Raw genomic sequence first — 57,530 nt, forward strand, 5'->3', positions numbered from 1 at the left:
TACTCATGGATAGCCTCGGCCTCAAGACCACAAGGGCATTTCGCCTCAGAGTTAGGTTTAAGAGTCAGGGTAATAAGTGATGCTGTCTGGTGAGACTTTACTATTTTAAAGCCTTCCCAGAATGAAGATAGGAAAGTATGATTCGGCATGGAAACGGTAGTTTGTGTATGATTTTTGTTTGGCGACTAAACCCTATCACTTACTACCGTTTTTTTTTTGTTTTTAGTTCCCGCTAATCCGCGATGAACCTTAAAAAAGCCCTCATAGAAATATGAGGGCTTCTTAGGGCTCAATTCAATAAATTAGTTACTGAAATTAGCCTTTACCCAGATCATTCGGTGATCAGAGGATACGTCCTTGCCGTTACCATAATCACCAATTCGTGAGTCATTGAATAGCTTGCGTCCTTCTTCATACGAAGCTGACCAATAAACACCAGATTCAACGATGTTTAATGTAGCTGACGGCAGTGCGTAATCAACCGCAAGACCAAATGTCGATGTGATACGGTTTGGTTGTGGGTGAGGCAATGAATTATCTACCGCATGTTCAGCGGCGCCATAACTAGTAGGGTATAGACTGCCGTTGGTGACTTTTTGATTAACTAAAGAATCATTGTGCAAGTTTTGCATAACAGAGCTTATGCCATCGCCATCTAGTGGATCTAGGTTTTGGTCACCCATCATAACAAAGTGTTTGTCTTGCTCTAGTCCACCTGTCTTTCCAGAGTCGTCATAGATGAACGATTTGTTTTGGATGTATTGGTGCCAGAAATCGACTTCTGCTGCGTTTTGCTCGATGTTCTTACCCACATCAAAAGCAGGAGGAGTAGGGTGAGACATCAGTAAGTGAACGGTTTCAGTACCATTTTTAGTTGGAATTAGAATAGGTGCATCGACATGATTCTTTGAAGACAAACGAACTTCTGACCATTCTTCTTCTGTGTACCATTCATCACCACATGTCATGCCTGTTGGAAATTTAGCCGGGTTATCACATACAGTGATGGTAGGGATCGTTGAGCCTTCTAGGTCCTTCCATTTGAATTTTTGGAATGTGCGAGTGTTTGCCGTGTCGATTTCATATTTAGACATCAAAGCAAAAGCGTATTGGCCGTGATATAAGCCAAAGCCCCACGCATCTCCAGGTAATGTGCCCGCGTTGCCGTCGTTGTCTAGGTCAAAGCCAAATTCGTTCAATAAGCCAGTATTGGTCGAGTAGCTTTCAAAATAAGGGTATGAAATTGGCTCTAGGTTCGCGTCGCCACCAGCACCGTCAAGGCTTTGTGCAACCGAAAGGTAGTTTTTCTGGAAGCCTTCTAGTGCTGATTTGTCCGTTCCAGTACCGTCGTTGTTAAACTCAGCCATCATTAGCACATCAGGACGATTCTTTTGAATCACGGCTGCGACGTTGCGGATTTGAATAACTTTCGCTGCTGTTTCTTTGTCAGCGACATCAATCGTGTTATCCAAATAATCGGTCACTAATTTTGTTTGATCGCTTGGTTCAATCTGCATTTCCGTTACAAGATCTTGGAAGGTGGCACGATCAAAAGACAGGTTATAGGTAGCGATCTTTACTTCTTCAGGTTGAACGTAATCGGTATCGCTGCTGCAACCGATCAAAAGCGCAGAAGAGATGGCAAACGCGATAGATGTTTTTAACAATTTCATAAAATGGATCCGCTAATTGCTTGAAAGAATTTTGGGACGTGCATGGTATGAGACGAGGGTTAAATTGTAAGTGATATTGATCACGCTAAGCGGTGAGGCAATACATAGTATTGCATCAAAAATGTGACAAATGGAATCAGTGTTTATGATTTGCAGAAAGGCTTAAATTCAGATATTTAATTAGACCTATAAATTAAAAAAGCCCTCATGATTTGCATGAGGGCCTTCGAATAAGAACCAAACAGGATTGTTATTGGTGTGTTAAGTGTGCTTCTTTACTTTAAGCGTATTGCTCCACCGTCATCGCCCAACTTTTCTTTTGCTGTTCGAAGTTCATCTTGATCTGCTGGTAACGGACTTTAAGCAGTGAGTGCTCGTATTTCTTAACGACATCGTCACGTTTGCTTTCCAGAAGCTGCTTTTTAACGGCGTAGTACTCGTTCATATTGGAGACTAGAGAGTCAAACTCTGCCTGCAGTTTTTCTGCAATCTGAATGTTATCTGCACGATGCATGATCTTCTGCTGCGTGCGCTTCAACAACATTGCAGCTTCGGCCTTTTCAATGCGTGCTTGTGGTGTTTTCTTAAGCTTATTGGCAAGGCCCATTAATGAAGCGCTTTTGATCAACCATTTTGTTGGATCATATTGCCACCAGTAAATACCGTTACGGTAATCGTTCTCAAAGATATGGTGGAAGTTGTGGTAGCCTTCGCCAAAAGTAAGTACGGCAAGTACACCATTATCACGTGCTGTGTTCTTGTCGGTAAAAGGTTGGCTGCCCCAGATGTGCGCAAGAGAGTTAATGAAGAATGTGGTGTGGTGGTTAAGTACCAAACGCACTGCACCAACGATTAGTAGCATGCCAATTACATCTCCATAGATCAGGCCCAATGCGATAGGTACACCAAAGTTCATGATGAGCGACAGAAGAATGTAGTGTTTGTGCTGCCACATTACGATCTTGTCTTTCTTCAAGTCGCGACAGTTCTCGTGATCTTTATAGATAGACGTGTTGTAGTTGCGAATCATCCAGCCTATATGTGAGTACCAAAAGCCACGCTTTGCTGAGTATGGGTCTTTGTCGTTGTTATCGACATGCTTGTGATGAACACGGTGGTCTGAAGACCAATGAAGAGCGCTGTTTTGTAGGGCAAAGGCGCCACCTAGAGCAAATAGGAATCTGAGGCTCGAATGCGCTTCAAAGGCTTTGTGTGACCATAAGCGGTGATAGCCTGTCGTGATTGACAGGTTACAGAAGCTAAAACAAATCGCTAGCCATACCCAATGTTCCATTCCATAGCCAAAAAAATAGCCATAAACGGGAGCCGCAACAACAGCAAGCAGCATACTAAACGAGAATACAAAGATATTGAGCCAGATTAACGGCGGCTTTTTTGTTGATGGTTTGTCGGCACTATTCATTAGCAATTTTCCATTGGGCTTACATCTGTGCGCTAGAATATCAGCGTACACGTGTAAGTCAATATTGAAAGTGTAAACGTGTATTAGTATGTTTTACTTAAATATTGTATAAAGGTAGTGTGAAATGTAGTAGCAAGTCATAAATGGAAGTACTAAGGGCTAATAAATGGAAATTAAGGTAGCTGAATATAAAGATTATGAGCGGATTGCCCAATTACACGCGGATAGCTGGAAGCTATATTACCGTGGCATTCTTGCTGATGATTACCTAGAACATGAGGTTTTGGAGGACAGGTCTGTTATTTGGCAGACTCGTTTGATTAATCCTCCATTTAATCAACATGTTCTATTACTCGAGGAAGGCGGTTTACTGGTCGGTTTTGTCTGCGCATTTGGCAATCATAACTTTGAACGCGGGACGTTCATCGATGCATTGCATGTAGACAGTAACTACCGAGGCCGGGGCTTAGGCAAGCGTTTGTTGTCTGAACTGTCTCAACGATTACAACAATACTATTCTGATTCCGGACTTTACCTAGAGGTGATGTCTGAAAATCATCAAGCGATTGCGTTTTATGAAGCGATTGGTGGAAAACAAGAATTGGAACAGGTGTGGAATGCACCGTGCGGAAGTAAAGTGAATGAGAAAGTGATCTCTTGGCCTTCTCCAGTCGACCTTGAGCAGAAAACGAAAAGCATCGTCTATTCTTGATTTTCGATATTACGCTTTGTTCGATATGGCGTGATTATGCGACTGAGAATACAAATAAAGCGCCAAGTATTGTAGATGCTTGGGGCTTTTTCGTTCGTCCTATAATCAAGCGGCATATAGCTTCTAACTAATCAGACCAAGAGATTTGATTCCGTCCATTTTTCTTTGAAATATAGAGTGCTTGGTCTGCGTCATCTATGAGTTGCTCGACGGAACCTAGAGCTTGAGAAGCGTGTTTGACACCGATTGAAATTGTGACTTCTAATCTAAGGCTAGAAGGGCACTCCAGTAGAGAATCGACGAGAGATTGAATTGAATCTTTAGCTCCACCTTGAACCAGTATTAGAAACTCCTCACCGCCATATCGAAAATAGTTACTTCCAAGTGGCAGTCTTTTCTGAATCTCAATGGCCAACTCTTTAATAACCAAATCACCCATTTGGTGGCCGTAGGTATCGTTGATCGATTTGAAATGGTCAATGTCGATCATAATCGATGTGATCGACTGTTTGCGGTTAATGCTCGGTTCAATCACTTGATGTAAGTAAAGTCGGTTGTAGCAACCGGTAAGCGCATCTTTATAAGACAGCGCTTCAAACATATTCGATTGTTTACGTAATTGTATCGCTTGTTTTCGAAGTTGCTCAGACTGTGCAAAGCGTTTATGTACTTCTAAGTCACGTCTAATACAGGCCGCTGCAATCAAAATATAAGCGGACACATAAATAGAAATGGCTTCTACTTCATGAGTAGGTTCTGCAGCATACAACAGAGGAGATAATCCGGTTAGGTAGGCGGCAAAAATAAATGAAAGTGTTGTGATGCTGTATTTGGCAGATAATCTAGAAAACGCACCTATGTAGATCATCACGAGGACGATACCACCTTGGTAATCGAAATTCCCTAGGTCAATCGCGAGCCGCCCAACGTAGACTAGAAACAGCGAGCTAATGACAAGAAAAGTGCTTTCAACGAACTCTAAAAAGTTAGGCCTGTGCGTGATGTAATAGCGAGCAACAACCATCATCATCAAGAACAGTATGATGCGAAAGACTATTGGTGTGATGCACTCTGTACCGAAGTGAATATAGTCCGTGACAATAAAAGCACAGAATATTGAGATCGGGATGTAGATGAAATTTATGTACGGCAGATAAATTTCATTGTCGAAATAGGTTTTAAATCGTTGATTTTTGAACCCGATGTAAGAGCGCATTGAGAAACTATCCGAAATTGATACGCAATAATTTGCATAGTATGTCACAGTCTTGATGATTGTAAACGAGCATTTCTACAGATTTGTCAGTATGTTCGCTAGATCTACAAAGGAAGGGCACGATATTCACGTCCTACATGAAATAGAACGTGAATATGTTTAGAGGGATATATGAGAGTGATTAATCGCTATTAACGCTTGTTCTTCAAGTAACGCTTACGACGCTCTTCTTTTTTCTTAGCTTGTTGCTCGGCTTTTAGTGCTGCGGCTTCTTCAACTTCGATCAGCTCTTTTGTGATCATTTCTGGTAGTTCTAGAGTTACCTTACCCAAAGTGCCGTTACGAAGCTCGTGAAGTAAGATTTCAGAACACTTATGAAGGTCGATATGACCACCAGCACGAAGTGCTCCACGCTTACGACCGATCGCTTCCATCAACTCTATGTCAGACTCTGGCAGCTCTTCAATTTGGTAACGCTCTTGCAGTAGGTGAGGGTACTGCTTCGCAAGATACTCCACGGTGTAGAATGCCACTTCATCGTATTCCATTGCCGTATCCTTTACCGCGCCGGTTGCTGCTAGGCGGAATCCGCTGTGCGGGTTTTCTACTTTTGGCCAAAGGATCCCTGGGGTATCTGAAAGAATCACGCCGTTTTGTAGGTTAATACGCTGTTGACGACGAGTTACCGCAGGTTGGTTACCTGTCACTGCGATTGTACGTCCTGCTAGGCAGTTAATGATGGTTGATTTACCCACATTTGGGATACCCATGATCATAGTACGAATGTTCTTACCAATCTCTTCACGGTGTGGTGCAAGCTTGCGAACCAGCTCCATGATGTGATTTACTTCTTCTTTAACGCTGGTGGTAATTGCAATAGCCTTTACACCTTGCTCTTTTTCGAAATGCTCAATCCAACGTTCAGTTAACTCAGGGTCGGCAAGGTCACGCTTGTTCAGTACTTTTACGCAAGGTTTATCGCCGCGCAGTGAGGAGATCATTGGGTTTTCACTACTGAACGGAATACGCGCATCCAGTACTTCGATGATCACATCAACTTGTGGGATAACTTCTTCGATTTCTTTGCGGGCTTTATGCATGTGACCCGGAAACCATTGAATAGACATAGAGATAGACCTTGATAAATATAGTTGCTGCACATTGTAAGGGTTCGATAGGGCGTGTAAAGCCATATCTATAAAGGGACGATAAAGATAAGCCTTTATTGTCCCTTTATAGTTATTTTAGTTGATGTTGATGAGTATAGAGACCAAGTTGAATGGTTGTCCGAGGTTATTTTATTAGCCTTCTAAAAGGTTAAATCCACTTATGTTAGTAGGTGGCTGTTAAGTGAGTAAACAAAAATATCTGTAAACTAATTGTTGTGCTTGTGAATGAACTTGGCGCGCAGTGGAAAAGGCGACTTTCTTTTGGGTCATTAAGTTCTTCATATTTATATATAGTTGCTCATAAGCCTGTAACGCTTTCATGAATTATTACAGTTCTTATGATTACAAATAAAAATTATTTTTATTTATTTGCGTTGTTGGTAACCCATTGTGAAATATTACAACAATCTTAATCGTGTGTTTGGTTGCTTATTAAATCGCTCTAAGCCTTATCTAATCTATGGTTATTCGTTTGCTGTGGCTTAAATTTAGCCACTTCTACCTCTTTTGTTCTACCCCTTTTGGGTAGTTCGATTTCGTAATTGATTTACATCATATTTTCATTTTCTTTCATAATTCATTATTCGCTTAGTTAAGAAATATATAACCTTCAGGAATTCTTATGAGCAAGATGAAGCTAGTCGTAATCGGTAACGGGATGGTAGGCCATCGCTATATCGAAGATTTAGTCGAGAAGACAGACGTTGCTAACATGGACATCACAGTCTTCTGTGAAGAGCCTCGCGTAGCCTATGATCGTGTACACCTTTCTTCTTATTTTTCACACCATACTGCGGACGAACTTTCTTTAGTTAAAGAAGGTTTCTACGAGAAACACGGCATCAACATGCTGATCGGTGAGCGTGCTATTAACGTTAACCGTGAAAAGAAAACAGTTTACTCAAGCACTGGTCGTGAAATTCAATACGACAAGCTAATCCTTGCTACTGGTTCATACCCATTCGTTCCGCCAATCAAAGGTAACGAAGGTAAAGACTGTTTCGTTTACCGCACAATCGAAGATTTGAAAGCTATCGAAGCAACCGCTAAGAATTCTAAATCTGGTGTAGTTGTTGGTGGTGGTTTGCTTGGGCTTGAAGCGGCAGGCGCACTAAAAGCTCTTGGCGTCACCACGCACGTTGTTGAGTTTGCCCCTAAATTAATGGCTGAGCAGCTTGACCAAGCGGGTGGTAACCAACTTCGTCAAAAAATCGAACGTATGGGCGTAAACGTACATACAAGCAAGAACACGCTTGAGATTGCTCCTGAAGGCACTGAAGCTCGTAACGTGATGCGCTTTGCAGACGGTACTGAGTTAGAAACAGATTTCATCGTATTCTCTGCAGGTATCCGCCCTCAAGACAAACTTGCTCGTCAAATGGGGCTGGGTATTGCGCCTCGTGGCGGTATCGAGATTAACGATCACTGTCAAACAACAGATAAAGACATCTACGCGATCGGTGAGTGTGCGTCATGGAACCAAACGTTCTACGGCCTAGTTGCTCCTGGTTACAAGATGGCGACAGTTGCAGTTGACCACATTGTTGGTAACGAAAGCACGTTCGAAGGTGCTGACATGTCTGCGAAGCTTAAGCTTCTAGGTGTGAAAGTAGGTTCTATCGGTGATGCAAACGGTCGTACTCCTGGTTGTAAGAGCTACGTTTACCAAAACGAAGAGCAAGAAGTTTACAAGCGTCTAATCGTCTCTGAAGACAACAAGAAGCTGCTAGGTGCAGTAATGGTTGGTGACACGTCTGACTACGGCGATCTTCTACAGCTTATGCTGAACGAAATCGACCTTCCAGAACATCCAGATGCGTTGATTCTTCCTGCACACGCTGGTGCTGAAAAACCAACACTTGGCGCAGACTCTCTTCCTGAATCTGCAGTTATCTGTTCTTGTTTTGATGTAACGAAAGGCAAAATCGCTCAAGCGGTTGCTGAAGGTCACCACACAATCGGTGATATCAAAGCGGTAACTGGCGCGGGTACTGGTTGTGGTGGTTGTATTCCACTTGTAACTTCAGTACTTAATGCTGAACTTGCTAAAGCCGGTGTAGAAGTGAAGAACGATGTGTGTGAGCACTTTGCTTACTCTCGCCAAGAGCTTTTCCACCTAATTCGCATTGAAGAAATTAAAACATTCGATGAGCTACTCGAGAAATACGGTAAAGGCTACGGCTGTGAAGTATGTAAACCTCTAGCGGGTTCTATCCTTGCTTCTTGCTGGGGTGAACACATCCTTAAGCCTGAGCTAGTGAAACTGCACGATACCAACGATAACTTCCTAGGTAACATGCAGAAAGACGGTACTTACTCTGTTATCCCTCGTATGGCGGGTGGTGAAGTAACACCTCAAGCGCTAAGCGTTCTGGCTGATGTTGCGGCTGAATACAACCTTTACACTAAGATCACTGGTGCACAACGTATCGGTCTGTTCGGTGCTCAAAAAGATGACTTACCAGCAATCTGGAAGAAGTTAATCGCAGCAGGCTACGAAACAGGTCAAGCCTACGCAAAAGCACTTCGTATGGCTAAGACATGTGTTGGCTCTACTTGGTGTCGTTACGGCGTACAAGATTCAGTTGGTCTTGGCGTGATGATCGAGAACCGTTACAAAGGCATCCGTACTCCTCATAAGATGAAGTTTGGTGTGTCTGGTTGTACTCGTGAGTGTGCTGAAGCTCAAGGTAAAGATTTAGGTATTATCGCGACTGATGCAGGTTGGAACATGTACGTATGTGGTAACGGTGGTATGAAGCCTCGTCACGCAGACCTACTAGCAAGCGACTTAGACCAAGAAACGCTAATCAAGTACATCGACCGTTTCATGATGTTCTACATCCGTACGGCTGCTCCGCTACAACGTACTTCGGTATGGATGGATAACCTAGAAGGTGGTGTGGATTACCTACGTGAAGTTATCATCGACAATAAGCTTGGTATCAACGACCAACTTGAAGCTGATATTGCTGGCCTTGTAGACAACTTTGCTTGTGAGTGGACAGACACTATCAACGATGAAGCTCAACTTAAGCGCTTCGCTCACTTCATCAACGCTGATGATCGTGATGATAACGTTGTGTTTGTTGATGACGGCCGTGAACAACACCGTCCAGCGACATTCACAGAGAAACACCCTGAAGCCATTACTTCAAGGCACCAGGGCGACATCATTCACGTAGAAACTGTTTAAGGGGAGATGACATCATGGCATTTACCAAAGTTTGTAAGATCGAAGACATTATCCCAGGTACAGGTGTTTGTGCATTGGTTGCTGGTGAGCAAGTGGCTATCTTCCGCCCAACAAAAGCTGAAGAAGTGCTAGCGATTAGCAATACAGACCCTTACTTTCAATCTAACGTGTTATCTCGTGGTTTGATTGTAGAGCACCAAGACGAGCTTTGGGTGGCAAGCCCACTTAAGAAGCAACGCTTTAACCTGACAACAGGTGTGTGCATGGAAGACAAGAACTTTAGCGTGAAAGCGTACAAAGCTCGTGTGACTAAAGGCGCTGTAGAAATCTCTGCTTAATCTTTCGATGAGTAAGATTTGATAGTTCAAGGGTTCTAGTTATCGATATTGCCTTAACTCGGCAACTAGAACCTTTTCCTATCCAATTTTAACTTTTAAATTTAACTTTTAAGGACAACCTTATGTCTACTGATTTTAAACCGGCAGAATTCGTTCAAACAATGATCGATGTAGGTGAAGCTAAAACCAAGACGGGTACTCGCGATCTTCTGATCCGAAGCACTATGGCTGGTATTATCCTTTCTCTTGCGGTTGTAGTGGCTATCACGACTATCGTTCAAACAGGTATCGGTATTGTTGGTGCACTCGTGTTCCCAGTTGGCTTCGTCATTCTTAGTGTAATGGGTTATGACTTAGTAACAGGTGTATTTGGTCTTGCACCTTTAGCGAAATTCGACAACCGTCCAGGTATCACTTGGGGTCGTATTCTACGCTGTTGGGGTCTTGTTGGTCTGGGTAACCTTATCGGTTCTTTAATTGTTGCTTTCCTAGTCGCAGTCTCTCTAACAGGTAACTTCTCTCTAGAACCAAACGCTGTTGCTCAGAAGTTCATCGCAGTTTCTACTGGCCGTAGCCTAGGTTTTGAAAACATGGGTATGGACGGATGGATCACGTGTTTCGTACGCGGCATCTTCTGTAACCTAATGGTTTGTCTTGGCGTAATTGGTAACATGACAGCACGCACTGTATCTGGCCGTGTAGCAATGATGTGGTTCCCAATCTTCATCTTCTTCGCACTAGTATTTGAGCACACAGTAGTAAACATGTTCCTATTCCCACTGGGTATGATTCTTGGCGCTGACTTCGGTATCGCGACTTGGTTGAACTTCAACCTTATCCCAACAATCCTAGGTAACATCGTTGGTGGCTTGTTCCTAACATGTGTTCCACTATTCCTAACTCACGCTAGAACAGCTCCTTCTCTAGGCGCTAAGTAAGTCGAATACTCAAGGTTAATGAGTAATTGATAAAGTGTATGAAGCCCCAAACTGTTGATTTGGGGCTTTTTTGATCTCAACACTCTCTACTTAGTTAGCCTTGCACCTAAGTTGGGCTAAATGCGCTCGAGAATGGTGCAAATATCAGTGTTTACCAACGTAATAGATTGTTTTGTTATATAAACTTCTATCTTGATTAGAATTAATCGTGAAGTTTTACGGCAACAACTGATAGTCTAAGAAGTAGGGATATTGCTGATTCATTGAATGATGAGTCATCAAACAGAATTAAGCTTGAAATATAACAAGCTAACTTTCGGAGCAAAGTATGTCAGAAGTATCGCCATCGAATGTTAATAAAGAAAGCAATGGATTTGTATCACTGGTTGGTGCAGGGCCTGGTGACCCAGACCTGTTAACTTTAAAAGCAGCACGCGTCATCCAACAAGCGGATGTACTGGTTTACGATCGCTTGGTATCAAAAGATATCTTGGCGATGGCAAACCCAGAAGCAGAGATGTTGTATGTGGGTAAAAAGCTTGATCACCACTGTGTTCCACAAGACCAGATCAACCAATTACTGGTTACTAAAGCTCAGGAAAATAAACATGTAGTCCGCCTTAAAGGTGGGGATTCGTTTATCTTCGGTCGTGGTGGGGAAGAGTGTGAAACGCTCGCTGAGAACGACGTTAAATTTGAAGTCATTCCTGGTATTACAGCCGCTGCGGGTGCTACGGCTTATGCGGGGATTCCACTGACGCATCGTAACCACGCTCAAAGTGTTCAGTTTATTACTGGTCACCTTAAAAAAGACGGTGAAGACATCGATTGGCAATCACTAGCACAACATAATCACACCATTGTGTTCTATATGGGATTAAAAGAGAGCCCAAATATTCAAAAGAACCTGCTTGATAACGGCATGCGAGCGGATATGCCCGTGGCGATTATCGAAAACGGAACACGTCAAGAACAGAAGGTGTTTCGAGGTGGGTTGAGTGACTTAGCAAGCCTGGCTAGTGTTGCGACTAGCCCAGCGTTGATTGTTGTTGGTAGTGTGGCGCAACTCCATGAAAAACTTGACTGGTTTAACAAGTAATTGAGTCACAACTAATTTTCGTGTTTTGAATTAGATACTGCAGCGGCTGTTTTGTCGCTGCATTTCTTGTTGGCGCATTGGCATTTCATCAATGATGTTGGTGATGAGGTTCCAATCCGTTTTACCATTCCAACGATGCTTCTCTTTTCCGTCTTTACCAATTAATACAGCAGTGTGAGATCCTTTGGGAATCTCATAGATGCTAGTCATTGCTTCTAAGTTAAACTCTTCTTCCAGCCAAGTCGGGACGGTATATCCGCTTTCTGCTATCACCATGATGACGACATCTCTTTCGTCTAGCTGGCAGTTGTTGATCAGTACTTCATCAAGAAACTCTTTTACCACCGAGTCTTCCTCTGGTGCGAAGTAAATGACGCTGCGATGAGGCAGTGGTTGAGAATGGGAGTAGGCTGGATAAGCAAACACCGAATGAGTGGTGAGGCTCAAAATCAACACGGTGCTAACAGTCATTAGCTTGAGTAAATTTACCCAACTACTCGAGGGGCTGAGAGCACCCCTTACTGTGTTGCAGATGCTTCCGTGCGATTTATGTTCTTGTCGGTGTAGCATAGCCAACCTCCCTCTAGTAGCTTGTAAGCTTTACTTGTATCTCTAATTGCCAACCCTTGTGAGATGGTCACCATTGAAACAGTCGCGTGTTCAATCTGATAGACGTTTATTAAGCATAGTTAGGATTACGTTAAACATGCTTAGATTTACGTTAACCATAACCAACAGGTTCATTTTTATTGGATAAAGCGACTCGCATTTTAAGGTTGAATAGAATAGGGTATACCGAAAATCTAAAGGTATGAAGATATGGAAAACATAGCTATTTTGGTCGACGTTCAAAACGTATACTACACAACACGAGATAAATATCGTTCTAACTTTGACTACAACCAATTTTGGTATGTAGCGACAGAAGGCCGAAATGTTGTTGCGGCTAATGCGTATGCGATTTCTAGTCAAGACCCTAAGCAGCGTCAATTCCATCACATTCTTCGCGGTGTCGGTTTTGATGTGAAATTGAAGCCATTTATTCAGCGTCGTGATGGCAGTGCGAAAGGTGACTGGGATGTCGGTATTGCCTTAGATGCTATTGAACTAGCAAAGAACGTGGATACGATCGTTCTAGTCTCTGGAGACGGGGATTTCGAGATTCTTGTGGAAAGAATAAAACAGCGCTTTGGAAAAAAAGTGGAAGTGTACGGTGTACCAGGGCTTACAGCTCAAAATCTTATCGATTCTGCGTCAAAGTTCGTTCCGATTGAAAAAGATTTCTTACTATAGAGTAAATCTCTCATTTTATAATTGAAATTAATAATAACGATAATTAAAATGCAAACTATTATTATTTATCGGTTTGTATGATGTCGCGCGTTTTAGTTGTTGATGATGATATTCAGTTGTGTGAATTATTGGGTGAAGTTCTAGAAAATGAAGGGTATCACGTTGATACCGTTCATTGTGGCGAGGCTGCGCTTGAGTTCATTCAGTCTCACCCTGTTGATTTAGTCTTACTTGATGTAATGCTTCCAAACCTAAGCGGTATTCAAGTGGCAAGGCGTATTTGTCAGCGTTTTGCTACTCCCATTCTTATGCTAACCGCGCTTAACGACGATGCCTCAATGCTCGATGGCTACCAAGCAGGAGCTGATCAGTATATAGCTAAACCTTTCAATGTTCCTGAACTCTTAACCCGAATTAAGGTGATTTTGCGCCGAGTTGGTTTTGAACGTCAGAGGCAATCTTTGGCTTCGTCTAATCATGGTTTGTGCGAACAACTTTCTCGTTTACCACTAACCGGCACTGAGAAAGATCTGCTTGACTATTTGATTAAGAATGACGGCATTGTTGTATCTAAGTCTGACTTACAAATACATGTCCTAAAGAAAGAGTTGTGTCCCTTTGATCGTAATCTAGACATGCACATCAGTAATATCCGCCGCAAGCTAGTACAGGCAGGTTTGTCTAAACAGCATATTAAAACGGTTCGTGGTAAAGGTTATAGCTATCTAGAGTCGGTTGGAGCATGAGTGCCAAGCTGATACGTTGCCCTGACTTCATTGCCAAGCGTAAAGATGGACTAACGTTCCAACTTTTCTCATATCTGACGATCATCCTTGTCAGTATCTTTATTTTTCAAGCGGTTGCAGAAAAGGCGTTGATGAAGGCACTCCTTAAGGTGCCTGATTCTGTTAAGCAAGAAATGTTGGATCTTGCGTATCAAGCCAATGTGCTAATCGAAGATGGTGACATGGATGAGCTGGCCGACTGGGCCAATGCTCAGCAGTATTATTTGTTTGTTTTAGACAAAGATAATCATCCGCTTACACATAGACACATGCATCCTCACTTTGAGTTCAAGTTACGTTTCTTAAGAACGTTAGATCATCAATTGGATACCGTCGTGAATCGACCGATTTTTGGCCTACCTTTAGAAAACGGTAATAGCTTAGTTATCCAATTACCGCACCGGTTCCACCCCGCAAATTCGTTTGGCTTGTATTCGTCATTGATGAAGGTATTCATCGCTTTTATAATCCTGTCTTTGTTCTCTTTAATTATGGCTCGGAGACTTCAACAACCTTTGGATCGTTTGAGAGAGGCGAGTCGACGTTTAGCGGAAGGTGACTTCTCAGTGCAAGTCGTCTCTGAATTGAAATCAAACACTAGAGAGTTCAATGAGCTTGCGGTGGATTTTGATCATATGACGTTTGAGATTAAATCACTGGCAGAGAAGCAACGTCGCTTGATACGAGATGTCTCTCATGAGCTCAGGACTCCATTGGCAAGGCAAAACCTCGCATTACACTTATTACGCAATAAAGTTGATGAGAAGAGCATAGGCTTGCTAGATCGTATGGAAAGCGAAACAGAAGAGATGAATAAGCTGGTGGGTGAAATACTCGAGTTTAGCCGCTTAGAAACCTCTCGTTATGATGCCAAATCAAGCTTGATGCACCTTGAGCACTATTGCTCGATGCTGATCGCGCAGATGCAAAATGACTTAAAACCTAATCAAACATTGGTGGGTGATTTAGAAACTCCAACTTCGATGGTGAACATTGATGAGCGATTACTTTTAAGAGTGATCGGGAATTTGGTTGGCAATGCGATTAAATATGCGGGTGAGCATGCCCATATTTCGGTAACGACGTATGAAGTGACTATCGAGCAACGTTACAGTGTTATATCTGTAGAAGATGACGGTAATGGCATTCCTGAGAACAAGATTGCGGGTATATTCGATCCGTTTACACGAATTGAATCAGCCCGAGATAAACAGTCTGGTGGTTATGGTCTAGGCCTTGCGATTGTGAAAGAAGCGATGGGTGTGATGAATGGACATGTGACCGCTGAGAATAGAGAAGGTGGGGGGCTGAAAGTGAACTTGATGTTCCCAATATCTGATTAGCTTTTTCTACTAGAAGCACATTAAATGTAACTAGCCTCGCATAGTTGCGTTTAAAAAAAAGCGACACCGAATAAAAAACGTCACAGCAAATGCTGTGGCGTTTTTTGTATTTAGAGCTAAAGCGTAGCCATTAATTATGCTTTAGCTTGAAGCAGGGCAGCCAAATTACGCTTCTTGGCGTGATAGCTTAACTTCTTCTTCTTTCTCACCTGCTGCAGGGTCGTTGAAGCGAGATTCATCAAGAGAGCCTTCAGACTTAGCAACGATGATAGATACGGCACTATCACCTGTGATGTTTACAGCGGTACGGATCATGTCTAGAAGACGGTCAACACCCATGATTAGAGCGATACCTTCTAGCGGTAGGCCTACTTGGTTCAATACCATCGCTAGCATAACCAGACCAACACCAGGAACACCTGCAGTACCTACAGACGCCAATGTCGCTGTTAGGATAACCATTAGGTAATCGCCCATAGTAAGGTCGATGTTGTATGCTTGTGCAATAAACGCAGTCGCAACCCCTTGCATGATTGCAGTACCATCCATGTTCACTGTCGCACCTAGTGGGACAGTGAATGAAGCGACTTTGTTGTCTACACCCATACGGTTCTTTGCCGTTTCCATTGTTACAGGAATGGTTGCATTCGAAGACGCTGTTGAGAATGCAAACATGATTGCATCTTCCATCTTGCGTAGGAACGTAATAGGGCTAAGGCCAGTGAATCCTTTAAGCATCGCGCTGTAAGTCACCAAACCGTGCAGTAGTAGAGTACCTGCAAGCACTAAGAAGTATTCTGCTAGGTTCCAAATTGCCCCCAAGCCTAAACCAGAGAACAGTTTAGCCATCAAGAAGAACACGCCGTAAGGAGCAAGGTTCATCAGTAAAGCAACAAGCTTCATGATAACTTCGTTTAGGTCTGCAAATACAGCAGCAATGCGCTCCCCCGGTTTACCAGCAGCACTAATCGCGATACCGAATAACACAGCAAACACGATTACTTGTAGTGTCTTGCCCTCAGCCATCGCCTGAATAGGGTTAGTTGGGAACATGTCGATGATTACTTGGCCAAGAGAAGGGGCATCCGCTGATTTAAAAGAGCTCGCAGCAGTCAGATCCGCACCAGCACCAGGTTGGAACAGGTTACCGATCGTCAATGCTAGAGTGATAGCAACGGCTGTAGTACCGATATAAAGTGCAAGCGTTTTGCCACCCATACGGCCAAGAGTTGATAAGTCTTTAAGGGAACTTGTACCGCATACTAGTGAAACGAAGACTAGAGGGACAACAAGCATTTTTAAACTGGCGACAAAGATTTGTCCGCCCACTTCAAAGAGTCCGTTAACGATGTAGTTGTTAACAAATCCACTTTCTGCAAAAAGGGATTGAATGGCAAATCCCGTTAATATACCTACGACCATACCAAGAATTACTCGGCCAGTCAGAGACATAGGTTTTTTGGTATTCATTTAGAACACTCCTTATTATTTATAACTTTGATACCTTTTCAAAGTGAGCAGGAGATTAGCAGTCGGTTGATCAAATCGAAAAACAAAAAATGAGTTTGGAATTGTAGATGTGATCAAAATCACTGATAAATGTGTAAATTAAACAAATTTAAATAAAATAATTCACTGTAAGTTAACATTTACCTAGTGTTTTATACATAAAAATGCGAAATCAAAGCTAATAAATAAGAGAAGATAAAATTTTTATCGTTTTTTGATTGTTAGATTGAGTGAGTAAATAACGCTGTTTCAAAATTTTTAATGGTGGGGCGGCGGGCTCGAAGAAAATCACTTCTAAGTATCTTTATGGAATAAGGTTCTGTTATATCTAATGAATAACGCTTACCAAGACCTTTACAAAACTTTACGAATGCAAAGAATGTAAATTCAATGCAAATGGTAATGGTTATCACTTATATTCTCTCGCGAGAAGATTCAGTGGTACCGGTAACAGTTCAGTGAGCACATTAAATAATTAACCATAGTGCTCGTAAAAAAAGAATAAAAGCGGAGTAAAGGACATGTTTTCAAAGAGCCCATTGGCTTTAGTGATCGGCGCAGTATTAGCTTCACCAGCAGTATTGGCAGAAACAGCAAAAACAGACGAGCACATGGTTGTTGAAGGTCGTGACTACGGTTACAAAGCCGATACGAACACAACAGCAATGCGTATGGAGGCGACTCAATTAGAGACTCCGGGACAAGTTTCAGTAATCGATGAGCAAATCATCGATGAGCAGCGTGCAACAACCCTAGGTGACGTTCTTAAGAATGACGCAAGTGTAAGTGCGGGTGGTACAAGCCGTAACCGTGAGCGCTTCTCGTTACGTGGTTTCTCTGTAGAAAGCTCTTCGGGCTTCCTTAAAAATGGCCAGCAACATTGGTCACACTACCGTCAACCAATCGAACTTCTAGAACGTGTTGAAGTACTTAAAGGGCCTTCTGGTCTTCTTTACGGTATTTCTGCACCAGGTGGTTTGATCAACATGGTAAGCAAGAAGCCTACTTACGACACGCAAGTAAGCTTAAGCCAAGACATCGGCTCAAATGATCACTCTCGTACGACTGTTGATGTAAGTGGCGCATTGAACGATGCGGAAACTTTACGTGGTCGTGCAATTGTGTCTAAAGAAAGCTACGGCTCTTGGAGAACATACGGTGACGGTACTGAACCGCAAACGGAGCGTTTTGTTGGTGGTGTCTTCGTTGATTACGATATAACTGAAGACGTAATGGTTTCTGTTTACTACGACAAGACTAACGACGAAGGTAGCGTGGATTCTGGTGCACTATACACACTAGACGGCAACCGCGTGGGTAGCGACAAGCATATCTGGGATGCGCAGTGGTCACAAATTGAGAACGATGTTGAGAACGTAGGTTTTGATATTGCTGCTAACCTGACTGACACATGGTCTTTAAAAACAGGTTTCAACTACCAAGACTTCGAACGTATCGATATGGAAAGCTACCCAAGCTTTAAAAATATGAATCCTGATGGTACGGGTACAGTTACTCAAGGTGGTAACTACCGTCACGATAAATGGCGTTTCAGAACAGCTTACGTCGATCTAACAACAACCGCTGAGCTTGCTGGCACAGAGCACCAACTATTGTTCGGTGCTAACTGGCTAGGCTACAGCTATTATCGTGGTATGGATCGCTTCAGCAGCGGCGAATACGTACCAGATGCAACGGTACCTGCACCGTCAGTGGGCCCTACATCGCTAGGTAAGATGAGCACTTACGATACTTGGGGCTTCTACATTCAAGACTTGATTACTATCAATGACGAATGGCAAGTTCTTGCGGGCGCTCGTTTCGACCGTAAAGTAAGTGATGGCGTTGCAGAAGAAAACGTTGCACCTAAGCTTGGCGTGATTTACCACCCAGCATCAAACGGTAGCATTTACGCTTCTTACTCTGAAAGCTTTGAACCACAAGGTGTTGTTTCTAGCGGTAGCCGTAATTACACGAACGATGGCGAACTTCTTGATGCTGCTACAGGTGTGTCTTACGAAGTTGGTACTAAGTGGGAATTGATGGACGAGCGTCTGTTTTTATCGGGTGCTGTTTTCGATATTACCCAAGAAAACATTTCAATGGATGTTGAGGATGCGGCATCAGGCGATTGGACGAAAACACAGGGTGGTGAACAAGTTCACCGTGGTGCTGAGCTAGGCGCACAAGGTCTTATCACGGATAGGTTCTCTATGTCAGGTTCTGCTATGTACCTAGATGCGGAAATCACTAACCATGAAACATACGCAGGTAACCGCCCAGTAGACGTTCCTGAGTTCGCAGCGAGCGTTTGGTCTACTTACGCAGCGACAAATGAGGTTGATGTGAATCTAGGCCTTATCTACGAAGGTTCTCGTTACGGTGACAGTGCTAACACATTCAAAAAAGACGGCTACGCTCGTTTCGATATGGGCGCAGCATACACCCTTAAGTACGATGACTCACTCGACTTTGTTGCTCGTCTAACAGTAGAAAACGTATTTGATAAAGAATACCTAGCAGGTGGCGGTTCAACTTCTTCAAAACATCAATTTGCAGAAGACGTAGTAATCGGCGAAGGTCGTAACTACATGGCCACTTTACAGGTGAAATACTAATTTGTTAGTGAGGGTACTATTCGTAGCCTAAATATGAAGGGGGGAAGTTTCGGCTTTCCCCTTTCGTGATTCTGCTGTTTAGTAAAAATATCCCTAGTATTGCGAGTGATTTTTAATGATAATGAGACTGTTTATCAATAAAATTCATTTAAACTTCTTTATAGTAAATGACTACAATTATGAATCTTTTAAAATCTAGCCTAGCGCTTGCCATCAGTTTGGTTGCAACGTCTTCTATGGCCAATAGCTTGGATCAAGCTCAATCAATTCAAAACAAGACCAATAACGCGTCGGCTTCGAGTCAAAAGGTTATTGATAAAAGCTCACAAGCGACTTTAATGCTGCAAGCTGAAATTGAGCGTCTTCAAGAAGAAGTCAAAAACTTAGAAATCTATCGTGATCACCTTGCTGCATTAGTCGAGAGCCAAAACCAAGAAGCTCAAAGCATTGAAGAGCAGATCGAAGAAATTAAATACACGCGCCAAGGCGTGGTGCCTTTGATGTATCAAATGATCGATGGTCTGCAACAGCTGGTAGAAAAAGACGTACCGATTAAGAAAGAGCAGCGTCTAGAGAGAGTGGAAAAGCTTCAAGGAATGATGACTCGTGCAGATGTAAGTGATGCTGAGAAATATCGTCGTATTCTAGAGGCGTACCAAATTGAGATGGACTACGGCATTAAGCTTGGTGCATACCAAGGTCGCGTAGAACTTGCGAGTGATAAAACGATTGAAGCAGACGTACTGCACTTAGGACGTATTTCTTTAGTTGCTCGTAACTTAAATGGCAGCCAATACTGGGCTTGGAATCAAACAGCAGCTCAATGGCAAGACGTTGATTCTTCGATGAAGTCTGAGCTCGATAAAGCGTACGATATAGCTAGCCAACAAGCGGCTCCAAGCTTGATTACTTTACCTGTTTCTTTACCTGTTGCGGAGGTTAAGTAATGAACTTGAAACCATTAGCAGCGTTGCTTTGCATTACATCACTTTCATTTTCTGCTTTCTCAGCTTCAGACTCGACGGCTCAGCTCGTTAACAAAGCAAAATCAGAGAACCGTACTCAAGCTTCTCATAACGTAGTTCGTGAAGCTGACTTTAAAAAGATTGAACAAGAACTTAAAGCGATCAAAGCGGAGCTTGAAGCGAAACGTACATCGGTTCAAAACGTGACAGACGTTCTTACTCAAACCTTCAGCGACAACGAAAACAAGCTTGCTCGTTTAGAAGAAAAATTGCGTTTAGAAACGGGTAGCCTTGGTGAGTTGTTCGGTGTCGTTCGTCAAAACGCGAAAGAACTGGGCGCAGAGCTTAGCTCAACAGTAAACAGCGTTGATCGCGCTGAGCATACAGCGACCGTTGAACAAATTATCGATGCGAAATCACTACCATCAATGTCACAGCTTTCTGGCTTGTGGATGAGTATGGTGGAGCAGATTCAAGCGAGCTCTGAGCTTAGCAAATATCAAATTGCTTTCATTAATGGTGATGGAAATACACAAAATGTTGATGCTTATCGCCTAGGCTCGATTGGCCTAGTGACAGATCAAGGTTACGTTAGCTGGAACACTCAGCGTGAAGACGCAATCGCGTACCTTAAACAGCCAGAAAGTGGCCCAACGTTAACATCACTTTCTTCATTAGCGAACGGTGAAGTGGCTAATGTGGTTGTTGATCCTTCTCGTGGATTCATGTTAGAGCAACTAGCGCTAACGCCAAGCCTAACTGATCGCCTTCAAGCGGGTGGTGTGGTTGGTAAAGTGATTCTTGGTTTGCTTGCAATTGGTCTAATCATCGCATTGGTTCGTGGTATTTCTTTGGCTATCGCTCGCCAGAAAATTCGTGCTCAACTTAAGAACCCAGAGCAAGCGGGTAACAACCCTCTAGGTCGTGTTCTTGCGGTTTACAACAAAGAGCAGAACCAAACGGTTGAAGCACTAGAGCTACGACTTTTAGAAGCGGTTGTTGATGAGCAGACTCACCTAGAGAAAGGCTTATCGATGCTTAAGTTATTGGCGGCACTAGCTCCAATGTTAGGTCTTCTAGGTACAGTAACCGGCATGATCGAAACATTCCAAGTGATCACTCAGTTTGGTAATGGCGACCCTAAAGTTATGGCGGGTGGTATCTCGATGGCGCTTGTAACAACGGTACTTGGTCTGGTTGCGGCAATGCCTCTTCTACTGGCACACAATATTCTTAGCACTCAAGCTGAGAATATTCGCAATATTCTTGAGAAACAAGGTATTGGTCTTGTTGCTGAGCAGGCAGAAAAAACGGTTGAATCAAGCGCAGTTGTTTCACCAGTTGGGACTGCTGCGTAATGGGTATTTTGTCGGGTTCTCTATTACCAGCGAGTTGGTTAACGAGTGACTGGCTGCTGTCTTTATCAAGCTTTATGGAGCAGGGCGGTTTCGTCCTGTGGTGGCTAGCCGCTGTCGTCCTAGTGTATTGGGTGCTTGTGGTAGAACGTGTGCTTTATCTTGCGTTCTACTTTCCTAAGCAACGCCAAGCTTGGATAGCAAAGTGGCATGAACGAGAAGATCACTCTTCTTGGCACGCTAAGGCCATTCGTGAAGGTTGGTTAGGCCAGGCGAGTATCTTGCTCAACCAAAACTTGAATTTTATTAAGCTGTTAGTCGCTATCTGTCCGATGTTGGGCTTGTTAGGTACCGTAACCGGTATGATCTCTGTTTTTGATGTCATGGCGACTCAAGGAAGCAGCGATCCTAAATTGATGGCTTCAGGCATTTCGTTAGCAACGCTACCAACCATGGCTGGTATGGTTGCTGCTTTAGCGGGCATGTTCGTTCACGCTCGTTTAGCGAAAGTGTGTAACCGCCTAGAATTAAAATTAGAAAAATCTTTAAGGAGTCAACGATGAGACTCGGTCGACGTCATTCAAAAAACGAAGAGGCTCAAATAGACCTTACTTCGATGCTTGATATTGTCTTTATCATGCTTATTTTCTTTATTGTGACCAGTTCATTTGTTCGTGAATCAGGGGTTGAAGTTAATCGCCCACAAGCTTCTAACGTAGTCAGCCAAAAGGATGCGGGCATCTTTGTTGCGATTACTTCTGCGAATGACATTTTCATCGATAAACGTGTTGTTGATGTTGAACGTGTCCAAGCGACGTTAGAGCACTTGTTGTTAGAACAACCTGATGCTTCTTTGGTTATTCAAGCGGATGAACACGCTTACAACGGTACGGTTGTTAAAGTGATGGACGCCGCTAAAGGTGCGGGTGTTAAAAACATTGCGCTTGCTGCTGAAAAGCGATGATCTTGGAGGATCTTCATAAATGATTCGCCTATTTCTTGCTTTACCGCTAGCGGGCGCATTGGGCTTAGCTCTGTTTTCTTTTATGGCTTGGATGGTCGATAATGGCCACCAACGTTCACCAGACAACAGTGAGACGTTAAGTTTCAACATGGTGATGGTGGAACAAGAACAAGAAGTCCAAAGAAGGCAACGTGCAGTTCCTGAAAAACCAGAAATTCCAGAGCCACCACCGGAAGCGCAAACATCTCAGTCACAAGCTGAAGTTACGCCTCTGAATTCGATGTCTTCTTTGCCTTCATTGGATTTGAATACATCCATTGATGGACTAGCGATTAATGCACCGATATTCTCTGATTTTGGATCAAACCAACAGGCAATGCCTTTGTATCGAGTAGAGCCTCGTTACCCTGTAAAAGCGCTTAAGCGCGGAGCTGAAGGCCATGTCATTATGTCTTTTACCATCGATGAAACGGGCCGCCCAATTGACATTCAAGTCACTGACGCAAACCCACGTCGTATGTTTGAACGTGAAGCGATGAGAGCACTTAAAAAATGGAAATATCAACCGAAAGTCGTCGATGGAAAAGCGATAGCTCAGGTTGGTCAAACCGTGAAACTAGAGTTTAAGTTGGCAAAATGATGAAACAGATATGGATATTAGTGGGCTTGTTGTTAATGCCCCTTACAACACAAGCGCAAGAGCTATCTCAATATACTGCCATTCGTGTTCAAAAGGCGCATAAGCTTGCTCAAGATGAACAGGTTAAACAGGCCATTGACGTACTTGCGGGTTTAGAGCTTTCTAAAGGCTACGACAAAGCGTACGTAGCTCGTATGCTGGGTGTGTTTTACTGGCAAGATGGCAAAACTGACGCGGCGATTAAGCAGCTAACTTATGCCGTTGATACTAATTTATTAGTCGATGAGCAAGCGTGGATAACGAAGCGTATGCTGGCTGATCTGTTATTAAACGATCAGCAGTTCAAAAACGCGCTTCCGCACTATTACGAGTTGGTAAAGACGGCACCTGAGGCGGAAAAGAAAGACGTACTTTGGATGCGAATTGCACAAGCGGAGTATCAAATCGAAAACTGGTCAAAAGTACTGGTGGCGATTGGTAATCGTGACAGGTTCAATGCAAAACTAGAGTTATCGCCTCTATCGCTAAAACTGGGTGCCCAGCTGCAGTTAAAACAGTGGAAGCAATCCATTCCAACGTTGGAGAGTCTTATTGAACTCCAACCACAGAAAGATAATTGGTGGCGTCAGCTTGTTGTTATTCAGCTAAGACTAGAGCGCAACCGCGATGCATTGAACACGCTAGCGATGGCTGATCTACAAGGTGTTGAGTTGAAAAACTCAGACCGCAGACTACTGGCTCAGCTTTATGCTAAACGCGGTATTCCAGAGCGTGCAGCACAAGAGATCGCTAAGTTAGATGATGCGAACAACGATGTTCAACTTCTGGCTGAACAAGCAACCTACTGGCAGCTAGCGAAAGAATGGGACAATGCGATTGAAGTGTGGACGTTAGCGTCTAAAAAAGACACTCAGTATCATTGGAACGTGGCTCAGTTACTGGTTCAGCAAGGTTACTACGATCGTGCTCTGGTTGTTTTGGATAAAGTGAAAGATAAAAACAAACAAGCCGATGTTGCTTTAGCGAAAGTTCGCTCATGGTACAAGCTAAAGAATCTTGATAATGCTCTTGCTCAAGCGAAACGTGCGAACAACATTGAGCCTTCTTCTGAAGCAAAAGGTTGGATTAAATATCTGACTCAGCTAAGAACAGTGAGTGATAACGGTAACGTTTAACTTCTAGTAACACAACAGAAGACAAGAGAAAATTATCAAGAGAAAAGAGTGTCATTTGATGGTTCAAATGACACTCTTTTTTAATTTTTGGCGGTTAAGGCTTTTTAATCTTTATCGTTCCAGTGCGTCAATTAAGGCTCGCACATTGTACCGCGGGACGTCGCACTTTGAATCACGCCGCTGGTATCAGCAACCCAATTAATGGTGCAGTCACGATAAGGGTTTTTAAAGGCGTGCAGCGTATAACCATTGTCTAATGGTTTCTTCGTCTCTACCCAAGCATAGTTTCGAGATGCCCAAAAGCTGATAGGGCGTGATCGCTCGGTGAGATAACGTTCTTGTACATCGGTTATGTCTGAACCGATGTATTGTTGAATATGCTCTTCCGTGCTGGCTATTTGGCTTGTACACGCCGTTGCTAGCGCAGCAAAAGCCAAAACAATAATACGCATTTCAAATCCTTTTAAGCTTAATTAGCTATCATCAAACCAGTGTTGAAATAGTCCTAATTTTCTATCCTTAAAGCCACAATTGTTATCTTAAACCAACCTCAATCAAGCATGTTGAGATTGAGGTTTTTTGAGGTTTGACGCTGTTATCGATAACCTCTAATAGAACGAATCAAATCCTCTAGTACACGTTAGCAAGAATATGCATACAGTTCGATTACTTCCCATGTAATGTTACGTAAATTGCCTTACGCCACTCGGCAAACGTAAACAATGTAAATTGAATGCCAATACGAATGATTATCAACTAAATTAGCGCCATAAAATTTATAGGTATTGGTTTGTATGTCGTTAAAAAGTAGGGCGGTTCAATCATGGGCTCGTCGACTTCATGTTTATATTTCAATGGCACTTCTGTTCGTTGTTCTTTTCTTCTCAGTGACGGGCATCACCCTGAACAGACCTGAGTTATTTGAATCAAGCGAACCCAATATTCAACGCTCTACTTTAGAGCTTCCTAGGAGTTTGTTCACGATCCAAGACGGTCGATTGAAAGCCGATCAAACTGCATTCGAAACGTTTCTGTTTGAAGAAGCGAATTTATCTGGGGTTCCTTCAGATTTGGACATTTACGAAGAGATCGAAGACGGTGAGCTGCTCCTTGGCGAAGTGTCTATGGACTTCAAAGGCCCTGGCTATAACGCTTCCGTGTTCGTTGACGTGACGTCTGAAATTGTCGAAGTCGAAACCACTAATTACGGTGTTATCGCACTGCTGAATGACCTTCATAAAGGGCGTAACAGTGGTGAAGTTTGGAAGTGGTTTATCGATATCACAGCGCTATTGATGATCTTCTTTGTGCTTACTGGCGTCTGCTTACTGTTACCTAAGAAAAAGACACTCAATACCTCCATCAAATGGACGGTGTTTGGATCTGCAATCTCACTTGTTATCTATTTTTTCGCCGTGCCTTAACGCTTGATTCGATTGATGAATTGGATTGAAGAACGAACTTAAGGTTAAACGGATTTAAAAGGTTGTTAAAAATGAAAAAAATGAACTGGAGCAAGGTGCTTCTTGCTTTATCTCTTTTGCCAAGCCTAGGTATGGCACAAGCGATTACTGATTCGGCAAAACTTGATGTCAGCTTTGAGCTCCCAAAAATTGATACGTCTATGTATGCACGTCCTTATGTGGCGGTGTGGGTAGAGAATAGCGAACGAAAGTCAGTGAAAACTATCGAGCTTTGGGTCGGTAAAGACGAATGGCTTAAGGATCTGCGTAGCTGGTGGAGAAAGGTTGGCCGTTACGATCGTGAACTGGTTGATGCTGTGACGTCTGCAACACGTCCTGCTGGTCAGTACCGTTTCGTTTGGGATGGCAAGAGCGACAGCGGTGCGGCGTTAGAACAAGGTGAATACACGGTTCATATCGAAGTCGTTCGTGAACATGGTGGTCGTAATTACCTTCGCCAAAAAGTATCTCTTACAGATTCAAATGCTTCTTATGAGTTAAAGGCAACAGAAGAGACGGGTGAAATTACCCTGAACTACATCGCTAAATAGTAAGTGTGAAATAGTAAAAGCAAACTGAACAGAATAGACAGTCGTCATCGTAGGCTCAGTTTGAGCGACACGGCTAACAATTATAAATAATGGAATTGAACATGATGAAACAGACAAAAATTAAGGCGCTTGCACTAGCGGGTGTTCTGGCATTTGGCTTAGCAGCAACGACAACAGCACAGGCTCACCCACGTTGGATTTTGCCATCTCACTTTACGGTATCTAAAGAAGGTGGTGATTGGCTAACGTTCGACGTAACTGCGTCTCACGGTACGTTTGTGTTTGATAAGCCTGCTGGTAGCGAAAATGCTCATGTCATCATGCCAGATGGCCGCAGTGAGCGCCCTAACTTTGTGATTCGTGGCAAGCGTCGTTCAATCTTCGACTTCTATTTTGAAGAAGAAGGTACACACAAGGTCGCAATTAACAACGAACCGTCTTACTACACGCAATACAAAGCGGGTCGTCGTGACACGGTGAAGTGGGTTAAAGCAAACAAAGCGGAACGTGACTCAGTGCTACCAGAAAAGGCACGTGACGTGGTAACGCAAGTCGACTTCACACGTGCTGAAAGCTACATCACAGTAGGTAAGCCATCGGATTCAGTCTTCAAAATTGAAGGCAAGCTACTTGAAATGAAACCTATTACACACCCTTCAGACATCATTGAAGACGAACCAGTAACATTCCAGTTCTACTACAACGGTGAAGTTCAGAAAGGCGTTACAGCGGAAATCACTCGTGAAGGTACGCTTTACCGCAACCACCAAGAGCAGATTGATGTGGTGAGCGATGAGAACGGTGAGATCACGTTTACTCCGGACGTAGCGGGTCGTTACGTAATGAAAGCGAACTACAAAGGTGAGTTGATTGGCAACCCACTGGCAGATAAAGCAAGCGCCAACGTTCACCTGACGTTCGAAGCATTGCTTCAATAATCCGTGATATCAGGGCTAGATTCCTGATTAAGCAATCAAAAAACTTAAGGGCTCATTTGAGCCCTTTATCACTCAGTTTATGACTGAGAATTTGCACTGTGGCTAGGGTACAAACCATGACAATAAAAACAAAACTGAACGCTTTAATGACTCCTTGCTTAGCACTGGGACTTGGTTTCGCTGCATTACCTGCACAAGCACACTTTCCATTAATGAGTTGCTGGTTTGAAGGCAAAACTGTTGCCTGTGAAGCGGGTTATTCTGATGGCAGCAAAGCGATTGATTACGCTGTTGAGATGTACGATTACGAAGACAACTTGATTGCAAAAGAGATGACGGATAAGCGCTCTATCGTTGAGTTCCCAAACCCTGACACTGAGTTCTATCTTGTGTTTGATTCAGGCCACGAGTTTCCTGTTGAAGTAGACGTTGTTGAGATTAGCGAAAAATGATGATTCAAGGCGTACGTGCTGACACGGGCGGCAGAGAAGGCAAATGGGTAGGTCTGATCATTGTATTCATCCTGAGCTTTGCCACGGTCGCTATCCCATTTCATCAGGCAGAAACCCACGTTAAAGTAGTGCTTGATCATCAAATTTTGGTGATCGATGTTGAACAAGAAAACTTGGCGATGCTATCAGAGTTACGTTTGGCTCATGAAGAGATTCGTGACCTACGCATGGACTCTGACGGTGAATGGCCAAGTGTTGCGTCACTTAAAGATGAATGGGTCGCGCCATTTGTTGAAGACCAGAGTTGGAAGCGCAAAGGTTCTCATACTTGGTTATTGGACGAGCGTGGTTATTACTTTTCGACTCTAAGCGAATATGCGACCTCAAGTGAACAAGCTACACCAACCGATCATGGCTTTGCTGATTCCTTTATTTTAAACGCGAACAGCGTTTCGCCCGAAATCTGGATTTTCTTGGGTGGTGTAGCAAAGCAGCCTGAAACCTTTGACCAACGTACGCTTGAGTCAGCGGGCTGGAAATTGGTCGTTAATGAATCAGAAATTGAACCGCATCATTAAAACGATGCTCACTAATAATAAGAGAATTACTATGCGAACTATGACGCTATTGATGTCGTTATTGGCGGTGTTCATGGCACCGAATGCATTGGCAAAAGAGTACAAAATCGACAGCGATAAGCTGACGATTGGTATCACGCTTCAGCCTTATTACAGTTATGTAAAAGCCGTAGTAGGCGATAAAGTGAACATTCTTCCTTTGGTTGACGCAGGTTTCAACCCACATAACTACTTACCACAACCCAATGATTTAAAGCGATTGAGCCAAATGGATGCAATCGTAGTAAACGGTATTGGTCACGATGACTTCGCACTTAAAGTAATTTCAGCCGCGCAACGTGATGACTTGGTTGTGATCGAAGCAAACAAAGAGGTGCCTTTACTTCCAGCTCTTGGTCAATCTGTTGGTCAGGGTGCTGTTAACCCGCATACTTTTGTAGGGCTTTCGACAACCATTCAAAAGGTTTACACCATTACCAGTGAAGTGTCTAAGCTCGACCCGGGCAACGCTGCGTTTTATCGCAAGAATGCGCGTAAGTACGCTAAGCAATTTCGTTTCATGAAGCGTGATGCGATGTTGTCATTAGGTGAGTTAGATACATCAGGCATGAAGGTTGCGACTACGCACAACGCTTATGGTTACATTCTTCAAGAGTTTGGTGTGGATGTCGCGGCAGTAATCGAGCCAGCACACGGTGTTGAGCCAAGTGCTAGCCAACTTCAAGAGACGATCGAGAAGATCCGCGCATCGGGCATTGATGTTTTGTTCTACGAGTTAAACATGCCAAACCGTTTTGTTGACACGATTGAAGCGGAAACAGGCGTTCAGCTTTACCGTTTCTCTCACATGACGCACGGTGACTATGAAGACGATAAAGTAGAAGTTGAGATGAAGAAGAACTTAGAGACGTTAATCGAAGCAATGAAGTTTGCGGCGGCGAACCAAGCTAAAAGCGGGAACGCATAATGCTAGGTCCATCAATCTCAATTAATAAACTGGGTCTACAGTACGATAACAATGTGATTCTTGATGATATCTCGCTAGAACTTAAAGCGGGCGAGTGTCATGTGATTATGGGACCAAACGGCGGAGGAAAAACTTCTTTGCTGCGCTCTGTGCTTGGCCTTACGCCTTTCTCTGGTCAAATCAATATCCACTGGTCAGAAAAGCCAAGTATCGGTTACGTTCCCCAAAAAGCGACCTTCGAATCAAGCTTGCCTTTGACGGTAATGGACTTTGTTCTGCTTAATCAGACGAGAATCCCTCTGTTTTGGCGTCGTAAATCAAAGCAATTAGATCTTGCTCTCGCGCAGTTAGATCGCGTTGGTATGGCGACACGTAGCGACCGCCGCATGGGGCAGTTGTCGGGCGGTGAGCAGCAACGCGTTTTGTTTGCTCAAGCGCTATTGGATAACCCGAGCTTATTGGTATTAGATGAACCTACGACGGGCATGGACGAGCAGGGCGTTCGTTATCTGGAATCACTGATTCATGAATGCGTTGATGAAGGCCGAACAATTCTAGCAGTTCACCACGATGTTACTGCGGTACGTCGACTTGAAGCGAACGTACATGTCGTTAACCGATTCTTAGTGGATAGTGGCCCACATGAGCAAGTATTGCATCCAACTAAGATCGAAAGCCTATTCCAGCACTACAGTAGTGGCTCTGTAATGACTGAATCGAAGGAGGTTGCGTAATGGACTGGTTACGACAATTTGCCATTAGTGGTGTTGAAGCGGGTTTCTTATCTGAAAGCTTTATGTATGCCTTCATGGTAAATGCTTTGGTTGCAGCTTTATTACTTGGCCCGCTTTTAGGTGGTCTTGGCACTTTGGTGATTGCTAAGCGTCTGGCTTTTTTCTCTGAAGCGGTAGGACATGCGGCATTAACCGGAATCGCTATTGGTGTTTTGCTTGGCGAACCACCAGAGAACCCAATTATTGGCCTGTTTAGTTTTTGTATGATCTTCGCTCTGCTTCTTCATTTTGTAAGAAACAGAACCAATGTGCCATACGACACCTTAGTTGGCGTTTTTCTTGCGCTAGCCTTAGCGGTCGGTGCGGCATTGCTGATGTACGTTGCCCGTAAGATTAACATCCACATGCTTGAGAACGTACTGTTTGGCTCGATTCTTACCGTAACAGACCAAGACTTAGCGATCCTTGCTGGTAGTTGCGCGATTATTATCTTGCTCTTGATACCGACATTCAACCGTATTCTCCTGACCTGTATCAGCCCTGATATAGCCAAGGTGCGTGGCTACAACACCAGCTTCTACGATTACTTGTTTGTCATGATGATCACCTTAGTGACAATTGCAGCCGTAAAGATCGTGGGTGCTGTTTTAGTCGGCGCGTTATTGCTGATTCCAGGTGCGACAGCTCGATTGCTGACTAAGCGTATGGGGAGCTTTGTATTGCTGTCGGCGTTACTAGCAACCATCGCGTGTTTGGTTGGAACGGTATTGCCTATGGAGCTTAAGTTGCCAGTACCATCGGGCGCGTCAATCATCATCGTTTCTGCGACGTTTTTTTTAGCAGCAACGCTATATCGAATTGTAAGAAAGGCGTAATTATGACTTGTTTAATGAATCGTATCGCTAGTTCAGTAAAAGCAACGGCCCAAGTGAGTGTGCTTGGTAGTGTGTTAATGGCTGGTTCTGTGATGTCTCTGGACGTGAACGCAGAAGACATCTTAACTAGCACCCCCGTGACTTATGCGTTGGCAACAGAGCTAACTAAAGGCACCGACATTACGACCGAGTATCTGCCACCCGTTCGCTATGGTATTGACCGTCTGCCAAATTGGTTTGGTACCAAGGGCGCTAGTAAGGTACTTCAATCGGGTAAAAAGGCGACGGTTGCTGTAACGTTGTCATCGATCTGGCAAGCAGATCCTACGTTTGTTTACGCAAGACAAGGCAACATCCGCTTGGTTGAAGTGGATGCCGCTCAAGCGATTACACCGCGTGCTCAAGGTGTTGCCGCGTTGACGTTAGCAAATGGCGAAGTGTCTAAATACGCTTGGTTAAACCCAACCAACTTAACGCGTATGGCAGCGATTGTGGCTGACGACTTTAAGTTGTTGTGGCCTGCACAGGCGGAGACGATTGATAGCAACTTACAACGTGTGATGTTGGATGTTCGTGAACTGATCAACAAGCAGCAAGCGGTATTACTCGACAATGACGTAGATTCAGTATTATTGCTTTCAGAAAGCTTGGAGGATTTCGCGTCTGGCAGCCAACTTTTTGTTGAAGAGCGTATGTTCAAAGCCGAATTGGAATGGACAGACGAAGACAAAGCCAAGCTTAAAGAGATGTTTTCGGAAGATGATGCTCTATGGTTAGTTACAGCGAAAAAGCCAAGCAACTTAATTAAATCATTGGTACCGAATGAGCGTATCTTAGTGGTTGATTCTGTTGATCGTTGGGGTAGAGCAGGAATCAACGCGAAAGCACCGTTTGCTCGTTGGGAAGTACAGCCATTCAAAGGCTAATCAGTACGATTACAAATGGTAGGATCAAAAAAGCAGCCCAAATAGAGGCTGCTTTTTTGTTCTTGTCTGTTGACTCTGAAAAGAGTGTCAGACAAGAGGATTGCGAGTATAAACTTACTCTGCAGTTTTTGTCTCTTCAGCTTCAACAGTTGCTTCTACAGCACCCTCAGCTTGCTCTTGAGCCGCTTTAGCTTGTTCTTCAGCTTCCATTTTTGCACGGTCAGCTTTAGAAATGTAGCGAGGCTTGTTGCTACTATGCAGTTTAGAATTCGCCTGTTTCTGCTTCTTTTTTAGAATTTGATTGATTTTTTTCTTACGGTTCATTGCTGCATAGCCTTGTATTTAGTTTAGGCGGTGGAGGATAATCATTTTAGCTCTAGAACTCAATATTTACATGGCATTCAGCAAGGAAAATATCACTATGCAGGCAGTCGAGACCGAACGTTTACGATTAAGAATGATCACACCTCAAGATGCGGCGTTTATTCAACGATTATACAGCTCAGAAGATTTCCTGCGTTACATTGGTGACAAGGAAATCAACGACACTGAAAAGGCTGTCGAGTACATCGAAAACAACATTCTGAAGATGCATGAAGAGAAGGGTGTCTGTTTGTTGATGGTTGAAATCAAGGATTCTTCAACCCCAATTGGTATTTGCGGATTAATTAAAAGGGATAGCCTAGAGTCGCATGATATTGGATATGGTTTTGTTCCTGAGTTTTACGGTCAAGGTTATGCCAAAGAAGCGGGGGAAGCGATAATTGAACAAGCTAAGTAGAATGCTGATATCGATCATTTAGTTGCTATCACTACCTCTGATAACATTCGAAGCATCGCACTACTAACTAGACTTGGCTTTGCGTTCGAGCGGGTTGAAGACGTGATAAGTGAAAGCGTAAATCTCAACCTGTATAGCCTCTCTCTGGATAATTAATCATGTTCCAACATAACAATATTCTACAAGGCGAACTCGCGACGGAGTACAAAACCGTTATCGCGATGGTGCACATATACTGCAAAGATCACCACGGTGAAACTCGTCAGAATAACGCGTTATGTGAAGAGTGTGAGCAGCTGTTACGTTACGCAGAAACACGACTGGATAGATGTCCTTATGGCGAAGCAAAACCAACCTGCAACAAGTGTCCGATTCATTGCTATAAACCTGACCCAAAAGAGCAGATGCGTTTAGTGATGCGCTATGCTGGGCCACGAATGTTGCTTAAGCATTCTATTTTAGCAATTCGACATGTAATTCATGAGAAACGGAAAGTGCCAGAAAAGCCGCTACCGAACGTATCTAATCGCCATATCCGAATGAACAAGAAGTAGTGAGTAAGCTAGAGACTATTCTTCCACAAACAAAAAAGGTCTGATTTCTCAGACCTTTTTTTGAGCGTCATCTTGTTTAGATAGTTGATTACTTCACAAGCTTAAGCCGCTTGTGGTTCTTCATAAGTAACCGTCAGGTTGTTGATCCAACGGCGACTCAAATAACGGTGTGAACAAATAGCCAGCTTCACCACTTCTTCAACTAACATCAGGCCATAGATGTACTTGAAGTCCCATCCCGCGACAAATGCGCCGTAAACACAAACTGGAATGCCGACCATCCACATTGCGATGAAATCCATACGCAGGCAGAACGCATTATCGCCACCAGCACGAATAATACCGTTAATGATCACCATGTTGAGCATACGAATGACAACTGCAAAGCACATGATCATCATCGCTGGAGAAGCGAGCGGGTATAAAGCGTCTGTGGTTAAGTTTAGCCATGATAGAACATGCTCTTTACCCATAAACAGTAGCAATCCTACAACCGCGCCAAATCCAATAACGGCTTTAATGAATGTCAGCCCCATACTCATTGCATCATCGAATTCATCACGACCGAGTGAGTGACCAAGCAACACAGAACACGCAACCGAGATACCAAAGAATATCGAGTAGCACAGCGACTCAAAAGGCGCGAGCATTGAGAATACCGCGAGCTCCGTTGTGCCCATGTGACCAAAGATCATTTGGTATGCCATGGTACCCATTGCCCACAACACTGCGTTCATCGTTAGTGGCAAAGCAATACGACGGTAAGACAACCATAATGATGGACGATGTGGTGAGCTAGGCGTGGTTAACAACCAGTGTTTACGCACGCGCATGTAGCCATACATCAAGCAAACTTGAATTGCGCGAGCGAGTGTCGTCGCCAGTGCTGCACCAGCAACACCCATAGCGGGGATACCAAAGGCACCTTTGATTAGAACGAAGTTAAGCGCGATGTTGAGGGCAATCGTCACCGCACCAAGTAATAGAGGGGTTACGGTGTCACCTGATGAGCGCATGCTTGCTTCTACGACGACAACAATGTGAGTCAGCAGTAAAACAGGGAAGCCATACCATAGGTAAGTCGCGCCAAGCTCAATCACGGTTTGGTCGCTGGTTTGCAACATCATTAAAAACTGAGAACCAAGAGTGATGATTGCAGTCACTGGCAACAGAACTTTTAAGCCAAACACCATCGCGATAGATGATACCGTTCGCGCGCTTTTCCGGTCATTCTTTCCCCAGTATTGAGCGACTAATGTTCCGTTTGCTGAGGCCAACCCTGCCATAATCATAATAGCAACGAAGTGCCATTTTGATGCAATTCCCACAGCGGCAGCTGCTTCCATACCAAAGTCACTGACCATTAACACGTCAGCAAGGGCAAGAACAGCAACCAGCGCACTTTGCAAAGCAACAGGCAAACCAAGTTTTACGATACGAGGTAAGATGCTCTCTGGCTTGTTATTCATAGATGAGTTAGGGTTGATGTTAGTTGTCATAAGCTCTCCGATTTATGGCAGAACTATAGTGATTTGAGTGAAGTAACAACATGTTTAAAAAACAACAAAACCTGTGCGAATCCGTCATTGATAGCATGAAGCCGAAATCAACGTGGCAAGATGACGTGTTTCTTGCAGAACAGTGTAAAGAACGTTTTTTGACCGTTGAAGATATCCCAGAGATGAGAAGCTGTGGTGTTTACATGGGGGGAATGGCAAAGCTGCATGATGCCTACTGGGTTGAACGCGAATCGGTGAATGTTCATACGTTGATTTTTACTCAAGAAGGGGGCGGAATATTAACAACCGCAACCTCAGTACAAGCTATTACGCCTTATACGCTTGTGGTTCTTCCTGCTGAAACGCCATTTCGATTTGAACTTGATCCTCAATACAACTATTGGAAAATGGCGTGGATGCTGACGCCAGATACTCCTCAGTGGCAACACATCGCGAGTTTGGGGCAGAGCATTGTGCCTTTTGGAGAGTGTGAGCAAATCTGGTCGCTGATGAATTTGGTTCACTTTGAAATTGGCGGCAGAGCGAGTTATCGGAAGTTGCTGATGAGTGAAATCATCCGTACGTTGACCGGGTTTGAACCCAAGTCGACCAGTACGACAGCGCGTGTTCAGGCGCTGTACAACGAAATTGAAAGTAGTCTGCACCTACCTTGGACGGTTGCAGGGATGGCGGAGCGAGTGTTTATTAGTGAAGAGCAATTAAACCGAGTTACGAAGTCGCTATTCAATGTGTCTCCACGAAGCAAATTGATTCAGTTGAGAATGGATAAAGCAACCAGTTTGCTAAAGCAACAAGATTGGTCAGTATCTATGATTGCTAATCGTCTCGGTTATAAAGACCCTTATAATTTTTCTCACCGTTTTAAGAAACATTTTGGCTTATCACCTAGTCAATATCGTAAGAATTATCGGCTCACAAGCTAACTGTTTGATCTGAAAAATAAAGTAAAATGTAAGGTAGTATCAAGAGCCAATTTAGGCCTGAATCTGCTGTATAACACGATATAAAACAGTGTTCATTTTTGATGTTCATTGTAGGCACCTTGTCTGAACCTCATCGTAAGGTACTTTTTTATCTTTATCAGAACAAAGGTGTAGTTGTTAGCAAGAATATTCTTAAGCGTGTTGGGTGGTCAGGGAAATCGGTAACGTCCTCTTAAGTGCTGGTTGCAATCTATGAAGGTGCCGAATGGTATGCTGTAAATTTCTATACACCATACCAAATGAAGGCTATTTGTTCCAACCCTAGTGTAATCCTCTAAATCTCCGCTTACAAAAAAGGGCGCTTCATTTGGACATATTGTCTTTAGTGAAGAGCCCCTAAGTGTATCGCTCAGCAATAAGATAACGACTTATTCGCCCGCAATTTGTAGATGAGAGCGTTTAAGGCTCGCAATCAACATGTAAATCGTCGTCGCTAGTAACGATGCAAACAGGTAAGTGAACAACCCTGCTTGTGAATCCATGAAGCTGTCTGCCACAATTGGACCCGCAACTGAACCGATGCTGTAGCAAAGCAGCATGATTTGAGTCACTGACACCAAGTAGCTTGGATCTAAGTTACGGCAGCCCAAGTTAATTGCAATAGGGTAAAGTGCGAACGTCGCCATGCCTAGCACGAACAGGCTCATGCCTAGTACGTAGAAGTCATGATTGATCGTTAGTACGCCAATGCTTGCAACACCTAATAGGCAGAACAAAGCCATCAACAACACTTGTCCTACATGGTGAGATAACCAAGTCACCATCGGCTGTACAGCCATGCCACCCATGATCACTAACGCCATCAAACCACCAATGTCTTCATGCGCAATGTTACGTTGAGCAAGCTCTACAGGCATTAAACCGTAGATCGCACCAAGTGTAAGCCCAGACACGATGCAGCCAATTAAAGCGCTGTGGCTTAACTTACTGACTTGTTTTAGAGACAAAGACTGAGCATCGTGGATCTGTGGTGGTGTCGCTTGTCCGTACATCAGCACAATGATCGCACCAAATAGCAGAGTGAACATCGCGATAAAAGGTACGCCGCCACTGATACCTAGGTAACCAATACCTAATTGACCAACTGCAGAACCTCCGTATAGCGAACACATGTAAATCGCTAAGCGTTTTGCACGTTGTGATTCGTCACCGCTCATCAGCCATGATTCAACAATGACGAAGATACCTGCAACCGACACACCCGCAACAAAGCGCGCAATTAGCCAAACTGCTTGGTGTGGGATTAATGGCAACACAAGGATCGTTGCGATGAACACGCTCAATGCCATTACAAACGCGTCTTTGTGACCAATACGTGCAATCGCACGCTCAATCAATAACGTGCCCGCTAAAAGGCCTGCATAAAAGGCACTCGCCAACCAACTCGATAGATTACTGTCTAGGCCGTATTCAGATAGCATTAATGGCAATGAACTCATTAAGTAGCCTGAAGCGATCGCGTAGAAAGCCAGTGCAATAACTGGAACGGTTATGCGAGTTGTTGGTTGGATGTTGTCCAATGCAGGAGCCTCCGAAAGTGTGAGAAACGATGAATTTTCCGCGACTATGGGGGAGAAACCGAATTGGGTAAAACGAATAAAAATGGTCGTTAAGATAAAAGAAATTTGTCGACTGGCGAAACTAAAATACCGTTACAATATTTGTTGATTTCACGAGATTTTATGTGGCCAAAAAGCCGTTCAACCCTTGTTCATTGGCTATTTAATTAAGAAGGTTAAAACAAATTTATTTGTAGCGTTGAAATTAAATTTGAAGTGCAGTTTACGATACGAGCGCTTCTTTTCGGTATTGACGTGGAGAGCTTCCACTCCATTTGCGAAAAGCGTGACGGAAGTTCGCACTATCGGAAAAGCCTACTCGTTCAGATATCTCTTCAATACTCATTCGAGTTGAAGAAAGATAGTGCCGGGAAAGGTGAAAACGAACATGATCGAGTATCTTCTGATAGCTCGTATCGGCGGCTTTAAGGTGTCTGCGCAGCGTTCGAGAAGACATCCCCAATTCTGAAGAAATGGATTCTATCGATGGGTAACATCCCGGCCTTTCAATCAGCATCTGTGACACTTTCTCTTTTAGGCTGGTGGGTGTGCTAACTTTTGCCAACATGTCATCACACGATTTTAAGCACATTTGTAAAGTGATGGTATTGGCGGTAGGAAGAGACGAATACAAGGTGGTTGCGTCGAACTCCCATTCAAGACGGTCACTATTGAATTCAACCGGGCAGCGAAAAATTTCTGTGTATAGATCACCGTATTCAGGTTTTGGGTAGGGGAATCGGATCACTTGAGACGGAAAGGGCAGCTGTAAGACCTCTTCGCACAAACTGTGTATCGCCGCAAACCAGTATTCACAACAAAAGGGCAACAAAGAATCGAGTTCGATAAGTTGCTCGGCACGAAAGTAGCCAACGTTGTCTTCTACAGACATAGTTTTCCTGAGAACAGGGCCGGCAAGTTGCAGATACTTGAACCCAATTAAAAAGGCATCGAGTAGTGTCTCGCTGCTAAACACCGCATAACCGAGCACTCCGAAATCGCTGAACCTTGCTTGTTGGCCGACTTTAAGCCCCAAACCGCCTTCGTCACTGTTCGCCAATGCATTACTAAACACCGCCAACTTTTGCGCCAACGTAATGTGCGTGTCTGGTGTATTGAGCTGAAGATCATCAATGTTACTGCCTTCCAACAACGCTTCGATACTGAGAGCCGGTGACAGGTAACGATGCAGTAGTTGAAGATCAAGAATACCGAGTGCTTGCATATCGGGTTCGTAGACTGCGGTGTATTCCATAGGGTGCCTCTTGTTGAATATCGTCATCTTAACCGAACTTTTAACATTTACGCCTGTTGCTTGTTCTCACTTTCCCAAGCTTGTTCAAACTTTTGCTTTATGTGTGCAAGGTTTTACTTGGCTTGATAGAGCTATGTCCGAATATCACCGGTTTTTGTCTTTTTGAAACCTGTTCGAAATGTTATCAAAATGTTGTAATTTGATGGGTTGCACATTGGAGCGTCTCAAACATTTTGCTCAATACCTACTATTTTGCTCAATAAATATTCTTACCTACATGACACGCCAATGTGCAGGCTCTGATAGCAACAAAGACAACACTTATTACAACGATTAAAACGTCTAAGGCGAATGTGACCGCTAGGTCTAGCCAAATAAGGAGATCATAGATGCACAATCTTGCTGTTAACTTGGAACGTAGCGCTTCACTGTTTCCAACTAAAGCCGCTCTGCGTATGGGCTCGGATGAAGTCAGTTTCGCTCAGTTGGAACAACTTGCTGGGAAGGTAACCGCCAATCTAGAACGACTTGGGTTAAAAAAGGGCGATAAGGTTGCGCTGTCGTGTCCTAATGTGACTTATTTCCCCATTGCTTATTACGGCATTCTAAAAGCTGGCTGTGTCGTAGTGCCTTTAAACGTGTTGTTTAAGGCCAGAGAGATCGCTTACCACCTCAATGATTCTGATGCGAAAGCTTATTTATGCTTTGAGGGCAGTGAAGAGTTACCTATTGGGCGCTATGGATTACAAGGTTTTGCGCAGGCCGATAACTGCGAACATTTCGTGTCTATGCCAATACCAAACGGCGCAATACCCACGCTCTCAGAAAACCACGAGCAGCAAGAAACGATTGCAGATTGGCTAGCACAACCTTTGGATGCGTATGAGTCCGTGGCTTGTCATGGTGATGACACGGCAGTGATCCTTTATACCTCTGGCACAACAGGTCAGCCAAAAGGCGCTGAGCTTTCTCACACCAACATGCAAACCAATGCGATGGCGTCTCAGTATTTAATGAGATTGGAATACAGCGACACGACGATGGCAACACTTCCTCTGTTCCATAGTTTTGGTCAAACCGTAATGATGAACGCGAGTGTGTTGACGGGGTCAACCATGGTCTTGATTCCGCGCTTTGAGCCGTCACTGGTGATCGATCAGATCATTAACCATAAAGTGAGTGTCTTTGCTGGCGTTCCCACTATGTATATCGCGTTGCTAAAGGCAGGAGAAGAGTCTCCTGACACTTCAGAAAAAACAAATAAACGGTCTGAACAGGTTAAACATAGCTTGAGGCTTGGCGTGTCTGGTGGTGCTTCCATGCCACTTGAGGTTATTCGTCAGTTTGAATCGCGCTTTGAATTACCGGTATTGGAAGGGTACGGGCTATCTGAAACGGCGCCCGTTGCGACTTTCAATCATATCGATGGTGATCGTCTGTCGGGCAGTGTTGGTCAGCCGCTGTGTGGTCACCTTATCAAGATTACCGATGTACAAGGTAACGCAGTGGCAATGGGAGAATTGGGCGAAGTCTGCATTAAGAGCCCAAGTGTCATGAAAGGTTACTATCAACGACCTGAAGCAACGGCAGAAGCGATCAGAAATGGCTGGTTTTTAACGGGTGATATCGGACGCGTTGATGAGCACGGTAACTTGTTCATTGTTGATCGTGTGAAAGACATGATTATCCGAGGTGGTTACAACGTCTATCCGCGAGAAATCGAAGAAGTATTGATGTGTCACCCTGATGTGGAAATGGTAGCGGTGGTGGGTGAGCACCATGAGCAGCTCGGTGAAGAGATTCATGCCCATGTGGTGCTTCACGAGCATACCCAATGTGACAGCAAAGCCTTGATGGCTTGGTGTCGTGAGCAACTCGCGGATTACAAATATCCTCGTAAGGTGTTCATTCGTAGTGCATTACCCATGACGGCAACAGGTAAAATATTGAAACGAGAGTTGCATCCTCTAGAAGTCGCGGAGGCAATCAATGGATAACTATGACTTTATTATCGTGGGCGGTGGCTCCGCTGGTTGTGTGATGGCTTCTCGGTTGTCTGAAGATCCAAATACGACCGTTTGTTTGTTGGAGGCTGGTGGTAAAGACACGAGCCCATTTATTCATACTCCAGTGGGTGTTGTGGCGATGATGCCGACTAAGCTCAATAACTGGGCGTTCGAGACAGTTGAGCAGTCGGGCTTAAATGGTCGTAAGGGCTATCAACCTAGGGGTAAGACACTCGGTGGCTCTAGCTCTATCAATGCCATGATGTACGCTCGTGGACATCGCTATGATTACGATACATGGGAAAGCTTAGGTAATGATGGGTGGAACTATGAATCGTGTCTGACTTACTTTAAGAAAGCAGAGAATAACGAAGTCCATCAAGATGAGTATCACGGTCAAGGTGGTCCTTTAAATGTAGCGAATCTTAGGTCGCCAAGCCCTATGTTGGAGCGCTATTTAACCGCGTGTGAATCGATAGGTGTTCCTCGCAATGAGGACATCAACGGTGCCGCTCAGTTTGGTGCCATGCCGACGCAGGTGACTCAGTTGAATGGTGAACGATGCAGTGCGGCCAAGGCGTATTTAACACCGAATCTATCGCGTCCCAACCTCACTGTGGTCACTAAAGCAACCACACATAAGGTCTTGTTTGAGGGTAAGAAAGCGGTAGGTGTTGAATACGGATCGAGCGGCAAACGTTATCAGATCCGATGCAACAAGGAAGTCATTTTGTCTGCTGGTGCTTTTGGGTCGCCCCAGTTGCTGTTGCTATCGGGCGTTGGCGCTAAAGATGATTTGGCGGTTCATGGCATAGATCAAGTTCATGAGTTACCGGGAGTGGGTAAGAACCTGCAAGATCATATCGACTTGGTTCACTCATACAAGTGTAGTGAAAAGCGCGAAACTTTTGGTATCTCGCTGCAAATGGCATCTGAAATGACCAAAGCTTTACCGCTATGGCATAAAGAACGCCGTGGCAAGATGAGCAGTAACTTTGCAGAGGGAATCGGTTTTCTTTGTTCCGATGATCACATCGCTGTGCCGGATTTAGAGTTTGTATTTGTGGTCGCAGTAGTCGATGACCATGCGAGAAAAATTCATACCAGTCATGGCTTTACCTCACATGTCACATTATTGAGACCTAAGAGCCATGGCACCGTGACACTGAATAGCACCGATCCATATGATCCGCCAAAGATCGACCCTGCGTTTTTCAGTCACCCTGAAGACATGGAGATTATGATTAAAGGGTGGAAAAAGCAGTATCAAATGCTGGAAAGCGAAGCGTTCGATGATATCCGTGGCAATGCTTTTTATCCTGTCGATGCTAGTGATGACAAGGCTATCGAGCAAGACATCCGTAACCGCGCTGATACTCAATATCACCCTGTAGGAACCTGTAAAATGGGACCGAATAGTGATTCATTAGCCGTGGTGGATAAAGATCTTAAAGTGCATGGGGTGAACAGCTTAAGAGTCATTGATGCGTCGGTTATGCCGACATTAGTCGGGGCCAATACTAATGCGCCAACCATAATGATTGCTGAGAAAGTCGCTGATCAAATTAAAAAGCAATATAGCTTGGATAAGAAAGACAGTGTAAATAAGCAAGGCGCGAATGAAAGCGCAGAACATGAAATGACGGGTTAGAAGCACAGATTAGAGATAACAGTTGGATTTACAATAGGTTAGGGAGCCTTATCCATTGAGGTTCCTTAACCTATTTTGTTTGTTGATTACTCAAAGAACCGAAACAAACTTACTTAGTTAGAGCTTGATTAAGCCATTGATCAAATTGACCTTTTGGTAACGCACCGTTGATCGTGTCGACACGTTTACCATCCTTAAATACCATCACAGTAGGAATGCTTCTGATTTGGTACATTGCTGCAAGTTGTTGTTGGGCTTCGGTATCAATCTTAACGAATCGAACATCTCCAGAACGCTCTTTTGCAACGTCGCTGAACACAGGGGCAAAGCCCACACATGGGTTACACCATGTTGCCCAGAAATCGACAACTACAGGCTGTGAACTGTTCAAAATAGATTGGAAATTCAATGACGTGCCTTCGATTGGCGCGCCGTCTAATAATGCGTTTTTGCATTTACCACAAGTTGGGCTTTCTGAAATTCGCTCTGAAGGTACTCGGTTTACGCCACCACAAGAAGGGCAACGTGTGTTGAATGTAGACATAACTTTCTCTTTTTATTGCAACTCCGTGTCTAACGCGATTTACGAATCACGCACGGAACGCTTATACTGTTTAAAACAAGAATACGATACTTAAATAAAAACAAACAATAAACAGGTAAATGATGACAAAATTTTACGCCGAGATTACTGGCTGGGGAAAGTGTCTGCCACCAGCCGTGCTGTCCAATGATGATTTAAGCACTTTCATTGATACGTCTGACGAGTGGATTCGTACTCGAACTGGTATCGAAAACCGTCGTATCAGTCATGTAAATACCTCTGAGCTAGCGACTGTTGCTGCTCAACACGCAATGGCGTGTGCTGGCCTTACTGCCGAAGATATCGACCTCGTGATCATCGCAACATGCAGCCCTGATTCTCTTATTCCAAATACTGCGTCTAAAGTTCAACAGAACCTAGGCATCAAGAGTGCAGCGGCTTTTGACCTTAACGCGGCATGTACTGGCTTCATTTATGGTGTTGAAACTGCGACTCGATTGATTCAAGCGGGCAACTACCGCAATGCTATCGTTGTCGGTGCAGAACGTCTTTCATTCTTCATTGACTGGACCAAGCGTGATACTGCGGTTCTATTCGGTGATGGCGCTGGTGCTGTTGTTCTATCTCGCACTGAACAGAAAGTTGGCCTGCAAGAAGCGCAGATCGGCTGTGACGCTGAAGGCCGCAATATTCTAGCGGTACCAAAATTCGGTACGTCTATGGACCGCTTCGCAGCAGACAACGGTTACTGGGACTTTGATTTCGTAGGTAAAGAGATCTTCAAACGTGCGGTTAAAGGTATGGGGGCTGCTGCACATACAGTATTGAGCCGTACTGGCATCTCAACGGACAACATCGATGTTGTGATTCCACACCAAGCAAACATCCGAATCATTCAAACTCTGTGTGATATGGCGGGTATTGAGCGCGAAAAAGCGTTTGTTAACATTCAAAATTACGGCAACACCTCGGCTGCGACTGTGCCAATTGCATTGTGTGAATCGCTAGAGCAAGGCTTTGTTAAACCTAACTCAAACATCCTTGTAGCGGCATTTGGGGCTGGTTTAACTTGGGGTGCTGGCCATATTAAATGGGGCAGTCGTGTTGAACCGCTAGGTCAATCAGATGCTAGGCTTCCAGAAGTTGATAAATCTGCTTTAGAGCTTTTAGAGAGAGCCATTTTACACTGTAAAACGCGCCCGAACGCAGACAACGAATAGTAGTATGGTTCAAGTTCGTTTTATGACAGAAGTCGATCTAGATGGGTCGGCTTTAGTTCATCAAGCTACATTTGTTCGACAGAAAAATTCGCGAGATTGGTTACAATGTAACTTGAACGCTTCACCGCGCTTTCTTAACTTGGTTGCTGAAAGCGAAGGTGAAGTTGTTGGTTACATTATTTGGGTACAGAAGAGCGGGTTTAGACCTGAAGCAGTTTTAGAACTTGAGCAGCTTGCGGTGCTACCAACTGCGCAGGGTAAGGGATTGGGTAAACAGCTGATTCTTGACTCCTTGCCGCAGGTGAAACAGAAGCTAGCAGAGCAAGGCTCGACGCTCAAACATGTATTAGTGACCACCAGAGCAGACAACTTTGCACAAAAGCTGTATCAATCTACATTAGGTGCAGAAGTCGAAACTACGATTTCAAATCTGTACTCTGCGGATGAAGTGCTTATGATAGATCGCAATGTCGGTGAGCGAATCTAATCGCTGAGTTCTTAGAACTTATTATAATCATCAGTAAATGTTCAATAAGGGGCTTCTAGAGTCCCTTTTGTTATTTCTTAGGAAGTGTTTTGAAGAAAGTTTTAGCAATTGGCTACGTTTGGCCAGAACCGAATTCATCGGCGGCTGGCAGCCATATGATGTCACTTTTACGCCTGTTTAAGCGACAAAGCTGGTCTGTTGAGTTCGCAACGCCTGCTCAAGAGACCGAGCATATGATCGATCTCTCTGAAGAGGGTATCACAAGCCAATCTATTGAACTGAATTGCGATAGCTTTGATCAGTACATCGAACAGCTGCAACCTGATGTTGTGATGTTTGACCGTTTTATGATGGAAGAACAATTTGGTTGGCGTGTTGAGAAGGTTTGTCCTATTGCCTTTAAGCTATTAGATACTGAAGATTTACAGTTCCTACGCAATGCTCGACATGAAGCAGTTAAGAAAGAGACAGACCTGACGAAAGAACACCTGTACAGTGATCTGGCCAAGCGTGAAATTGCCGCGATTCTGCGCTGTGATCTTTCGTTGATCATTTCAAGTTACGAGATGGAGCTGCTCCAATCTGAGTTCAATATCGATCCAAAGCTTCTACATCATCTACCTTTCATGGTTGATCTTAAGACTTTGCCTGAACGCACGAAAAGCTATGAAGAACGTAAGCATTTCATGACGATAGGTAACTTTAGGCATGCACCTAACTGGGATGCAGTGCTTCAGTTACAAAAGATTTGGCCGAAGATTCGTAAGCAGTTGCCTGATACTGAGCTTCATATATACGGTTCATACCCGCCGCCAAAGGCAACCGCTTTGCATAACCCTAAAACCGGTTTCCATATCAAAGGTTGGGCTAAAGATGCTCAAGAAGTGATGGAAGAGGCACGTGTATGTGTTGCGCCATTACGTTTTGGTGCGGGCATTAAAGGCAAGTTGCTTGACGCGATGAAGCTACAAACCCCGAATGTGACGAGTCAGATTGGCAGTGAAGGCATGCTACCGCAAGGTGAACTGCAATGGCCGGGTGCGGTGGCTGACGATATCGATGAGTTTGTGGCTGCAGCAGTTGAACTTTATCGCGATGAAGAAAAGTGGCTTGAAGCCCAAAGCCAATGTCACTCTATTCTTAAAGCGCATTACGAGCAAGATAAATTAGGCAGTCAACTGATCGGACGATTAACTGCGTTGGTTTCTGAGCTTGATTCGCACCGATTGGATAATTTCTTCGGTTCAATGCTCAAGCACCACACCATGGCAAGCACCAAGTACATGTCACAGTGGATAGCTGAAAAGAACAAGACTAAGTAGCTGATACAGCTCAAATGAAATCAAAAGCCCTTAGGTTAACGCCTAAGGGCTTTTTGTTTTTTGGGAGCTCACAGCTAGCTGAATGACAAGGAACCAATTGTTGGTATAAATGGGATAACCTACATTAGCATTGACTAATTTATATTTATTAGTAAACTCTAATTTACTGTGGTTGAGAGTTATTATGTTTGTGGATAGGAGAGGTCTGTGTTGAGTTTGATTCCTTGGAATGCCTTTTTCGGCGGCATGCTGTTGGGCATGTCGGCCATTGTATTAATGCTCGGGATTGGTCGAGTCGCTGGTATTAGCGGAATTGTCAGTCGCTTATTACCGTCTAGAAAGGATAAAAGCTTAGAATCAGGATTTGAATCCAGTTCGGACACCCGCATTGAGAAAACCGAAAAACATTGGCGACTTGCTTTTGTTGTCGGAATGATTGTGAGCGGTTGGTTATTGATTCCGACTGGTTATCAACTTCCTCAGTTAGAAGAGATCAACCTCGCAGTTGTTATCATAGCCGGCCTTCTGGTGGGCTTCGGCACTAAGGTTGCAAATGGCTGTACTAGTGGTCATGGCATTGTGGGAATGGCGCGTTTATCTAAACGTTCAATTGTCGCGACTTGTGTGTTTATGGGTGTGGCAATGGCAACTGTATTGGTTAAGAATCTGATTGGTTTGGGGGCGTAATGAAAAAACCTTCATTTACTATCGTTATTGGCTTGCTCGCAGGTCTTCTTTTCGGCTCTGGCATGATCATTTCAGGCATGGTAGACCCTAACAAGGTACTCGGCTTCTTAGATGTGACTAGCGATTGGGACATAAGCCTGGCATTCGTAATGGGAGGTGCACTGATGGTGTTTGCTCCGTTTTATCATCTAGTCATTAAAAAGCGCGATAAAGCGATCAATGGCGAGCGATTAGCTAGCCGTAACAATCCATTAATCGACAGAAAGCTGATTGTGGGCTCAACAGCGTTTGGCTTAGGTTGGGGGCTTGCTGGCTTTTGTCCTGGTCCAGCGGTGACGAGTCTTAGTGGCGGTAACCCAACCGTGTGGGTGTTTATGATAAGCATGCTGGTGGGAATGTGGCTTGCAGGTCGAACGAATAAAACCTGTTAGGGTAAACCTATCGTGTGTCTAATTGACTTGATATAAGTATTTGAGAGGTCGACTCGCTTTAGCTCTATAGCCAGTCGGCCTCTTTTTAGATCTACAACAATTAATTGATGGTCGTTGAAACTGGGCAGTGATCGCTGAGTTTGTAGTCCAGAACATCTTGTGTTTTGAATACTTGTTGTTTCGCAGGATCTGCATTCAATGATTCACTCACCACAATATGATCAATAACAGAGCGGAACTGATGCGTACGATGATTGTTGCGGTTAGAGCGTACTTTGCAGTCTGCGCGTGTCTTTCGTGTCGCTAACTGTGCATCAGTATATTGTGTTAACTCTTTCCACATCCAATCTCGTGAGTACGCGAGGTTATGGTTAAAGTCGCCAAGAATAGCGTAGTCTTCGTTATTGCGCTCTCTTTGCTTTATCCACTTGTTCAATTGCTGAGCTTGCTCTTTTAAACGTGAGCAATCGTGGTTGGACTTATAAGCACCACTGCATCCTGCCTTTAAATGCACAGACAACATGTGAATGGGTTTATTCTCTGTTTCTATAACGATATAACTGGCAAACCTAAGTTTACTGTCGGACGTAGTTTCCAGTGGAAAGTCAGCGTAGTCGGTGAGGGCTACTCCTTTTCGAACCGCAAATCCCGTGTATTGGTTCACTTCTTTAAATTGGTGGTTGCTGTTCTTAGGTAGCGCCCGGTCAGACATTAAGATCTGATATTGATCACCAGCCACACGCTGAATGGCATTCACGTCAGCGACTTCTTGAAACGCAACCACATCGGCGTTTAAGGATTGAAAATACGTTCCGAGTTTATCGAAGTCGGCTTGTTCTCTTTTAACAGAAAACTTATTCACAGCCTCGTTGGCTGATAACCATTCGATATTCCAACTGGATATGGTTAAAGGTTCAGCAATTGCTTGGTTACCGATTAGGCAGCCTAACATTAACCACTTTTGTAGTCGTTTCATCCCAAATATCCCTAAATTTGTCGACCAATATTGATGAGCCGTTATCCTACAACACTTACCAAAAATTCAACTCTTTTTAGCAGTTTTTTTATTGTTACATTGTTTCTTTTCGAGTTGAGAACTAGCGTAATAATATTGAATTGATCTTAGTCAGCGTTCTCTTTTTATTGATCCAAATCAATACTCAAGTTTGGTGGTTCTCGTTAAATACGCCACAATATCTAGTGTTAGTTTAACGGTAAATCGCTCTATATAGTGTGTTTGTGGATAAGTCTGTGAATGCCTCAAGAGTAAGGAGAAGTGGTGAAATCAATCGTAATCAAGCGTGATGGCTCAAGAGCTCCATTCAGTAGAGATCGTATCCAGGCTGCAGTGGAAGCAGCATCAGACAAAACCGATAAGGAAATTGCTATTTATGCATTGAATGTGGCATTAGCCGTTGAGTTGAAGCTCGAAGACTACGATGAAGTTCATATCTCTGAAATTCAAACCATGGTCGAGAACGAGCTAATGCAGGGACCCTATAAGTCTCTGGCACGCGCATACATCGAATATCGTCATGATCGCGATATCGCACGTGAAAAGCAAAGTGCGCTAACTCGTGAAATCGAAGGTTTGATCGAAGAAAGCAACGTTGATCTAATCAACGAAAACGCGAACAAAGATGGCAAAGTAATCCCAACTCAGCGTGACCTGCTAGCGGGTATCGTGGCTAAACACTATGCAAAAACTCACATTTTGCCTCGTGATATCGTACATGCTCACGAGTGTGGTGACATTCACTACCATGATCTCGATTATGCACCGTTCTTCCCAATGTTTAACTGTATGCTTATCGACTTGAAAGGCATGTTAACGCATGGCTTCAAGATGGGTAACGCAGAAATCGATACACCTAAGTCTATCTCTACCGCAACGGCAGTAACTGCGCAGATCATCGCACAAGTGGCGAGTCATATTTACGGCGGAACAACGATCAACCGCATCGATGAGGTTTTAGAACCTTACGTGATGGCAAGTTACGAGAAGCATTTATCGTTAGCGAAAGAGTGGGACATTCGCAGCCCAGAAGCGTTTGCTATTTCTCGCACTGAAAAAGAGTGTTACGACGCATTCCAATCTCTTGAATACGAAGTAAACACACTGCACACCGCTAATGGTCAAACGCCATTCGTTACGTTTGGTTTTGGTTTAGGTGAAAGCTGGGGCTCGAAACTGATTCAGCAATCTATCTTGAAGAACCGCATTGCAGGTTTAGGTAAGAACCGTAAAACAGCCGTGTTCCCTAAACTGGTCTTTGCTATCAAAGATGGTTTGAACCACCAGCCACAAGATCCAAACTACGATATCAAGCAATTAGCACTTGAGTGTGCGTCTAAACGTATGTACCCAGACATTCTTAACTACGACAAGGTAGTAGAAGTGACAGGGTCATTCAAAACACCTATGGGCTGCCGTAGCTTCTTGAATACATACGAAGAAAACGGTGAACTTATCCATGAAGGCCGTAACAACTTAGGTGTTGTGAGCTTGAATTTGCCACGTATTGCAATAAACGCAAAACAAGATATGGCTAAGTTCTACGAGTTGCTTGATGAAAAACTGAAGCTTGCTCGTCGCGCATTAGAAACTCGTATTTCTCGTCTAGAAAATGTGAAGGCACGTGTTGCTCCGATCCTATACATGGAAGGTGCATGTGGTGTTCGCTTGAAAGCTGATGATTCTATTGCAGATATTTTCAAGAACGGCCGTGCTTCTGTTTCTCTTGGTTACATTGGTATCCATGAAGCGATGACTGCACTTTACGGCACTGAAGTTCATTTGTACGACGATGGCGAAATGCGTGCTAAAGCGCTTGAGCTGGTCGAGTACATGAAGCGTGAAGTGGAATCTTGGACGAAAGAGACAGGTTACGCGTTTAGCCTATACGGCACACCAAGTGAAAACCTATGTAGCCGTTTCTGCAGCATCGATACCAAAGAGTTTGGTGTGATTGATGGCGTAACAGACCGTGGCTACTACACAAACAGCTTCCACTTAGACGTGCAGAAGAAAGTGAACCCATATGATAAGATTGATTTCGAGATGCCATATCCTGAAATTTCTAGTGGTGGTTTCATTTGTTACGGTGAATTCCCTAACATGCAGAAAAACATCGAAGCACTAGAAAACGTATGGGATTACAGCTATACACGTGTTCCTTACTACGGTACCAACACGCCGATTGATGAGTGTTACGAGTGTGGTTACAACGGTGAGTTCGATTGTACAAGTAAGGGCTTTACCTGTCCTAAATGTGGTAACCATGACTCAACTAAAGTATCGGTAACACGCCGTGTTTGCGGTTACCTTGGTAGCCCAGATTCACGACCATTTAACTTCGGTAAGCAAGAAGAAGTTAAACGTCGAGTGAAGCACCTTTAGTGAGCTTTAAGAGCGTTAGCTAGTTTACTTAGAAGATCTACGTTTTACGAATCAAGATTGGTACCGGCTCAATGTCGGTACCAATTCATTTGTTTCACTTCTCGCTACTGTTTAAGTAACCCATTAAGTCATCACGAGTTTTCAATACTGCCTTATGAATTATCATCAATACCATCCAATCGACGTTGTAAACGGCCCAGGAACACGATGCACCTTGTTCGTATCGGGTTGTGTGCATCAGTGCCGTGGATGTTATAACCAGTCGACGCAAAGGTTGGACTCTGGGCATTTGTTCACTAAAGAGTTACAAGACCACATCATTGCTGATCTGAATGATCCGCGAATCAAACGTCGTGGTTTATCGCTTTCTGGTGGTGATCCTCTCCATCCTGCCAACGTTTCCGAGGTACTGAAGTTGGTTAAGCGCGTTAAAGCAGAATGTGAAGGCAAAGATATTTGGATGTGGACGGGCTATGAACTTGGCGAATTGGATGAAAATCAGAAGCAAGTGCTGAAATACGTTGATACCTTAATTGATGGTCGTTTCGAGCAAGATAAAGCGGATCCAATGCTCGATTGGCGTGGTAGTTCAAACCAAATTATCCATCGATTTACCAACATCTAAGGCTGTCGTCACTTCGTAGGCTTGTGAAACGAATAAGGGAATCATGGTTAGTACAATGCAATCAATCAGCCCTTGGGTGTGAGTTTTTTTCGTTTGTTCTAGTAGTTCAAATCAGTATCTAAGCGGTTAGTTGATCAGGCTCTTCTATGAGGTTGTTGATCCATTTCTTAGAGTGAATTCTCTGGCTAGTTAACGCGATCTTTGTCAGCTCCTCCAGTAATACAATCATCAACACCCATTCTAAAGACTAGCCAAGTACCAAAGCGGTGAAATAGGCGAGGGGAATACCAATTGCCCACTGGCCAAATATGTCGATGAAGATGCTGTAATTAATGTCGCCACTGCTTTTTAACACTCCTCCTATGCCCACCATGTTGAACACTCTGAATATCATGCCAGCCGCCATCACCAACGTGACGTTGACCGCTGTATCTTTGAGTTCCAGATGCGTTAAATCGATCAATTGCACAATGGCGGGTTTGGCGATAAAACAAAGCAGTGCTAACAACGCAGCAAGTGCACAACTCACAAGCACATAGCCCCAAGCGGTATTTTCAACCCGTTGATAGTTCTTAGTACCAATTTTATTACCAAGGATGATCGAGGCGGCAACGGCAAAACCCAAGAAAGCCGAAATTAAGATACTTTCTACTGACGATAACAACGAGATGATAGCAAGCTCGCCAACGCCAATCTGACCAACAATGACATTGTAAATCAGTATTCCACCCGCCCATGCCGTATCGTGAACTAGCATAGGAATCGCGATCTTGAAGTACTTCTTTCTGTGCTTTGGCAGGATGGCATCGCGCAAACTTCCGATTGTAGGGAATAAATGTGCATAGTGTTTTCTTGCCATCACTACCAGCGCGACAGTTTGAAAGCATCGTGAAACCGTGGTTCCAATCGCAGCGCCAACCACAACTAACTCAGGGAAGCCAAATAATCCGAATATAAGCAGTGCATTTAGAATCGCATTGACGATGATTGCCCAAATACTGATTTTTGCACGAATCTCTCCGGTAAAATAACCAATCTCTGATTACTTCTGTGAACTCAGCGCTTCTCTTAAAAAATGTTTCTGATTTGACTACGATAATGTTAATGTGAAGTTCATTACTTGAATTTCAAAGGGTTGTGACTTTCATGTTTTCACATCTACCAAAACCAACTTTAGATCCAATTCTATCTCTTTCAGTTGCTTACCGCGGCGATAGTCGCACTGACAAAGTCGATTTAGGCATTGGCGTTTATAAAAACGACCAAGGCGAAACTCCTATCATGAAAGCCGTATCTATGGCTCAAGATATCGTTGTTGAAACACAGAAAACTAAAGCTTATGTTGGCCTAGCGGGCTGTGAAGAGTTTAACCAAAGCATGGTTGATCTGCTGCTTAAAGGGACTTCTGCAATGGACCGCGTTGCTGCGATTCAAACACCGGGTGCAAGTGGTGCACTTCGCATGTTGGGTGACTTAATGAAAGTTTCTCAACCAGACACCACAGTTTGGATTTCAAACCCAAGCTATGTGAACCACAAACCTGTGATGGAAGCGGCAGGCTTAAAAGTTCGATACTACAATTACTTCAGTCCTGAAACGAAGCAAGTTGATACTGCAAGAATGTTAGATGACCTATCGAAAGCGGGTTCATCAGACGTGGTACTACTACATGGTTGCTGTCATAACCCAACGGGTGCCGATATCGACTTTGAAGCGTGGCAGGAAATCACTAAATTGTCGCAGAAAAATGGTTTCTTACCGTTCGTTGATATTGCCTACCAAGGCTTTGGTGACGGCCTAGAAGAAGATGCAAAAGGTCTTCAACATATGGCGAACAACGTGGAAGAGATGTTAATTACTACCTCTTGCTCAAAGAACTTCGGCTTGTACCGTGAAAGAACGGGCGCTGCGATTGTGATTGGCAAAAACAGCGAACATGTTGGTAATGCAAAAGGTAAGTTACTGACGCTTGCTCGCTCAACTTACACTATGCCGCCAGATCACGGTGCAGCTTTGGTGAAAACAATTCTTCAGAATCAAGAGCTAACAACGATTTGGAAGCAAGAGTTGAGTGAAATGCAGCAACGTTTGTTAAATCTGCGGCAAAGTTTATGTGATGAATTGCGAAATACTTATAACACGTCACAATTTGATTTTATTGAAAGTCATAAAGGTATGTTTACTGTACTAGGCTTTAAAGGAACTCAAATGAATCAATTACGTGAAGAATATGGCATCTACGGTGTTGGTGATGGACGCATCAATATTGCAGGTCTCTCTGAATCCCATATTCCTTATGTAGCAAAAGCGATAGCTAACGTATCAAAATAACAGAAGGTGAGTGAATGTATAATTGGAAAGCGATTATAACCTTAATGTTAAGTGGGGGCTTGTTTGCTTGTACAACCACGACTCAAGTACCGGTTGAACCAGAGCAGAAGCCTCAAATCGAACAACCAGTTGTTGACGATTCTTCTAAGACAGATGCAACTGAAGGCGAAAAAGTAACGGAACCTACAGAGAAGCCTGAAGAAGTAAAACCAACTGAACCAGAAGCGAAACCAAAGCCTGAAGAAAAACCGACAGCAAAACCAACGAAAATTAGTGATGGTAAACTCATCCTTGGTGAAGAAGAGTGGGTATTTGTTCCTGGCTTGAAAGAGGCATTTAAAGCGCGTGTAGATACTGGTGCGACGACATCTTCAATCAGCGCTGTTGATATCGTAGATTTTGAACGTGACGGTAAAGATTGGGTTAAGTTCAAAATCGAGCACGATGGCATCACAACGGAAGAGATCAGTCTGCCAGTAGAACGTTGGGTTAAGATCAAGCAATCGAGTGCAGAAGGCACACAACGTCGTGCTGTGGTAGTTGCTTCGATCCAAATTGGTGATCTGAAAGACAAAACTGAATTTACTCTAGCGGACCGAACACACCTTTCTTTCCCACTTCTGCTAGGAAGAAGCTTCTTTAGAGATGTGGCGGTTGTCGACGTAAGCAAGAAATACGTTCAAAAGAAAGTGACCAAATAGTTTCAAACCTCTTCTGACTCGTTAACTTTATAATAATCGAATCCCTGCAATTGGATTAGCAGGGATTTTTTCGTTTTTTCGACCGTAATTTGGGTAAATACCGATAATTAGGCCCTGTACGTCATCCGTTCACTGTTTAGCCTCGACAATGTGATCCTGATCTCTATATAATTCGCGCTTCATTTTCGTTTAACCCATACTTTCGTAGTCCTTATTTAGGTTTATCCAACAACCTAATAATTATCTATCCAGCACACGCTTAGGAATTACTTCTTTGATATCTACCGCGAACATCACAATGCAATTTGGCGCAGAGCCTTTGTTTGAAAACATCTCTACTAAATTTGGTAATGGCAATCGCTATGGTCTGATTGGCGCCAATGGTTGCGGCAAATCGACGTTCATGAAAATCCTAAGTGGTGCGTTAGCGCCAAGCTCGGGCAACGTTTCCATTACTCCTGGGGAAAAACTGGGCGTATTGAGCCAAGATCAGTTCGCTTTTGAGCAGTACAGCGTAATCGACGTTGTGATCATGGGCGACAGAAAATTATGGGAAGTAAAACAAGAGCGTGACCGAATTTACTCTTTGCCTGAAATGAGCGAAGAAGATGGGATGAAAGTGGCAGAGCTTGAAAGCGAATTCGCTGAAATGGATGGTTACACAGCAGAAAGCCGTGCTGGCGATATTCTTATTCAAGCGGGTATCGAAGAAGAGCTGCACTTTGGCCTAATGCAACAAGTTGCCCCGGGTTGGAAGTTGCGTGTGCTTTTGGCTCAAGCACTGTTTGCGAATCCAGATATTCTGTTACTTGATGAGCCAACCAACAACTTGGATATTCACACCATCAACTGGCTTGCTGAAGAGCTAAACCAGCGTAAATGTACAATGATCATCATTTCGCACGATAGACACTTCCTGAACTCAGTATGTACGCACATGGCGGACATCGACTACGGTGAACTGCGCATCTACCCAGGTAACTACGAGTACTTCCTAGAAGCATCGGGTTTACGTCGTGAGCAACTTCTGGCTTCCAACGCGAAGAAGACTGCGGAAATCAATGAACTTCAGGACTTCGTAAACCGTTTCGGTGCCAATGCATCGAAAGCTAAGCAAGCAAGTTCACGTGCTAAGAAAATGGAAAAGATTACCCTTGATGAAGTGAAGTCTTCGAGCCGTATGAGCCCGTCGATTAACTTTGGTGAAGGTAAGAAGCTGCACCGCCAAGCGCTTGAACTTCAAGACCTAGGCCACGGTTTCGAAGGTGAAATGTTATTTGCTGGCGGTAACTTGTTACTTGAAGCGGGTACACGCCTTGCGGTTATTGGTGAGAACGGTGTGGGTAAAACCACCTTACTACGTTGTTTAGTCGGTGAACTTGAGCAAAACCAAGGCATCGTAAAATGGTCTGAAAACGCAACTGTTGGCTACTGCCCACAAGATAGCAGTGCAGACTTTGATAACGACCTGAGCATTTTCGATTGGATCTCACAGTGGCGTACTGCGAAGCACGATGACTTAATGGTGCGCGGTATTCTAGGTCGTTTATTGTTCACTGCTGATGATGCAAACAAGAAAGCGCGTAACTGTTCTGGTGGTGAGAAGAACCGTCTGTTATTTGGCAAGCTAATGATGCAAGACATTAACGTGCTTGTGATGGACGAACCAACGAACCACATGGATATGGAAGCGATCCAAGCGCTCAACGATGCACTTAAGGTTTACCCGGGCACGCTTATCTTCGTGAGCCATGACCGTGAATTTGTATCTTCACTTGCGACACACATTATTGATGTGAAAGACCAGCAACTAGTGAGCTTCCAAGGTACCTATGAAGAGTATTTGGATCATCAGAAAAAGATGTTGATGGTTAATCTGTAATCGTCAGCAACATGATTGATTGAGGTGGACTGGCATTAATGGTTCATCACTATATGCAAAAAGGCCCGAACACGCGTGTGGTCGGGGCTTTTTCTTAGAAGAACAAAAACTCCAAGATGTTGTTAGTACTTGAATAGTTGAACTTGAGCGTTCAATTTCTGAGCGATTCCACGGAGCTCTTCAGAAAGGTGACGTGAGTTGTCCGCTACCTCGATTTAAATGCTGTTAACACCCATTTACGGTGCTTCACTCTATTAATTTTCCGGAGACGGTATTAGTGCATCGTACTGTTTTGATTAACTGATTTATAGAATGAATAAAGCCGACTTTAGGAAGTCGGCTTGCAAATTGGTTTAGTTGTTTTGGTCGATGCTTTTTAAAGGTTTAGAAGCCGAATCGAGCTGACATTAAGAACTGATGGCCGTAAGTACCGTTATTACGCATGTCCAAACCTACAGAAAGCTGATCTGTTGAATGGAAACGAGCGCCAACACCTACGATTGAACGAGTGTTGTCATTGTCAATCAGTTGACCAAGGCGTGCGTTGACTTCAATGTTTGCCATTAACCAAGCTCTTAAACCTAGGTTAATTTCAGTTTTGATATGGTTGTCGTCATTACGTTCAATGTTGTGCAGAAGCATTTGCCCGTTCACATCGGCGAATTGGCTAATTGGGCCGTTAAATCCCATACCCACAGCTGCGTCCCAATCACTTTCGAATTCTGAATCGATACGTGCAACAAAGTGTGAGTTCTGAGTAAACATGGTTGTTACTTCACCACCGAAGGTACTAGGGCTGGTACCCATGCGCAGCTCGAATGTGTTGTAGTTAAAGTTGTTTGCAGACGCAGAGAAAGAACACAGTGCAGCTAGTCCTAAAAGGACAGTCTTTTTAGTGCAACCTAGCATGGTGACTCCATATAAATTGTATTTGCGGCAGTATAATACAAAAAAGCCTGCAATATGCAGGCCAATTTATTTTAAGTCGATAATTTTATCTGTGTTGCTTATAGAACTTGGATGTGGTCAACCTCGATTTCAGGTGTTTTGCCACCTTCATACTCGCCGAAGATACGCACTTTTGTGTCTGCCGTTAGTGGCTGTGCTAGACGGATATCGTCATCCAGTTCGATTTGAATCTCGCTCTGGCCATCAGAGAAGATGAAGGTATCGTTCTTGAGCTGGCGAACAATCTTACCGTCTACAATTGCGTCTTGCTCAGAAAACATGCTTGTGTCTGCAAGTAGTGTCGCGACAGAAACGGTTTCAATAGGTCCTGTGTAAGCAATAGAGCTCTCGTGCTTATTGTCTTTGTGGTCACCAGCCATTGCGAAAGTTGGAGCTAGGATGATAGTGGTTGCGATAGCTAATACAGTTTTTTTCATGGTGAATCCCTTAATGTTGTTTGTTAGTTGAAACGTTTTATTTCGATGAGGCTATTAAACAACACCCGGTTTGAATCTAGAGTGAGTAACACATTCATTTTCCATTCATTTTATTGAGCATCTAGCCGCCAATGACGTTAAGATGGCGAAAGAGAAGTATTGCCTGCGGGCTGATAAATTAAGGATTTAAGTACGAATGCGAGCACCATTAAACGCCCTTATGGTTCAAGGAACCACATCAGATGCCGGAAAAAGTGTATTGGTGGCAGGTTTATGCCGTGTTTTGGCCAGGAAGGGAATTAAGGTGGCAC

General features: G+C 43.9%; 53 protein-coding genes and 4 pseudogenes (1 of these 57 running past the window's edge). 41 read left to right on the top strand and 16 right to left on the bottom strand.

Annotated elements, in window-relative coordinates:
- Positions 1–302: 302 nt before the first annotated feature.
- The gene (locus L1D11_RS17205) at positions 303–1,673 is read right to left on the bottom strand and encodes an endonuclease/exonuclease/phosphatase family protein (RefSeq protein WP_239834642.1); all 1,371 of its coding nucleotides are present in this window, start codon (positions 1,671–1,673) and stop codon (positions 303–305) included.
- 280 nt (positions 1,674–1,953) lie between these two features.
- Positions 1,954–3,096, bottom strand: a complete 1,143-nt coding sequence (locus L1D11_RS17210; protein WP_239834641.1) for a fatty acid desaturase — start codon at positions 3,094–3,096, stop codon at positions 1,954–1,956.
- Between the two features lie 166 nt (positions 3,097–3,262).
- Here L1D11_RS17210 and L1D11_RS17215 point away from each other — a divergent pair, with 166 nt between their 5' ends.
- Positions 3,263–3,808, top strand: a complete 546-nt coding sequence (locus L1D11_RS17215; RefSeq protein ID WP_239834640.1) for an N-acetyltransferase — start codon at positions 3,263–3,265, stop codon at positions 3,806–3,808.
- Positions 3,809–3,935: 127 nt separating this feature from the next.
- Here the strand turns inward: L1D11_RS17215 and L1D11_RS17220 are convergent, their stop codons facing one another.
- Positions 3,936–4,961, bottom strand: a complete 1,026-nt coding sequence (locus tag L1D11_RS17220) for a GGDEF domain-containing protein (protein WP_239834643.1) — start codon at positions 4,959–4,961, stop codon at positions 3,936–3,938.
- A 254-nt stretch (positions 4,962–5,215) separates the two neighbouring features.
- Positions 5,216–6,151 (bottom strand): ribosome biogenesis GTPase YlqF, encoded by a 936-nt coding sequence (gene ylqF, locus L1D11_RS17225; RefSeq protein WP_004740137.1) that lies wholly within the window; start codon positions 6,149–6,151, stop codon positions 5,216–5,218.
- 664 nt (positions 6,152–6,815) lie between these two features.
- Here ylqF and nirB point away from each other — a divergent pair.
- The 4 genes from nirB (at position 6,816) to cobA (ending at position 11,764) form a co-directional block, all read left to right on the top strand.
- Positions 6,816–9,389: a nitrite reductase large subunit NirB gene (nirB, locus tag L1D11_RS17230; RefSeq protein ID WP_239834665.1), complete on the top strand. Its 2,574-nt coding sequence runs from the start codon at positions 6,816–6,818 to the stop codon at positions 9,387–9,389.
- A gap of 14 nt (positions 9,390–9,403) precedes the next feature.
- On the top strand, positions 9,404–9,727 hold the full coding sequence (gene nirD / locus L1D11_RS17235) for a nitrite reductase small subunit NirD (RefSeq protein ID WP_239834666.1): 324 nt from the start codon (positions 9,404–9,406) through the stop codon (positions 9,725–9,727).
- Between the two features lie 122 nt (positions 9,728–9,849).
- On the top strand, positions 9,850–10,665 hold the full coding sequence (locus L1D11_RS17240) for a formate/nitrite transporter family protein (RefSeq protein ID WP_128164421.1): 816 nt from the start codon (positions 9,850–9,852) through the stop codon (positions 10,663–10,665).
- 328 nt (positions 10,666–10,993) lie between these two features.
- Positions 10,994–11,764, top strand: coding sequence for a uroporphyrinogen-III C-methyltransferase (gene cobA, locus L1D11_RS17245; RefSeq protein WP_239834667.1), 771 nt, complete (start codon positions 10,994–10,996; stop codon positions 11,762–11,764).
- Between the two features lie 30 nt (positions 11,765–11,794).
- Here the strand turns inward: cobA and L1D11_RS17250 are convergent, their stop codons facing one another.
- The gene (locus L1D11_RS17250; RefSeq protein ID WP_239834668.1) at positions 11,795–12,334 is read right to left on the bottom strand and encodes a DUF4174 domain-containing protein; all 540 of its coding nucleotides are present in this window, start codon (positions 12,332–12,334) and stop codon (positions 11,795–11,797) included.
- A 249-nt stretch (positions 12,335–12,583) separates the two neighbouring features.
- On the opposite strand from L1D11_RS17250, the gene L1D11_RS17255 reads away from it, so the two are divergent.
- From L1D11_RS17255 to L1D11_RS17265, 3 genes are all read left to right on the top strand, one after another.
- Positions 12,584–13,057 (top strand): NYN domain-containing protein, encoded by a 474-nt coding sequence (locus L1D11_RS17255; protein WP_239834669.1) that lies wholly within the window; start codon positions 12,584–12,586, stop codon positions 13,055–13,057.
- Between the two features lie 80 nt (positions 13,058–13,137).
- Positions 13,138–13,803 carry a response regulator transcription factor gene (locus L1D11_RS17260; protein WP_239834774.1) on the top strand — a complete coding sequence of 222 codons (666 nt, stop codon included), beginning with the start codon at positions 13,138–13,140 and terminating at the stop codon, positions 13,801–13,803.
- A complete protein-coding gene (locus tag L1D11_RS17265) occupies positions 13,800–15,185 on the top strand; it encodes a sensor histidine kinase (RefSeq protein ID WP_239834772.1) in 1,386 nt (461 codons plus the stop codon). Before L1D11_RS17260 ends, L1D11_RS17265 begins: the two co-directional genes overlap by 4 nt.
- A 165-nt stretch (positions 15,186–15,350) precedes the next feature.
- Here the strand turns inward: L1D11_RS17265 and L1D11_RS17270 are convergent, their stop codons facing one another.
- Complete coding sequence (locus L1D11_RS17270) at positions 15,351–16,655, bottom strand: dicarboxylate/amino acid:cation symporter (RefSeq protein ID WP_239834773.1); 1,305 nt, start codon at positions 16,653–16,655, stop codon at positions 15,351–15,353.
- A 560-nt stretch (positions 16,656–17,215) separates the two neighbouring features.
- Here L1D11_RS17270 and L1D11_RS17275 point away from each other — a divergent pair.
- The 7 genes from L1D11_RS17275 (at position 17,216) to L1D11_RS17305 (ending at position 24,411) form a co-directional block, all read left to right on the top strand.
- Positions 17,216–19,312 carry a TonB-dependent siderophore receptor gene (locus L1D11_RS17275; protein ID WP_239862643.1) on the top strand — a complete coding sequence of 699 codons (2,097 nt, stop codon included), beginning with the start codon at positions 17,216–17,218 and terminating at the stop codon, positions 19,310–19,312.
- 179 nt (positions 19,313–19,491) lie between these two features.
- Positions 19,492–20,259, top strand: a complete 768-nt coding sequence (locus L1D11_RS17280) for a DUF3450 domain-containing protein (RefSeq protein WP_239832285.1) — start codon at positions 19,492–19,494, stop codon at positions 20,257–20,259.
- Complete coding sequence (locus L1D11_RS17285) at positions 20,259–21,635, top strand: MotA/TolQ/ExbB proton channel family protein (RefSeq protein ID WP_239832251.1); 1,377 nt, start codon at positions 20,259–20,261, stop codon at positions 21,633–21,635. The genes L1D11_RS17280 and L1D11_RS17285 overlap by 1 nt, the downstream gene beginning before the upstream one ends.
- Entirely contained in the window at positions 21,635–22,195 is a 561-nt protein-coding gene (locus L1D11_RS17290; protein WP_102491147.1) for a MotA/TolQ/ExbB proton channel family protein, read from the top strand. Before L1D11_RS17285 ends, L1D11_RS17290 begins: the two co-directional genes overlap by 1 nt.
- The gene (locus L1D11_RS17295) at positions 22,192–22,596 is read left to right on the top strand and encodes a biopolymer transporter ExbD (protein WP_004731145.1); all 405 of its coding nucleotides are present in this window, start codon (positions 22,192–22,194) and stop codon (positions 22,594–22,596) included. Before L1D11_RS17290 ends, L1D11_RS17295 begins: the two co-directional genes overlap by 4 nt.
- A gap of 19 nt (positions 22,597–22,615) precedes the next feature.
- A complete protein-coding gene (locus tag L1D11_RS17300) occupies positions 22,616–23,236 on the top strand; it encodes an energy transducer TonB (RefSeq protein ID WP_239832252.1) in 621 nt (206 codons plus the stop codon).
- Positions 23,233–24,411: a BTAD domain-containing putative transcriptional regulator gene (locus L1D11_RS17305; protein WP_239832253.1), complete on the top strand. Its 1,179-nt coding sequence runs from the start codon at positions 23,233–23,235 to the stop codon at positions 24,409–24,411. The genes L1D11_RS17300 and L1D11_RS17305 overlap by 4 nt, the downstream gene beginning before the upstream one ends.
- Positions 24,412–24,542: 131 nt before the next feature.
- Here L1D11_RS17305 and L1D11_RS17310 read toward each other — a convergent pair whose 3' ends face one another.
- Positions 24,543–24,863: a hypothetical protein gene (locus L1D11_RS17310; RefSeq protein ID WP_239832254.1), complete on the bottom strand. Its 321-nt coding sequence runs from the start codon at positions 24,861–24,863 to the stop codon at positions 24,543–24,545.
- A gap of 342 nt (positions 24,864–25,205) precedes the next feature.
- Here L1D11_RS17310 and L1D11_RS17315 point away from each other — a divergent pair, with 342 nt between their 5' ends.
- From L1D11_RS17315 to L1D11_RS17355, 9 genes are all read left to right on the top strand, one after another.
- On the top strand, positions 25,206–25,835 hold the full coding sequence (locus tag L1D11_RS17315) for a PepSY-associated TM helix domain-containing protein (protein WP_239832255.1): 630 nt from the start codon (positions 25,206–25,208) through the stop codon (positions 25,833–25,835).
- Positions 25,836–25,906: 71 nt separating this feature from the next.
- Positions 25,907–26,425, top strand: a complete 519-nt coding sequence (locus L1D11_RS17320; RefSeq protein WP_239832256.1) for a DUF2271 domain-containing protein — start codon at positions 25,907–25,909, stop codon at positions 26,423–26,425.
- A gap of 101 nt (positions 26,426–26,526) precedes the next feature.
- Entirely contained in the window at positions 26,527–27,363 is an 837-nt protein-coding gene (locus L1D11_RS17325; RefSeq protein ID WP_239832257.1) for a DUF4198 domain-containing protein, read from the top strand.
- 116 nt (positions 27,364–27,479) lie between these two features.
- Positions 27,480–27,815, top strand: coding sequence for a hypothetical protein (locus L1D11_RS17330; RefSeq protein WP_048608222.1), 336 nt, complete (start codon positions 27,480–27,482; stop codon positions 27,813–27,815).
- A complete protein-coding gene (locus L1D11_RS17335; protein WP_239832258.1) occupies positions 27,812–28,393 on the top strand; it encodes a hypothetical protein in 582 nt (193 codons plus the stop codon). Before L1D11_RS17330 ends, L1D11_RS17335 begins: the two co-directional genes overlap by 4 nt.
- Positions 28,394–28,424: 31 nt before the next feature.
- The gene (locus L1D11_RS17340) at positions 28,425–29,360 is read left to right on the top strand and encodes a zinc ABC transporter substrate-binding protein (protein ID WP_239832259.1); all 936 of its coding nucleotides are present in this window, start codon (positions 28,425–28,427) and stop codon (positions 29,358–29,360) included.
- On the top strand, positions 29,360–30,094 hold the full coding sequence (locus L1D11_RS17345; protein ID WP_239832260.1) for a metal ABC transporter ATP-binding protein: 735 nt from the start codon (positions 29,360–29,362) through the stop codon (positions 30,092–30,094). The genes L1D11_RS17340 and L1D11_RS17345 overlap by 1 nt, the downstream gene beginning before the upstream one ends.
- Positions 30,094–30,969: a metal ABC transporter permease gene (locus L1D11_RS17350; protein WP_239832261.1), complete on the top strand. Its 876-nt coding sequence runs from the start codon at positions 30,094–30,096 to the stop codon at positions 30,967–30,969. Before L1D11_RS17345 ends, L1D11_RS17350 begins: the two co-directional genes overlap by 1 nt.
- A gap of 2 nt (positions 30,970–30,971) precedes the next feature.
- Entirely contained in the window at positions 30,972–31,895 is a 924-nt protein-coding gene (locus L1D11_RS17355) for an ABC transporter substrate-binding protein (RefSeq protein ID WP_239832262.1), read from the top strand.
- 114 nt (positions 31,896–32,009) lie between these two features.
- Here L1D11_RS17355 and L1D11_RS17360 read toward each other — a convergent pair whose 3' ends face one another.
- Positions 32,010–32,219 carry a DUF2986 domain-containing protein gene (locus tag L1D11_RS17360; protein ID WP_061016915.1) on the bottom strand — a complete coding sequence of 70 codons (210 nt, stop codon included), beginning with the start codon at positions 32,217–32,219 and terminating at the stop codon, positions 32,010–32,012.
- Positions 32,220–32,316: 97 nt separating this feature from the next.
- Here L1D11_RS17360 and L1D11_RS17365 point away from each other — a divergent pair.
- Positions 32,317–32,832, top strand: a pseudogene (locus L1D11_RS17365) (GNAT family N-acetyltransferase).
- A gap of 2 nt (positions 32,833–32,834) precedes the next feature.
- A complete protein-coding gene (locus tag L1D11_RS17370) occupies positions 32,835–33,230 on the top strand; it encodes a nitrous oxide-stimulated promoter family protein (RefSeq protein ID WP_239832263.1) in 396 nt (131 codons plus the stop codon).
- A gap of 101 nt (positions 33,231–33,331) precedes the next feature.
- Here the strand turns inward: L1D11_RS17370 and L1D11_RS17375 are convergent, their stop codons facing one another.
- The gene (locus L1D11_RS17375) at positions 33,332–34,729 is read right to left on the bottom strand and encodes an MATE family efflux transporter (protein ID WP_239832264.1); all 1,398 of its coding nucleotides are present in this window, start codon (positions 34,727–34,729) and stop codon (positions 33,332–33,334) included.
- A gap of 50 nt (positions 34,730–34,779) precedes the next feature.
- Between L1D11_RS17375 and L1D11_RS17380 the strand changes: the two genes are divergently transcribed.
- Both L1D11_RS17380 and L1D11_RS17385 read left to right on the top strand, forming a co-directional pair.
- Positions 34,780–35,673, top strand: coding sequence for an AraC family transcriptional regulator (locus L1D11_RS17380; RefSeq protein ID WP_239832265.1), 894 nt, complete (start codon positions 34,780–34,782; stop codon positions 35,671–35,673).
- Positions 35,674–35,780: 107 nt separating this feature from the next.
- A pseudogene (locus tag L1D11_RS17385) lies at positions 35,781–35,998 on the top strand (hypothetical protein); the annotation flags it as partial.
- Between the two features lie 103 nt (positions 35,999–36,101).
- On the opposite strand, the gene L1D11_RS17390 reads toward L1D11_RS17385, so the two are convergent.
- The gene (locus L1D11_RS17390) at positions 36,102–37,253 is read right to left on the bottom strand and encodes an MFS transporter (protein ID WP_239832266.1); all 1,152 of its coding nucleotides are present in this window, start codon (positions 37,251–37,253) and stop codon (positions 36,102–36,104) included.
- Between the two features lie 262 nt (positions 37,254–37,515).
- The gene (locus L1D11_RS17395; RefSeq protein WP_239832267.1) at positions 37,516–38,547 is read right to left on the bottom strand and encodes an AraC family transcriptional regulator; all 1,032 of its coding nucleotides are present in this window, start codon (positions 38,545–38,547) and stop codon (positions 37,516–37,518) included.
- Positions 38,548–38,936: 389 nt separating this feature from the next.
- Between L1D11_RS17395 and L1D11_RS17400 the strand changes: the two genes are divergently transcribed.
- On the top strand, positions 38,937–40,544 hold the full coding sequence (locus tag L1D11_RS17400; RefSeq protein WP_239832268.1) for a long-chain fatty acid--CoA ligase: 1,608 nt from the start codon (positions 38,937–38,939) through the stop codon (positions 40,542–40,544).
- Entirely contained in the window at positions 40,537–42,204 is a 1,668-nt protein-coding gene (locus L1D11_RS17405) for a GMC family oxidoreductase N-terminal domain-containing protein (protein ID WP_239832269.1), read from the top strand. The genes L1D11_RS17400 and L1D11_RS17405 overlap by 8 nt, the downstream gene beginning before the upstream one ends.
- 109 nt (positions 42,205–42,313) lie before the next feature.
- On the opposite strand, the gene trxC is transcribed toward L1D11_RS17405, so the two are convergent.
- Positions 42,314–42,748 carry a thioredoxin TrxC gene (gene trxC / locus L1D11_RS17410; RefSeq protein ID WP_008224637.1) on the bottom strand — a complete coding sequence of 145 codons (435 nt, stop codon included), beginning with the start codon at positions 42,746–42,748 and terminating at the stop codon, positions 42,314–42,316.
- Between the two features lie 122 nt (positions 42,749–42,870).
- Between trxC and L1D11_RS17415 the strand changes: the two genes are divergently transcribed.
- The 5 genes from L1D11_RS17415 (at position 42,871) to L1D11_RS17435 (ending at position 46,895) form a co-directional block, all read left to right on the top strand.
- Entirely contained in the window at positions 42,871–43,968 is a 1,098-nt protein-coding gene (locus L1D11_RS17415) for a ketoacyl-ACP synthase III (protein WP_239832286.1), read from the top strand.
- Between the two features lie 22 nt (positions 43,969–43,990).
- Entirely contained in the window at positions 43,991–44,455 is a 465-nt protein-coding gene (locus tag L1D11_RS17420) for a GNAT family N-acetyltransferase (protein ID WP_239832287.1), read from the top strand.
- 89 nt (positions 44,456–44,544) lie between these two features.
- On the top strand, positions 44,545–45,777 hold the full coding sequence (locus L1D11_RS17425) for a glycosyltransferase (RefSeq protein WP_239832270.1): 1,233 nt from the start codon (positions 44,545–44,547) through the stop codon (positions 45,775–45,777).
- Between the two features lie 207 nt (positions 45,778–45,984).
- Positions 45,985–46,464: a YeeE/YedE family protein gene (locus L1D11_RS17430; RefSeq protein WP_239832271.1), complete on the top strand. Its 480-nt coding sequence runs from the start codon at positions 45,985–45,987 to the stop codon at positions 46,462–46,464.
- A complete protein-coding gene (locus L1D11_RS17435) occupies positions 46,464–46,895 on the top strand; it encodes a YeeE/YedE family protein (protein WP_239832272.1) in 432 nt (143 codons plus the stop codon). Before L1D11_RS17430 ends, L1D11_RS17435 begins: the two co-directional genes overlap by 1 nt.
- 100 nt (positions 46,896–46,995) lie before the next feature.
- On the opposite strand, the gene L1D11_RS17440 is transcribed toward L1D11_RS17435, so the two are convergent.
- Positions 46,996–47,871 (bottom strand): endonuclease/exonuclease/phosphatase family protein, encoded by an 876-nt coding sequence (locus tag L1D11_RS17440; RefSeq protein ID WP_239832273.1) that lies wholly within the window; start codon positions 47,869–47,871, stop codon positions 46,996–46,998.
- Positions 47,872–48,174: 303 nt separating this feature from the next.
- Here L1D11_RS17440 and nrdD point away from each other — a divergent pair, with 303 nt between their 5' ends.
- Together nrdD and nrdG are read left to right on the top strand one after the other, a co-directional pair.
- Positions 48,175–50,295 carry an anaerobic ribonucleoside-triphosphate reductase gene (gene nrdD, locus L1D11_RS17445; RefSeq protein WP_239832274.1) on the top strand — a complete coding sequence of 707 codons (2,121 nt, stop codon included), beginning with the start codon at positions 48,175–48,177 and terminating at the stop codon, positions 50,293–50,295.
- Positions 50,296–50,449: 154 nt separating this feature from the next.
- Positions 50,450–50,920 carry an anaerobic ribonucleoside-triphosphate reductase-activating protein gene (gene nrdG, locus L1D11_RS17450; protein ID WP_239832275.1) on the top strand — a complete coding sequence of 157 codons (471 nt, stop codon included), beginning with the start codon at positions 50,450–50,452 and terminating at the stop codon, positions 50,918–50,920.
- Between the two features lie 118 nt (positions 50,921–51,038).
- Here nrdG and L1D11_RS17455 read toward each other — a convergent pair.
- Positions 51,039–51,926: pseudogene (locus tag L1D11_RS17455) on the bottom strand (MATE family efflux transporter); the annotation flags it as partial.
- Positions 51,927–52,066: 140 nt separating this feature from the next.
- Between L1D11_RS17455 and L1D11_RS17460 the strand changes: the two are divergent.
- From L1D11_RS17460 to L1D11_RS17470, 3 genes are all read left to right on the top strand, one after another.
- Entirely contained in the window at positions 52,067–53,251 is a 1,185-nt protein-coding gene (locus tag L1D11_RS17460; RefSeq protein WP_239832276.1) for an amino acid aminotransferase, read from the top strand.
- Positions 53,252–53,265: 14 nt separating this feature from the next.
- The gene (locus tag L1D11_RS17465) at positions 53,266–53,952 is read left to right on the top strand and encodes a RimK/LysX family protein (RefSeq protein ID WP_239832277.1); all 687 of its coding nucleotides are present in this window, start codon (positions 53,266–53,268) and stop codon (positions 53,950–53,952) included.
- A gap of 274 nt (positions 53,953–54,226) precedes the next feature.
- On the top strand, positions 54,227–55,834 hold the full coding sequence (locus L1D11_RS17470) for an ABC-F family ATPase (protein WP_275665891.1): 1,608 nt from the start codon (positions 54,227–54,229) through the stop codon (positions 55,832–55,834).
- 384 nt (positions 55,835–56,218) lie between these two features.
- Here L1D11_RS17470 and L1D11_RS17475 read toward each other — a convergent pair whose 3' ends face one another.
- Complete coding sequence (locus L1D11_RS17475; protein ID WP_239832278.1) at positions 56,219–56,743, bottom strand: hypothetical protein; 525 nt, start codon at positions 56,741–56,743, stop codon at positions 56,219–56,221.
- A gap of 98 nt (positions 56,744–56,841) precedes the next feature.
- A complete protein-coding gene (locus L1D11_RS17480) occupies positions 56,842–57,219 on the bottom strand; it encodes a NirD/YgiW/YdeI family stress tolerance protein (RefSeq protein ID WP_105023507.1) in 378 nt (125 codons plus the stop codon).
- A gap of 196 nt (positions 57,220–57,415) precedes the next feature.
- On the opposite strand from L1D11_RS17480, the pseudogene L1D11_RS17485 reads away from it, so the two are divergent.
- Positions 57,416–57,530 (top strand): annotated as a pseudogene (locus L1D11_RS17485) (cobyric acid synthase); it runs 1,381 nt beyond the window's last position.

Origin of the sequence: Vibrio sp. Isolate32 (assembly GCF_022397955.1) — a bacterium.
GTDB lineage: Bacteria > Pseudomonadota > Gammaproteobacteria > Enterobacterales > Vibrionaceae > Vibrio.

What these genes read in the sequence shown, in the direction of transcription:
- L1D11_RS17265 (WP_239834772.1), top strand. Translation starts at nt 13,800, where the DNA reads ATGAGTGCCAAGCTGATACGTTGCCCTGACTTCATTGCCAAGCGTAAA.
- L1D11_RS17325 (WP_239832257.1), top strand. Translation starts at nt 26,527, where the DNA reads ATGATGAAACAGACAAAAATTAAGGCGCTTGCACTAGCGGGTGTTCTG.
- L1D11_RS17460 (WP_239832276.1), top strand. Translation starts at nt 52,067, where the DNA reads ATGTTTTCACATCTACCAAAACCAACTTTAGATCCAATTCTATCTCTT.
- nrdG (WP_239832275.1), top strand. Translation starts at nt 50,450, where the DNA reads ATGAATTATCATCAATACCATCCAATCGACGTTGTAAACGGCCCAGGA.
- L1D11_RS17380 (WP_239832265.1), top strand. Translation starts at nt 34,780, where the DNA reads ATGTTTAAAAAACAACAAAACCTGTGCGAATCCGTCATTGATAGCATG.
- L1D11_RS17405 (WP_239832269.1), top strand. Translation starts at nt 40,537, where the DNA reads ATGGATAACTATGACTTTATTATCGTGGGCGGTGGCTCCGCTGGTTGT.
- L1D11_RS17475 (WP_239832278.1), bottom strand. Translation starts at nt 56,743, where the DNA reads ATGCTAGGTTGCACTAAAAAGACTGTCCTTTTAGGACTAGCTGCACTG.
- L1D11_RS17345 (WP_239832260.1), top strand. Translation starts at nt 29,360, where the DNA reads ATGCTAGGTCCATCAATCTCAATTAATAAACTGGGTCTACAGTACGAT.
- trxC (WP_008224637.1), bottom strand. Translation starts at nt 42,748, where the DNA reads ATGTCTACATTCAACACACGTTGCCCTTCTTGTGGTGGCGTAAACCGA.
- L1D11_RS17290 (WP_102491147.1), top strand. Translation starts at nt 21,635, where the DNA reads ATGGGTATTTTGTCGGGTTCTCTATTACCAGCGAGTTGGTTAACGAGT.
- L1D11_RS17215 (WP_239834640.1), top strand. Translation starts at nt 3,263, where the DNA reads ATGGAAATTAAGGTAGCTGAATATAAAGATTATGAGCGGATTGCCCAA.
- L1D11_RS17300 (WP_239832252.1), top strand. Translation starts at nt 22,616, where the DNA reads ATGATTCGCCTATTTCTTGCTTTACCGCTAGCGGGCGCATTGGGCTTA.
- cobA (WP_239834667.1), top strand. Translation starts at nt 10,994, where the DNA reads ATGTCAGAAGTATCGCCATCGAATGTTAATAAAGAAAGCAATGGATTT.
- L1D11_RS17480 (WP_105023507.1), bottom strand. Translation starts at nt 57,219, where the DNA reads ATGAAAAAAACTGTATTAGCTATCGCAACCACTATCATCCTAGCTCCA.
- L1D11_RS17415 (WP_239832286.1), top strand. Translation starts at nt 42,871, where the DNA reads ATGACAAAATTTTACGCCGAGATTACTGGCTGGGGAAAGTGTCTGCCA.
- L1D11_RS17335 (WP_239832258.1), top strand. Translation starts at nt 27,812, where the DNA reads ATGATGATTCAAGGCGTACGTGCTGACACGGGCGGCAGAGAAGGCAAA.
- L1D11_RS17340 (WP_239832259.1), top strand. Translation starts at nt 28,425, where the DNA reads ATGCGAACTATGACGCTATTGATGTCGTTATTGGCGGTGTTCATGGCA.
- L1D11_RS17275 (WP_239862643.1), top strand. Translation starts at nt 17,216, where the DNA reads ATGTTTTCAAAGAGCCCATTGGCTTTAGTGATCGGCGCAGTATTAGCT.
- L1D11_RS17270 (WP_239834773.1), bottom strand. Translation starts at nt 16,655, where the DNA reads ATGAATACCAAAAAACCTATGTCTCTGACTGGCCGAGTAATTCTTGGT.
- nirD (WP_239834666.1), top strand. Translation starts at nt 9,404, where the DNA reads ATGGCATTTACCAAAGTTTGTAAGATCGAAGACATTATCCCAGGTACA.
- L1D11_RS17250 (WP_239834668.1), bottom strand. Translation starts at nt 12,334, where the DNA reads ATGCTACACCGACAAGAACATAAATCGCACGGAAGCATCTGCAACACA.
- L1D11_RS17330 (WP_048608222.1), top strand. Translation starts at nt 27,480, where the DNA reads ATGACAATAAAAACAAAACTGAACGCTTTAATGACTCCTTGCTTAGCA.
- L1D11_RS17210 (WP_239834641.1), bottom strand. Translation starts at nt 3,096, where the DNA reads ATGAATAGTGCCGACAAACCATCAACAAAAAAGCCGCCGTTAATCTGG.
- L1D11_RS17350 (WP_239832261.1), top strand. Translation starts at nt 30,094, where the DNA reads ATGGACTGGTTACGACAATTTGCCATTAGTGGTGTTGAAGCGGGTTTC.
- L1D11_RS17315 (WP_239832255.1), top strand. Translation starts at nt 25,206, where the DNA reads ATGTCGTTAAAAAGTAGGGCGGTTCAATCATGGGCTCGTCGACTTCAT.
- L1D11_RS17255 (WP_239834669.1), top strand. Translation starts at nt 12,584, where the DNA reads ATGGAAAACATAGCTATTTTGGTCGACGTTCAAAACGTATACTACACA.
- L1D11_RS17440 (WP_239832273.1), bottom strand. Translation starts at nt 47,871, where the DNA reads ATGAAACGACTACAAAAGTGGTTAATGTTAGGCTGCCTAATCGGTAAC.
- L1D11_RS17310 (WP_239832254.1), bottom strand. Translation starts at nt 24,863, where the DNA reads ATGCGTATTATTGTTTTGGCTTTTGCTGCGCTAGCAACGGCGTGTACA.
- L1D11_RS17260 (WP_239834774.1), top strand. Translation starts at nt 13,138, where the DNA reads ATGTCGCGCGTTTTAGTTGTTGATGATGATATTCAGTTGTGTGAATTA.
- L1D11_RS17205 (WP_239834642.1), bottom strand. Translation starts at nt 1,673, where the DNA reads ATGAAATTGTTAAAAACATCTATCGCGTTTGCCATCTCTTCTGCGCTT.
- L1D11_RS17285 (WP_239832251.1), top strand. Translation starts at nt 20,259, where the DNA reads ATGAACTTGAAACCATTAGCAGCGTTGCTTTGCATTACATCACTTTCA.
- L1D11_RS17395 (WP_239832267.1), bottom strand. Translation starts at nt 38,547, where the DNA reads ATGGAATACACCGCAGTCTACGAACCCGATATGCAAGCACTCGGTATT.
- L1D11_RS17420 (WP_239832287.1), top strand. Translation starts at nt 43,991, where the DNA reads ATGACAGAAGTCGATCTAGATGGGTCGGCTTTAGTTCATCAAGCTACA.
- L1D11_RS17360 (WP_061016915.1), bottom strand. Translation starts at nt 32,219, where the DNA reads ATGAACCGTAAGAAAAAAATCAATCAAATTCTAAAAAAGAAGCAGAAA.
- L1D11_RS17320 (WP_239832256.1), top strand. Translation starts at nt 25,907, where the DNA reads ATGAAAAAAATGAACTGGAGCAAGGTGCTTCTTGCTTTATCTCTTTTG.
- L1D11_RS17435 (WP_239832272.1), top strand. Translation starts at nt 46,464, where the DNA reads ATGAAAAAACCTTCATTTACTATCGTTATTGGCTTGCTCGCAGGTCTT.
- ylqF (WP_004740137.1), bottom strand. Translation starts at nt 6,151, where the DNA reads ATGTCTATTCAATGGTTTCCGGGTCACATGCATAAAGCCCGCAAAGAA.
- L1D11_RS17355 (WP_239832262.1), top strand. Translation starts at nt 30,972, where the DNA reads ATGACTTGTTTAATGAATCGTATCGCTAGTTCAGTAAAAGCAACGGCC.
- nirB (WP_239834665.1), top strand. Translation starts at nt 6,816, where the DNA reads ATGAGCAAGATGAAGCTAGTCGTAATCGGTAACGGGATGGTAGGCCAT.
- L1D11_RS17400 (WP_239832268.1), top strand. Translation starts at nt 38,937, where the DNA reads ATGCACAATCTTGCTGTTAACTTGGAACGTAGCGCTTCACTGTTTCCA.
- L1D11_RS17375 (WP_239832264.1), bottom strand. Translation starts at nt 34,729, where the DNA reads ATGACAACTAACATCAACCCTAACTCATCTATGAATAACAAGCCAGAG.
- L1D11_RS17305 (WP_239832253.1), top strand. Translation starts at nt 23,233, where the DNA reads ATGATGAAACAGATATGGATATTAGTGGGCTTGTTGTTAATGCCCCTT.
- L1D11_RS17370 (WP_239832263.1), top strand. Translation starts at nt 32,835, where the DNA reads ATGTTCCAACATAACAATATTCTACAAGGCGAACTCGCGACGGAGTAC.
- L1D11_RS17465 (WP_239832277.1), top strand. Translation starts at nt 53,266, where the DNA reads ATGTATAATTGGAAAGCGATTATAACCTTAATGTTAAGTGGGGGCTTG.
- L1D11_RS17295 (WP_004731145.1), top strand. Translation starts at nt 22,192, where the DNA reads ATGAGACTCGGTCGACGTCATTCAAAAAACGAAGAGGCTCAAATAGAC.
- L1D11_RS17240 (WP_128164421.1), top strand. Translation starts at nt 9,850, where the DNA reads ATGTCTACTGATTTTAAACCGGCAGAATTCGTTCAAACAATGATCGAT.
- L1D11_RS17280 (WP_239832285.1), top strand. Translation starts at nt 19,492, where the DNA reads ATGAATCTTTTAAAATCTAGCCTAGCGCTTGCCATCAGTTTGGTTGCA.